This is a genomic window from Streptomyces sp. DSM 116793 (assembly GCF_057320905.1).
This window is the reverse complement of record NZ_CM170494.1, coordinates 5,870,909-5,927,476: the sequence shown is the minus strand read 5'-3', so window position 1 is coordinate 5,927,476 and position 56,568 is coordinate 5,870,909. Positions and strand designations below refer to the sequence as shown.

48 protein-coding genes and 1 pseudogene (1 of these 49 running past the window's edge) are annotated in these 56,568 nt (G+C 73.0%); 26 read left to right on the top strand and 23 right to left on the bottom strand.

The annotated features are described in order from the left end of the window. Nucleotides 1-389, bottom strand: the 5' end (the start) of a protein-coding gene (locus ACSMXW_RS23305; RefSeq protein ID WP_485799056.1) for a hypothetical protein. The gene continues 472 nt to the left of window position 1, outside the view; the window shows 389 of its 861 coding nt (coding positions 1-389); its start codon is at nt 387-389; its stop codon lies off the left edge, out of view. 412 nt (nt 390-801) lie between these two features. On the opposite strand from ACSMXW_RS23305, the gene ACSMXW_RS23300 reads away from it, so the two are divergent. The 5 genes from ACSMXW_RS23300 to ACSMXW_RS23280 all read left to right on the top strand — a co-directional run bounded on the left by ACSMXW_RS23300 (nt 802) and on the right by ACSMXW_RS23280 (nt 5,564). Next, complete coding sequence (locus ACSMXW_RS23300) at nt 802-2,379, top strand: hypothetical protein (RefSeq protein ID WP_485799054.1); 1,578 nt, start codon at nt 802-804, stop codon at nt 2,377-2,379. A gap of 126 nt (nt 2,380-2,505) precedes the next feature. Further along, entirely contained in the window at nt 2,506-3,237 is a 732-nt protein-coding gene (locus ACSMXW_RS23295; protein WP_485799052.1) for a hypothetical protein, read from the top strand. A gap of 2 nt (nt 3,238-3,239) precedes the next feature. Continuing rightward, entirely contained in the window at nt 3,240-3,671 is a 432-nt protein-coding gene (locus ACSMXW_RS23290) for a DUF3592 domain-containing protein (RefSeq protein ID WP_485799050.1), read from the top strand. Then, a complete protein-coding gene (locus tag ACSMXW_RS23285; RefSeq protein ID WP_485799049.1) occupies nt 3,671-4,195 on the top strand; it encodes a hypothetical protein in 525 nt (174 codons plus the stop codon). The genes ACSMXW_RS23290 and ACSMXW_RS23285 overlap by 1 nt, the downstream gene beginning before the upstream one ends. 361 nt (nt 4,196-4,556) lie before the next feature. Further along, nucleotides 4,557-5,564 carry a chitinase gene (locus ACSMXW_RS23280; RefSeq protein WP_485808240.1) on the top strand — a complete coding sequence of 336 codons (1,008 nt, stop codon included), beginning with the start codon at nt 4,557-4,559 and terminating at the stop codon, nt 5,562-5,564. Nucleotides 5,565-5,673: 109 nt separating this feature from the next. Here ACSMXW_RS23280 and ACSMXW_RS23275 read toward each other — a convergent pair whose 3' ends face one another. From ACSMXW_RS23275 to ACSMXW_RS23250, 6 genes are all read right to left on the bottom strand, one after another. Then, the gene (locus tag ACSMXW_RS23275) at nt 5,674-6,993 is read right to left on the bottom strand and encodes an Nramp family divalent metal transporter (RefSeq protein WP_485799047.1); all 1,320 of its coding nucleotides are present in this window, start codon (nt 6,991-6,993) and stop codon (nt 5,674-5,676) included. 252 nt (nt 6,994-7,245) lie between these two features. Next, entirely contained in the window at nt 7,246-7,974 is a 729-nt protein-coding gene (locus ACSMXW_RS23270) for a hypothetical protein (RefSeq protein WP_485799045.1), read from the bottom strand. Between the two features lie 114 nt (nt 7,975-8,088). Next, on the bottom strand, nt 8,089-9,606 hold the full coding sequence (locus ACSMXW_RS23265; protein ID WP_485799043.1) for a GntP family permease: 1,518 nt from the start codon (nt 9,604-9,606) through the stop codon (nt 8,089-8,091). A 310-nt stretch (nt 9,607-9,916) separates the two neighbouring features. Next, nucleotides 9,917-10,327 (bottom strand): RidA family protein, encoded by a 411-nt coding sequence (locus ACSMXW_RS23260; RefSeq protein WP_485799041.1) that lies wholly within the window; start codon nt 10,325-10,327, stop codon nt 9,917-9,919. Beyond that, complete coding sequence (locus ACSMXW_RS23255; protein WP_485799039.1) at nt 10,324-11,271, bottom strand: IclR family transcriptional regulator; 948 nt, start codon at nt 11,269-11,271, stop codon at nt 10,324-10,326. Before ACSMXW_RS23255 ends, ACSMXW_RS23260 begins: the two co-directional genes overlap by 4 nt. Beyond that, nucleotides 11,268-12,869, bottom strand: coding sequence for a sugar kinase (locus tag ACSMXW_RS23250; protein WP_485808239.1), 1,602 nt, complete (start codon nt 12,867-12,869; stop codon nt 11,268-11,270). The genes ACSMXW_RS23255 and ACSMXW_RS23250 overlap by 4 nt, the downstream gene beginning before the upstream one ends. A gap of 350 nt (nt 12,870-13,219) precedes the next feature. On the opposite strand from ACSMXW_RS23250, the gene ACSMXW_RS23245 reads away from it, so the two are divergent. The 3 genes from ACSMXW_RS23245 to ACSMXW_RS23235 all read left to right on the top strand — a co-directional run bounded on the left by ACSMXW_RS23245 (nt 13,220) and on the right by ACSMXW_RS23235 (nt 17,171). After that, nucleotides 13,220-14,662, top strand: coding sequence for a type III PLP-dependent enzyme domain-containing protein (locus ACSMXW_RS23245; protein WP_485799037.1), 1,443 nt, complete (start codon nt 13,220-13,222; stop codon nt 14,660-14,662). Nucleotides 14,663-14,846: 184 nt separating this feature from the next. Then, complete coding sequence (locus ACSMXW_RS23240; protein WP_485799035.1) at nt 14,847-16,484, top strand: N-acyl-D-amino-acid deacylase family protein; 1,638 nt, start codon at nt 14,847-14,849, stop codon at nt 16,482-16,484. Nucleotides 16,485-16,562: 78 nt separating this feature from the next. Next, on the top strand, nt 16,563-17,171 hold the full coding sequence (locus tag ACSMXW_RS23235) for a hypothetical protein (RefSeq protein ID WP_485799033.1): 609 nt from the start codon (nt 16,563-16,565) through the stop codon (nt 17,169-17,171). A 90-nt stretch (nt 17,172-17,261) separates the two neighbouring features. Here the strand turns inward: ACSMXW_RS23235 and ACSMXW_RS23230 are convergent, their stop codons facing one another. The 3 genes from ACSMXW_RS23230 to ACSMXW_RS23220 form a co-directional block, all read right to left on the bottom strand. Further along, nucleotides 17,262-18,689, bottom strand: coding sequence for a sensor histidine kinase (locus tag ACSMXW_RS23230; protein ID WP_485799031.1), 1,428 nt, complete (start codon nt 18,687-18,689; stop codon nt 17,262-17,264). Nucleotides 18,690-18,892: 203 nt separating this feature from the next. Further along, complete coding sequence (locus ACSMXW_RS23225; RefSeq protein WP_485799029.1) at nt 18,893-19,549, bottom strand: response regulator transcription factor; 657 nt, start codon at nt 19,547-19,549, stop codon at nt 18,893-18,895. A gap of 353 nt (nt 19,550-19,902) precedes the next feature. After that, nucleotides 19,903-20,592, bottom strand: coding sequence for an alpha-ketoglutarate-dependent dioxygenase AlkB (locus tag ACSMXW_RS23220; RefSeq protein WP_485799027.1), 690 nt, complete (start codon nt 20,590-20,592; stop codon nt 19,903-19,905). Between the two features lie 129 nt (nt 20,593-20,721). Here ACSMXW_RS23220 and ACSMXW_RS23215 point away from each other — a divergent pair, with 129 nt between their 5' ends. Continuing rightward, nucleotides 20,722-21,933 (top strand): pyridoxal phosphate-dependent aminotransferase, encoded by a 1,212-nt coding sequence (locus ACSMXW_RS23215; RefSeq protein WP_485799025.1) that lies wholly within the window; start codon nt 20,722-20,724, stop codon nt 21,931-21,933. 15 nt (nt 21,934-21,948) lie between these two features. On the opposite strand, the gene ACSMXW_RS23210 is transcribed toward ACSMXW_RS23215, so the two are convergent. Together ACSMXW_RS23210 and ACSMXW_RS23205 are read right to left on the bottom strand one after the other, a co-directional pair. Then, a complete protein-coding gene (locus ACSMXW_RS23210) occupies nt 21,949-22,383 on the bottom strand; it encodes an SCO4983 family protein (RefSeq protein ID WP_485799023.1) in 435 nt (144 codons plus the stop codon). 123 nt (nt 22,384-22,506) lie between these two features. Beyond that, nucleotides 22,507-24,456 carry a phosphoenolpyruvate carboxykinase (GTP) gene (locus tag ACSMXW_RS23205; protein ID WP_485799021.1) on the bottom strand — a complete coding sequence of 650 codons (1,950 nt, stop codon included), beginning with the start codon at nt 24,454-24,456 and terminating at the stop codon, nt 22,507-22,509. Nucleotides 24,457-25,152: 696 nt separating this feature from the next. On the opposite strand from ACSMXW_RS23205, the gene trhA reads away from it, so the two are divergent. The 3 genes from trhA (at nt 25,153) to ACSMXW_RS23190 (ending at nt 27,741) form a co-directional block, all read left to right on the top strand. After that, nucleotides 25,153-25,896, top strand: coding sequence for a PAQR family membrane homeostasis protein TrhA (gene trhA, locus ACSMXW_RS23200; RefSeq protein WP_485799019.1), 744 nt, complete (start codon nt 25,153-25,155; stop codon nt 25,894-25,896). A 199-nt stretch (nt 25,897-26,095) separates the two neighbouring features. After that, nucleotides 26,096-26,791, top strand: a complete 696-nt coding sequence (locus tag ACSMXW_RS23195; protein ID WP_485799018.1) for a TetR/AcrR family transcriptional regulator — start codon at nt 26,096-26,098, stop codon at nt 26,789-26,791. Between the two features lie 221 nt (nt 26,792-27,012). Beyond that, a complete protein-coding gene (locus ACSMXW_RS23190) occupies nt 27,013-27,741 on the top strand; it encodes a Mut7-C RNAse domain-containing protein (protein WP_485799016.1) in 729 nt (242 codons plus the stop codon). Between the two features lie 237 nt (nt 27,742-27,978). Here ACSMXW_RS23190 and ACSMXW_RS23185 read toward each other — a convergent pair whose 3' ends face one another. Then, nucleotides 27,979-30,036, bottom strand: coding sequence for a thioredoxin domain-containing protein (locus ACSMXW_RS23185; RefSeq protein WP_485799014.1), 2,058 nt, complete (start codon nt 30,034-30,036; stop codon nt 27,979-27,981). Between the two features lie 342 nt (nt 30,037-30,378). Between ACSMXW_RS23185 and ACSMXW_RS23180 the strand changes: the two genes are divergently transcribed. Both ACSMXW_RS23180 and ACSMXW_RS23175 read left to right on the top strand, forming a co-directional pair. After that, a complete protein-coding gene (locus ACSMXW_RS23180) occupies nt 30,379-30,780 on the top strand; it encodes a MarR family winged helix-turn-helix transcriptional regulator (protein ID WP_485799011.1) in 402 nt (133 codons plus the stop codon). A 220-nt stretch (nt 30,781-31,000) separates the two neighbouring features. Next, a complete protein-coding gene (locus ACSMXW_RS23175) occupies nt 31,001-34,255 on the top strand; it encodes a tetratricopeptide repeat protein (protein ID WP_485799009.1) in 3,255 nt (1,084 codons plus the stop codon). A 474-nt stretch (nt 34,256-34,729) separates the two neighbouring features. On the opposite strand, the gene ACSMXW_RS23170 is transcribed toward ACSMXW_RS23175, so the two are convergent. Further along, a complete protein-coding gene (locus ACSMXW_RS23170; protein ID WP_485799007.1) occupies nt 34,730-34,972 on the bottom strand; it encodes a hypothetical protein in 243 nt (80 codons plus the stop codon). After that, complete coding sequence (gene mca, locus ACSMXW_RS23165; RefSeq protein ID WP_485799005.1) at nt 34,965-35,846, bottom strand: mycothiol conjugate amidase Mca; 882 nt, start codon at nt 35,844-35,846, stop codon at nt 34,965-34,967. The genes ACSMXW_RS23170 and mca overlap by 8 nt, the downstream gene beginning before the upstream one ends. A 205-nt stretch (nt 35,847-36,051) precedes the next feature. Here mca and ACSMXW_RS23160 point away from each other — a divergent pair, with 205 nt between their 5' ends. Next, the gene (locus ACSMXW_RS23160) at nt 36,052-36,504 is read left to right on the top strand and encodes a DUF4307 domain-containing protein (RefSeq protein ID WP_485799003.1); all 453 of its coding nucleotides are present in this window, start codon (nt 36,052-36,054) and stop codon (nt 36,502-36,504) included. Nucleotides 36,505-36,855: 351 nt separating this feature from the next. Then, nucleotides 36,856-37,353: a transcription elongation factor GreA gene (gene greA / locus ACSMXW_RS23155; protein ID WP_485799000.1), complete on the top strand. Its 498-nt coding sequence runs from the start codon at nt 36,856-36,858 to the stop codon at nt 37,351-37,353. A gap of 318 nt (nt 37,354-37,671) precedes the next feature. Here greA and ACSMXW_RS23150 read toward each other — a convergent pair whose 3' ends face one another. From ACSMXW_RS23150 to ilvA, 3 genes are all read right to left on the bottom strand, one after another. Continuing rightward, nucleotides 37,672-38,529, bottom strand: coding sequence for an ABC transporter permease (locus tag ACSMXW_RS23150; protein ID WP_485798998.1), 858 nt, complete (start codon nt 38,527-38,529; stop codon nt 37,672-37,674). Beyond that, nucleotides 38,526-39,560 (bottom strand): ATP-binding cassette domain-containing protein, encoded by a 1,035-nt coding sequence (locus tag ACSMXW_RS23145; protein WP_485798997.1) that lies wholly within the window; start codon nt 39,558-39,560, stop codon nt 38,526-38,528. Before ACSMXW_RS23145 ends, ACSMXW_RS23150 begins: the two co-directional genes overlap by 4 nt. A gap of 214 nt (nt 39,561-39,774) precedes the next feature. After that, complete coding sequence (gene ilvA / locus ACSMXW_RS23140) at nt 39,775-41,004, bottom strand: threonine ammonia-lyase (RefSeq protein ID WP_485798995.1); 1,230 nt, start codon at nt 41,002-41,004, stop codon at nt 39,775-39,777. 351 nt (nt 41,005-41,355) lie between these two features. Between ilvA and ACSMXW_RS23135 the strand changes: the two genes are divergently transcribed. The 3 genes from ACSMXW_RS23135 (at nt 41,356) to ACSMXW_RS23125 (ending at nt 43,093) form a co-directional block, all read left to right on the top strand. Beyond that, nucleotides 41,356-41,859 (top strand): MarR family winged helix-turn-helix transcriptional regulator, encoded by a 504-nt coding sequence (locus tag ACSMXW_RS23135; protein WP_485808237.1) that lies wholly within the window; start codon nt 41,356-41,358, stop codon nt 41,857-41,859. A gap of 210 nt (nt 41,860-42,069) precedes the next feature. After that, nucleotides 42,070-42,732, top strand: a complete 663-nt coding sequence (locus tag ACSMXW_RS23130; protein ID WP_485798993.1) for a sigma factor-like helix-turn-helix DNA-binding protein — start codon at nt 42,070-42,072, stop codon at nt 42,730-42,732. 109 nt (nt 42,733-42,841) lie between these two features. Next, nucleotides 42,842-43,093: a hypothetical protein gene (locus tag ACSMXW_RS23125; RefSeq protein WP_485798991.1), complete on the top strand. Its 252-nt coding sequence runs from the start codon at nt 42,842-42,844 to the stop codon at nt 43,091-43,093. Between the two features lie 372 nt (nt 43,094-43,465). On the opposite strand, the gene ACSMXW_RS23120 is transcribed toward ACSMXW_RS23125, so the two are convergent. Beyond that, complete coding sequence (locus ACSMXW_RS23120) at nt 43,466-44,668, bottom strand: cystathionine gamma-synthase (RefSeq protein ID WP_485798990.1); 1,203 nt, start codon at nt 44,666-44,668, stop codon at nt 43,466-43,468. A 322-nt stretch (nt 44,669-44,990) separates the two neighbouring features. Here ACSMXW_RS23120 and ACSMXW_RS23115 point away from each other — a divergent pair, with 322 nt between their 5' ends. Both ACSMXW_RS23115 and msrA read left to right on the top strand, forming a co-directional pair. Beyond that, nucleotides 44,991-46,115 carry a hypothetical protein gene (locus tag ACSMXW_RS23115; protein WP_485798988.1) on the top strand — a complete coding sequence of 375 codons (1,125 nt, stop codon included), beginning with the start codon at nt 44,991-44,993 and terminating at the stop codon, nt 46,113-46,115. Nucleotides 46,116-46,599: 484 nt separating this feature from the next. Then, a complete protein-coding gene (gene msrA, locus ACSMXW_RS23110) occupies nt 46,600-47,271 on the top strand; it encodes a peptide-methionine (S)-S-oxide reductase MsrA (RefSeq protein ID WP_485798986.1) in 672 nt (223 codons plus the stop codon). Between the two features lie 373 nt (nt 47,272-47,644). Here the strand turns inward: msrA and wrbA are convergent, their stop codons facing one another. After that, on the bottom strand, nt 47,645-48,247 hold the full coding sequence (gene wrbA / locus ACSMXW_RS23105; RefSeq protein WP_485798984.1) for an NAD(P)H:quinone oxidoreductase: 603 nt from the start codon (nt 48,245-48,247) through the stop codon (nt 47,645-47,647). Nucleotides 48,248-48,627: 380 nt separating this feature from the next. After that, on the bottom strand, nt 48,628-49,503 hold the full coding sequence (locus ACSMXW_RS23100; protein WP_485798982.1) for an MBL fold metallo-hydrolase: 876 nt from the start codon (nt 49,501-49,503) through the stop codon (nt 48,628-48,630). 139 nt (nt 49,504-49,642) lie between these two features. On the opposite strand from ACSMXW_RS23100, the gene ACSMXW_RS23095 reads away from it, so the two are divergent. The 4 genes and pseudogenes from ACSMXW_RS23095 to ACSMXW_RS23080 all read left to right on the top strand — a co-directional run bounded on the left by ACSMXW_RS23095 (nt 49,643) and on the right by ACSMXW_RS23080 (nt 53,594). Then, nucleotides 49,643-50,311, top strand: coding sequence for a TetR/AcrR family transcriptional regulator (locus tag ACSMXW_RS23095; protein WP_485798980.1), 669 nt, complete (start codon nt 49,643-49,645; stop codon nt 50,309-50,311). A 133-nt stretch (nt 50,312-50,444) separates the two neighbouring features. Beyond that, nucleotides 50,445-51,039 (top strand): annotated as a pseudogene (locus tag ACSMXW_RS23090) (DUF4291 domain-containing protein). A gap of 241 nt (nt 51,040-51,280) precedes the next feature. Further along, entirely contained in the window at nt 51,281-51,916 is a 636-nt protein-coding gene (locus ACSMXW_RS23085; protein ID WP_485798978.1) for a Type 1 glutamine amidotransferase-like domain-containing protein, read from the top strand. A gap of 367 nt (nt 51,917-52,283) precedes the next feature. Then, a complete protein-coding gene (locus ACSMXW_RS23080) occupies nt 52,284-53,594 on the top strand; it encodes an MFS transporter (protein WP_485798976.1) in 1,311 nt (436 codons plus the stop codon). A 297-nt stretch (nt 53,595-53,891) separates the two neighbouring features. Here the strand turns inward: ACSMXW_RS23080 and ACSMXW_RS23075 are convergent, their stop codons facing one another. Next, the gene (locus ACSMXW_RS23075) at nt 53,892-54,569 is read right to left on the bottom strand and encodes a lytic polysaccharide monooxygenase (protein ID WP_485798974.1); all 678 of its coding nucleotides are present in this window, start codon (nt 54,567-54,569) and stop codon (nt 53,892-53,894) included. A 232-nt stretch (nt 54,570-54,801) separates the two neighbouring features. Next, complete coding sequence (locus tag ACSMXW_RS23070) at nt 54,802-55,461, bottom strand: TetR/AcrR family transcriptional regulator (RefSeq protein WP_485798972.1); 660 nt, start codon at nt 55,459-55,461, stop codon at nt 54,802-54,804. A 140-nt stretch (nt 55,462-55,601) separates the two neighbouring features. Between ACSMXW_RS23070 and ACSMXW_RS23065 the strand changes: the two genes are divergently transcribed. Continuing rightward, nucleotides 55,602-56,495, top strand: a complete 894-nt coding sequence (locus ACSMXW_RS23065; protein WP_485798970.1) for an NmrA family NAD(P)-binding protein — start codon at nt 55,602-55,604, stop codon at nt 56,493-56,495. Nucleotides 56,496-56,568 lie beyond the last annotated feature (73 nt).

The following is a 56,568-nucleotide window of genomic DNA, read 5'->3' as shown; positions in this document are numbered from 1 at the left end:
TCGAGGCGGGTCACCGAGTTCAGCAGGGCGCCGGCGTGGATGTAGTGCGCCAGCAGGCGGGCCGAGGCGGCCACCACGCCGGCGCTGAAGTCGCACACCGACAGCTGCCGCAGCTGGCGCACCAGCACGGCCACGCCCAGCGGCGGCAGCTCGGACTCGACCAGCGCGATCCGGTCGCTCTCCAGGATGGAGCGGACGGTGTGCAGGCGCCGGACGAACGCGGTGTCCAGGGAGGCCGGGTAGACGACGACGACGTACCCGAACTGCTCCTGGAGCACCTGCATCTCGGCGAGCGCGGCCTCCAGGGGCTGCTCGTCGGGGGCTTTGAGGGCCACCGCCGTCGGCGTCTGCTGATCGGTCGGCGGCAGGACCAGATCGGCTCTGGTCACTGCAATTGCGGTCGGCACCTTGCGCTCCCCCCGTCCCACTCCGGTCAGCACCCAGCACCTTATCCACGTCATCGGAAGCAGAGAACACCGTACTTATTCCCCGGAGTCGAGGCCCTGAGGAGGAGTCAGACCAAAGACGGACAGGCTGGACGCCAGCGTAACGCCGCCATGGTGACGTGTGGGCAAAACGAGCCGGTAACGCTCCGGTAATTAGGTAGGTAAATGTGATCGGACAGGTCGGGGCGTGGGAACGGTGCCCGCCCGCGGGCGGTAATTCTCCGGAATCGGGCCCGCTCCGGGCAATCTTTGGGCCTGCCCCTGGGCCCACGGGCCTATGTCCGCCCCCGCACCGCGGCGCTACTGTCCGGGCGTCAGCCGGGGTACGCGAGGCTTTCTCAAGGGGGGCGGACCCATGCGCGAGGGGGACGGCGGCGGTGTGCCGCCGGGCAACGGCGGTCACGGGGGGCGCCCCGGACGGACGGGGGACGACCGGGGCGCCTCGGCCACGGAGTACGTCGGCGCGGTCATCGTCATGGCCGCGGTCGTCAGCTCGCTGATGGCCACTCATGTCGGGCAGGCGGTCGCGGACCGCTTCCGCACCGAGGTCTGCCGGGTGCTGGGCGCCGACTGCGGCTCCGGCAAGCCGGCCGACGGGGTCCCGCTCACCGACGCCGACTTCGAGCCGCCGCTCTGCCAGATCTCGTCGATCACCGACAAGGCGGGCGCCAAAGCGAAGATTCTCTTCTTCGAGATCGGCGACGAATACGGCTTCCAGGAGCAGCACTTCAAGGCGAAGACAGACGTCAACCACGACGGAAAGGTCGACGACCACGACGAGCCGGTCTATCTCACCTTCACGGACGCCGCTTCGGTGGCCGCCAAGAAGGACTGGAAACCAGGCGCCAAGGTGGGAAAATTCGGCACCGACAAGGTGGAGTTGGGCGCCGGCATCAAGGTGACCAATGGCGACACCTGGGTCTTCGAGAGCCCCGAGGAGGCGAAGAAGTTCCGCGACGACGTCGAGAAGCTCCAGATGTACCAGATGCGGCGCGAGTCCCCGGGCGGCGGGGACACCAGCCTCGGCGACGGCATCCTCTACCTCTTCGGCACCGGACCGCTGAAGGACGAGGAGGACACCGAGAAGCGGGTCAAGCAGGCACTGGGAGACAACCGCCAGATCACGTACGGCAAGGTCGGCCTGGACTTCTCCGCGGCGGGCGGCCTGCAGCTCTCCGCCGGCGACGAGAAGAAGCTGAGCGCGCAGCTCGGCGGCACCTTCAAGTTCTCGCCGGAGGCCACCTGGACCGACAACAAGTACGCGGGCACCAAGTCGTACACCTACTCGGCGTCGATCGACTACGGCACCAAGGTGGGCTACAACGCAGGACCGATCAGCGGCGACTTCTCCGCGAACACCACCCGGACCGGCACCATCACGGTCACCAGGGACAAGAAGACCGGCAAGCTGATCAGGATCGACATGACCCGCACGGTGGAGCAGGGCGGCCAGAAGGACGGCGCGTCCGCCGGCGGCGACAACGGCAGGAAGGGCAAGGAGAAGCGCGGCGGCAGCGGCAGCGTCAAGGGCGGCGACAACGAGACCGGCATCCAGGTGGTCACCGACTCCGTCAGCTTCGACCCGGGCCCCTCCGGCGACGCCGACCGCGCCATCGCCCAGAAGTGGCTGGACGGCTCCGGCGACAACGCCGCCCCCTTCACCTACATGTTCGGCGACCACGCCCCGACCGAGCGCCCCGGCGACGACGACCCCTTCGGGCAGCTCCTCTTCGACACGGGCAAGTCGAGCAGGACCGTCTACACCGGCGAGACCAGCGCGGCCGAGTACGGCTTCGAGCTGAACCTGGGGCTGAGCCTCGGCTTCTCGGTGAGCACGGAGAAGAAGGAGGAGATCCTGAACGACGCGCAGTTCCTCGGCGCGCCGCACGACGGACGGCGCGCCTACCTGCCCTACAGCTACTGTGCGCAATGACCCGGGACGATCCGACCGGTGCCGGGCCGGTGCCGAGGCGGCGGCCCGGAGCAGTCATCCAGCCACCGTCCCCCACCGCCGCCAGGGCGTGGGAGGTACCCCACGGGGGGACAGAAGCGAGGAGCCATGACGGGCACCCCCACGATGACCACCTCGACCACGACCATGGACACCGACGCTCCGGCCGCGTCCCGTGGGCGCCGGTACGACTCTCGTACGCGCCGGGCCGGCTCCCGTGCGCGCCGGGCCGGCTCCCGTAGGCGCCCGGGCGACTCCCGTACGCGCCGGGGCGCGCTCGCCGCCGCGCTGTGCGCCGCCGCGCTCGCCGTGAGCGGCTGCGGCACGCAGCAGGACGGCTCCGGCCCCGGCGCGGGAGGCTCGGTGCCGGACGGCTGGGGCACGCTCACCACCGGCAGCGTCAGCGTGTCGTACCCGAAGGGCCCGGACGGCTACACCGAGCAGAGCGCCGCCCGGCGCAGCCGGTACAACGCGGCCGCCGCGCAGCGCACCGAGCACGGCGTCACCGTCTCCCTGATCACCGTCCAGGTCGGCTTCACCCGGGCGGACACCGCGGAGGACGCGGCCATCGCCGCCGAGGCCGGCATCCAGCTCGGCTCGACGATCAAGGGCACCAGGAAGGTGAAGCTGGCCGGGACCGACGACGCCCGGCGCATCGACTTCGAGTTCGGCTCGACCGGCAGGGACCACACACCGCCCAAGGGCACCCGGATCCGGGGCGTGATCCTCACCGGCCTGGACTCGAAGGACAAGACGTTCGCCGTCCGCATCGACGCCCGGCGGGGCACCCTCGCGGACGCGGACCTGAAGCGGATCGTCGACTCGGTCGAGGTGCACTGACCATGCACGTTCCCGGCGGAGGACTGATCGTCTGCGGGCTGCTCACGGTGTTCTTCGGGGCGCTCACCGCGAAGTACGCCCGGCGGCTCGCGACGGTGGTGCGGACGCTGCGCGGCGGCACCCGCACCACCGGCTCCTGCATACGGGTCGAGACCGAGCCCTACAACCGCTCCGACGCCACCCGGCACTTCTTCGCCTTCCGCACCGCCGACGGCGAGCCGGTGGAGTTCGAGGACCTGGCCGGGTGGTCCATGGCGGAGGGCACGGCCGTCACCGTCGCCTACGACCCGCGCGACCCGGCCGGCACCGCCACCATCGCAGGACGCGGCACCTGGTCCCCGGTGCTGCAGTGCCTGGCGCTGGTGGGCGGCTGCGGCCTCGGCACCGCGGGGTTCGGCACGCTCTTCCTCGTCCAGGTCTTCGGAGGCACCTGATGGCACGCCCCCCGCAGCAGCCCGACTGGCACCACGACTGGTCACGCACCGGATCGCGCCCGGACTTCCGTACCGGCCTCCCGGGCGCGGCGGGGGCCGGACCGGGCGCGGGGGAGCGCGGCGCGGGGGCGTTCGCCTTCGCGCGGGCGTGGGCAGCGGGCATCGTCGTGCTGATCGTCACCGAGTACCTCCAGGTGACGCTGGTGTACGGGACGTTCGTGGGCCCCGGCGGGACCCGCTCGTTCGGGGCCGCCATGCTGCTGGTGCACCTGCCGAACCTGGTGTGCGTGGCGCTCGCCGCCTGGGCCGCGGCGCGGATGCACCCCGAGCCGTACTGCCTGCTGCCCGTCCGGCACGCGGTGGCGGCCTGGGCCGTGCCGGTGGGCGCCCAGGTCGTGGCGCTCTCCGTGCAGTGGCACCGGCCGGGCTTCGGCGCGCAGGGCCTGTGGCTGTCCAACGCGGCGCTGGCCGCGGGCTGCGCGGTCGGCTGGGCCGCCGACCGGTGGCAGCGGACGGAGTCATGACGCGGCCGCCGCCCGTGCGGCGGCGGCAGCCGTCGCGCTGCGGCGGCAGGTCGACACGCGGCAGCCGTCGTGAGGCGGCTGCGGACGTGAAGGGGCAGCCCACGGGCCGGCGCCGGCGGGAGCGCTCACATGGGTGGTCCCTCTTCCAGAGGTCTTGACAACTCTATTGGTCTGAACCAGCGTTGTACGCCGACGGTGGCCACCGTTCCGTACCCGCAGAGCCCCTGACGGGTGCCTCGCCGGCTCCTGCCGCGGGGCGCCCGAACGACCTTCCCCCCACCGGAGGCTGCTAGTGGACCGCGTACCGGACCCCATCGACACCAGCACCGCGCCCGGCAGACGCAGCAGGGCCTGGGCGGCCGTGGTCGCCGCCGCCGTCGCGGCTGCCGCGTTCACCCTCGCCGGCCCCACCACGGACCGCGCCGACGCGGCCGGCACCGACACCGTCCGCACGGCCGCCGGGGCCGCCGCCGACCTGCCCGAGCACGCCGTGACCGGCTACTGGCAGAACTTCGACAACGGCGCCACCGTGCAGAAGCTCTCCGACGTGTCCGACCAGTACGACATCATCGCCGTGGCCTTCGCGGACGCCACCTCGACGCCCGGCGCGGTCTCCTTCTCGCTGGACTCCGGTCTCGGCCAGGCTCTCGGCGGCTACACCGAGGACCAGTTCAAGGCCGACATCGCCGCCAAGCAGGCCGACGGCAAGAAGGTCATCATCTCGGTGGGCGGCGCGAACGGCACGGTCGCCGTGAACGACGACGCCTCCGCGCAGGCCTTCGCCGACTCCGTCCACTCCCTGATGGAGACGTACGGGTTCGACGGCGTCGACATCGACCTGGAGAACGGGCTCGACTCCACCTACATGTCGAAGGCCCTCCAGACGCTCGGCCAGGAGGCCGGCAGCGGCCTGATCGTGACGATGGCACCGCAGACCGTCGACATGCAGTCGCCCGACAACGAGTACTTCAAGACGGCGCTGAACATCAAGGACATCCTCACCGTCGTCAACATGCAGTACTACAACAGCGGCTCGATGCTGGGCTGCGACGGCCAGGTGTACAGCCAGGGCACGGTGGACTTCCTCACCTCGCTCGCCTGCATCCAACTGGAGAACGGCCTCGCCCCCTCCCAGGTCGGCCTGGGCGTGCCCGCGTCGGCCAGCGCGGCCGGCGGCGGCTACGTCGACCCGAGCGTCGTCGACAACGCCCTGGACTGCCTGACCCAGGGCACCGGATGCGGCTCCTTCAAGCCGGACAGGACCTACCCGGACCTGCGCGGCGCCATGACCTGGTCGACCAACTGGGACGCCGCCTCGGGCAACGCCTGGTCCGACGGCGTGGGCGCGCACGTGCACGCCCTCCCCTGACCCCCCACAAGCCACTTTCCAACCCCCCACGGTCCGCAGCGCCGCCGCTCTTCCGGCGGCGCTGCGGGCTGTCCGAGGCCGTTTCCGCCGGGGAGCGGCGGGGCGGCGGCTACCAGGGCAGGTCGCGGACCTGCTGAACGCAGAGCACCACGAACAGCAGGGCCGCGATGCCGAGCATCGCGTTGCTGAGGATGCCGTTGCGCCACTGCGCGGGCGTGCGGGAGGTGTTGAGCATCCAGATCAGCGTCAGCGCCAGGAACGGCATGAAGAACGCGCCGAGCACGCCGTAGACGACCACCAGGCCGAACGGCTGGTTCAGCCAGAGCAGGGCGATCGGCGGGAACGTCAGCCAGAGCAGGTAGGCACGGAACGGCAGGGTCCGCTCGCGGGCGCCGGCGGCGATCTCCTCCGCGCGGGACTCCCGGCCGCTGCGCAGCCGCTCGACGAAGTCCGCGAAGAGCAGCGAGACGCCGTGCCAGACGCCGACGAGCGCGGAGAACGAGGTGGCGCAGAAACCCACCAGGAACAGCTTGGCGGTGAACACGCCGAAGCGGTCCTCCAGGATCGACGAGAGGTCGACCAGGCCCTTGTCCCCGGAGGCAAGCGCGATGCCCGAGGCGTGCAGCAGCTCGGCGCCGATGATCAGCATCGCCACCACGAAGACGCCGGTGGTGAGGTAGGCGACGCGGTTGTCGAGCCGCATCACCTTCATCCACGAGGGGCCCGTCCAGCCCTTGGCGTTGACCCAGTAGCCGTACGCGGCCATCGTGATGGTGCCGCCGACGCCGCCGATGAGGCCGAGCGTGTAGAGGACCGAGCCGTCCGGGAGGACCGGCAGCAGCCCCGCGAACGCGGCGGGCAGGTCCGGTGCGACCCGGATCGCGACGTACACCACGATGAGGAACTTGATGCCGATCAGCACCGTCATCAGCTTCTCGAACCGGTGGTAGCGGTTGAACCACACGAGCACGAGACCGATGAGACCGGCCGTTATGGCGAACGTCTTCAGCCCGCCGGGCATGTCCGGGAAGAGCGCGGCCAGCGGCAGCGCGGTCGAGGACATCGCCGTGGCGCCGTAGACGAGTCCCCAGATGACGATGTAGATGCCGAAGTAGACGGAGGTCCAGTTGCCGAGCGAGCGCCAGCCGTCGAACATGGTGCGCCCGGTCGCCAGGTGCCAGCGGCCGGTGGCCTCGGCGAGCGAGATCTTCACCAGGCAGCCGATGATCGCCGCCCACATCAGGGTGTAGCCGAACTTGGAGCCGGCGATCAGCGTGGCGACGAGGTCGCCCGCGCCCACGCCGGTCGCGGCGACGACGATGCCCGGGCCGATGTACTTCCAGCTGGCCTTGCGCACGGCGGGCACCCCGGCCGCCTGTGCCGCGGTGCCCAGGTTGTCCGCGCCTGCGTTGTCCGTTGTCTCCGCCATGCGCTTCAAGTAAGCGAAAGTTCTGCGGGTGCACAAGGGGGCGTGCGGCCCCTTCCGGGGCGGCCTTCCGGGGCGGTGCCCCCGCCGGGGGCGCGAGCGACTGTGCGCACTCCCCTCCCCAACCGGCCGGTGGCCCGGAGACCCAGACCGCCCCTCCGGGCCGGTGACGGCCTGACGGATTCGTCGGAGCCGGCCGCACCCACGCGGCGGAACCGCATGTCGATAGAGTCCCGCACCCCTGAGGGGGCACCGTCAGCTACTGGCGGGGACCTCCGCCTCGGCCGAGTCCTCCTCGGACTCGGCCGCCGGCTCCGCCGGCACTTCCTCGTCCTCGTCGTCGAAGTACGCGTCCAGGACCTCGTCGAGCCGGGCCGTCCACGCCTTGAGCGTGGCCTTGTCGGGGGCCTGTGCCTCGGCGGGGTACCAGCGGCGGTCGGGGGTGTGCACGGTGACCGTGAGCCGGCGGCCGAAGCGGGAGGTCTCGTACTCGACCGCGCCGATCTCGTCCCAGGTCCACTCCGCCGCCTGGTCGTCCAGCGTGAACCGGACGCCCTCGGCGTCGACGGCGATCGAGCCCCGCCGGTCCTCGGCCTGGAACGACGGCTTGCCGTCGTCCTCGGCATCGCCGTCGGCGGCACCGGCAGCGGCGTCCGCTTCGGAGTCCGCCTCGGCGTCCGCGTCCTCCCCCGCCGCTGCGGGGCCGTCCTCCTCGGCCTCCGCCTCAGTCCCGGCCTCCGCCTCGGGCTCGCCCGAGCCTTCGACCTCGGCGTCCTTCTCGGGAGCCTCCTCCTTCCCCGCGGTCCCGGGACCGTCGGCGTCCGCGGTCGCCGCCGCGTCGTCCTGCTCCGCCTGTTCCGTGGCGGCGTCGTCCCGCTGGTCTCCGTGCTCGTCGCGGCCGGAGGACATGAGGCCGGAGATGAACGCAGGATCAGTCGAGGCGACCTGCACTGGCTGGATCTTCAGATCTTTGCGCTGCTCCACGGCGGGCAGTATGGACGACGAACCTGTGTTCGCGACAGCCGGGCCGGTCAGGCGCACGGCGCCACGGCGGGCGGCCGCGGCGGCCGTGCGCCCGGGCCAGGGGGCGGCCGTCGCCTACACGAAGAGGCTCACCACCGAGGCCATCGCGAAGCCGGCCACGGACAGCACGGACTCCAGGACCGTCCAGGTCTTCAGGGTGTCGCGCTCACTGATGCCGAAGTACTTGGCGACCATCCAGAACCCACCGTCGTTGACGTGCGAGGCGAAGATCGAACCCGCCGAGATGGCCATGATCACCAGCGCCACGAAGGCCTGCGAGTGCCCGCCGTGCTCCAGCAGCGGCCAGACGATGCCCGCGGTGGTGACGATGGCGACGGTCGCGGAGCCCTGCGCGACCCGCAGCACCAGGGAGATCAGGTACGCCAGCACGATCACCGGCAGGCCCACGTTGTGGAAGGTGTCGGAGAGCGCCTGGGCGACCCCGCTGCCCTTGAGGACGGCACCGAAGATCCCGCCCGCGCCGACCACCAGCAGGATGTTGCCGACCGGCTTGAGGGAAGCGGTCGAGACGGCCTCCAGCGACTTCCGCGACCAGCCGCGGCGCAGGCCGAGCAGCCAGTAGGCGAGGCCGAGCGCGATGCTCAGCGCGACGAAGGGATGGCCCAGGAACTCCACCACGGAGCGTCCCGTGGACGGATCGAAGACGATGGAGGAGAAGGTGGCCAGCAGGATCAGCACCAGAGGAGTGCCGATGATGGCGAGCACGGTGCCGAGCGGCACGGGCTTCTCCGGCGGGGTGACGCCCGCGGCCCGCTGCTCGGCGAGCAGCGCCTGTCTGGCCTCCTCCGCGGCCTCGGCCATGTCCTGCGGCACGGGCACGAAGAGCCGCCGCCCGATCCACGCGGACCACACCCACGCGGCGAGCACGGCGGGCAGCCCGCAGACGACGCCCATCACGATGATCCAGCCGAGGTCGACGTGGAGCAGCGCGGCGGCGGCGACCGGGCCGGGGTGGGGCGGCAGGAAGGCGTGCGTCATGGACAGGCCCGCCAGCATCGGCATGGCGTAGAGGATGATCGACTTGCCGGACCTCTTGGCGGCCGCGTAGACGAGTGGCGCGAGCACGAAGATGCCGACGTCGAAGAAGACCGGGATGCCGAATATGAGGCCGGTGAGGCCCATGGCGAGCGGGGCGCGCCGCTCCCCGAAGAGGCGTATCAGCCGCCCGGCGAGCACTTCGGCGCCGCCGGAGACCTCCAGGACCGCGCCGAGCATGGTGCCGAGGCCGATGATGATCGCGATATGGCCGAGGGTGCCGCCCATGCCGGACTCGATCAGCGAGACCGCGTCCGATTTCTGTACGGTGCCGAACAACTCGGTGACGGACAGCCCGGCCGCGAGGCCGACGGCTATGGAGACCGCGAGCAGCGCCACGAACGGCTGCAGCCTGACCTTGATGATCAGGAAGAGCAGCAGCAGGATGCCGAGCGCGGCGATGGTCAGCAGACCTGGCGTGCCGTCGATCAGGAGCAGCAGGCCGCCCGTGTGGGGCGGGGTCTGCGGCGCCGCGCCGGCGGCCAGCGCATGGGGGGATGCCCCGGCGGCGGCCAGGGCATGGGGGAACGGGGGCATGGGGGACCTCGTAATTCCATATGACTTTCGCGAACAGGGCAGGGTGCAGCGCGGCGCGGCACCGTGGTCGGCGCCGCGCCGTGCGTGTTCGTAGTGGTGTCGCCGTGCGTGTTCGTGGTGGTGTCGCCGTGGGTGTCCGTGCTGGTGTCAGGGCCGGATCGAGCCAGGTGGCCGGGCGGCCGCCCCCGCCGCGGCCGGCCCCGTCGCGGCCGCCCTCGCCGCCGCCGGCCTGTGGGCCGCCCCCGCCGCCGGCCTGTGGGCCGCCCCCGCCGCCGCCGGCCTGTGGTCCGGGACGGCCGGCCGCGCCCGCTCAGCCCAGCACGGCGAGCGCGTCGATCTCGACGAGCAGGCCCTTGGGCAGCCCGACGTAGACGGTGGTGCGGGCGGCGGGCGGCTCCTTGAGGTCCTGCTCCTCGAAGTAGCCGTTGTAGATGGCGTTGAACTCCGCGAAGTGGTCGACGTCCGTGAGGTAGACGCGGATCATCATCACGTCGTCCCAGGTCGCGCCGCCCTCTTCGAGGATCGCCTTGACGTTGGCGAGGGTCTGGAGGGTCTGCTCGCGCAGGGTGGGCCCGGCCGGGGTGGGCGGCTGGCCCTCGACGGCGGGCAGGAAGCCGACCTGGCCGGCGACCTGGAGGATGTTGCCCTTCCTGACGCCGTGGGAGAACTTCGCGGGCGGGGTGGTGTGGGTCGCGGGGGTGAGGGCGGTCTTCTCGGTCATGGGCGGTCCTTGGTGGGGTGTACGTGCGATGGTGCGGGGGAAGCCGCCGCGGGAGACGCGGCGGGTGGTACGGAAGGGGCCACCGCGGGGGACGCGGCGAGTGGTGGCGCGGAGGGTGCCGCGGGCGGCGCCGCGAGTGGTGCCGGGGAAGCCGCCGTGGACGGCGCCGCGGCGAAGGCCCGGGTCGGAGTCGGCCCCGCGCCGGGGTGGCCCGAGTACTCCCGGCTGATGGCGTCCGCGGTGCGGCGTACCAGCGGCAGCAGGGTGAGCAGTTCCTCCGCCGTCACCACCACGTTCGGTGCGGACACCGACATGGCGGCCACGGCCCTGCCGTCGGCGCCGGTGATCGGCGCGCCGATGCAGTTGATGGACTCCTCGTGGCCGCCGAGGTCGGTGGCCCAGCCCTGTTCGCGCACGGCCGCCAGCTCCTTGAGGAAGGCGGTGGCGTTCGGCGTCGAACGGGGCGTGTACATGGGGTAGTCGAGGCGGTGCGCGAACGCCCGGCGCTCGGCCTCGGGCAGGTCGGCCAGCAGCAGCTTGGCGACCGCGGCGACGGTGATGGCGACCGGCTTGCCGATCCGCGAGTACATCCGGACCGGGTAGCGGCTCTCCACCTTGTCGATGTACAGCACCTCGTCCTCCTCGTGGACGGCGAGGTGCACGGTGTGCCCGCACCGCTCGTTGAGTTCGACGAGGTGGGGGTGGGCGATCTCGCGGACGTCCAGGCTCTCCACGGCCTGCTGGGCGAGCGCGAAGAGCCGGGCGCCGAGGCGGTAGCGCTGGTCGGACTGGCGGTAGACGAGGCCGTGGTCGTGCAGGGTGCGCAGCAGGCGCAGGGCGGTGGACTTGTGCACGCCGAGGCGTTCGGCGACCCTGCCGAGGTCGGCGGGGCCCTCCGCGAGCAGCGGCAGGATGCTCAGCGCACGGTCGACGGTCTGGCTCATGGTGAACGCACCTCCTCGTCGGTCCCGCTCCCCCGCCCCGGGGAGCCGGCCCGGGGCGCGTCGGTCGCGTCCGTCCGGCCGGCGCCGGTCATGTCCGTCCAGCCGGGGCCGAGTCGAAGTGTCCCCCATGCGGTGTCGTCCAGGGCGGCCAGCCGGTCGGCGCGGGCGAGCCAGGGGGAGGACGGGGGTGTGGCGGGCGGAGAGGCGTTCGGGCCCCCGGCGGACGGGCCCTCGGTGGGCAGGGCTCCGGTGGGCAGGGCTCCGGTGGGCAGGGCTCCGGTGGGCGCGTCCCCGGTGGGCGGCGTGCCGAGGTCACCCAGGTCGCCGGGGACGGTGAGGGCGGCGGCGGCCATCAGGTGGCCGTGCCGGACCCGGTCCCGTACCGGCAGTCCGCGCAGCGTGCCGGAGAGGAACCCGGCGGCGAAGGCGTCGCCCGCGCCGACCGGGGCGACCACGTCGACGTGCAGGGCGGGGACGAAGGTGACGGTGTCGGGGCCCGCGGCCCTGTCCGGCCCGGACGCCGTCCCGTCCGTCGCCTCCTCGCCCGCCTTGTCGACCGGCCCGTCCGCCGTCCCGACCGCCTCTTCCACCGGTTTGTCCGCCGCCTCGCCGGCTGTCTCCTCGGCCGGTTCCTCCCGGTGGAAGACGGTGACGCCGGTCGCGCCCTGCTTGACAACGAGGAGCCGGGGCTCGGGCAGCAGGGCCCGGACGGCGGCGGGCCCGCCGGTGACGCCCCAGGCGGCCTCGGCCTCGTCCTCGCCGACGAAGACGAGGTCGCAGCGGCGGGCGAGGCCCAGCAGGGTGGCGCCCGGCCGGTCGGCGGGGCGCCAGAGGCCGACGCGGTAGTTGACGTCGAAGGAGAGCAGCGGGCGGTGCGCGGACGGCCGGTCGTGAGCGCCCGCTCCGGCTCGGGCCCCTGTCCCGGCCCCGGTCGGTGGGCCGGTGTCCGAGCCGTCCGGCGCGCCGGCGTGCGCCGCCTCCAGGGCCGGGCGGGTGGTGAGGTCGTCCAGGAGGGCGCGGCAGTCCGCGGAGAGGGCGGCGGTGATGCCGGTCAGGTGCAGGATCCGTCCGGACCGCAGGACGTCGCCCGGCATGTTCGCCGGGGACATGGCGGAGGCGGCGGAACCGGCCCGGTAGTAGACGACCTCGGAGAGCGGGGCGGCGGCCGGTGCCTGCGGGGCGGTGACGGAGGCGGAGTCCGGGGCGGCGGGCACCGCGCCGGCCGTGGGTGCGGCGACCGCGTCCGGCGCCGCTTCGGTATCCGGAGTACCCGAGGGAGCCGGCGCAGCCGAGGGAGCCGGCGCATCCGGAGCGTTCGCGCTGGTACGGGAGACCGCGCGTTCCCCCGCCGTGCGGAAGTAGACGCCGGTCGGCCGGTGCGGGTCGCGCTGCACGTCGGAGGTGTCGACGCCGTACGAGGCGATCCGCTCCACCAGGTGCTCCCCGAAGCCGTCCGCGCCGACCCGGCTCACCCACTTCGCGGTGTGCCCGGCGCCGGCGAGACCGCACGCGACGTTCGACTCGGCGCCGCCGATGGCCCGTTCGAAGGACGGCACGTCGGCGAGCCGCCCGGGCCTGCCGGGCAGGAAGGTGACCATGGACTCGCCGAGCGCGACCAGGTCGATGCGGGCGGCGGGCACGGCGCGGGACGGCGGGGGCGGGGGCGCCGGCGCCGGGCGCGCGGCACCGGTGCGGCGAACGCCGGGCGGGCCCGCGCCGGGCGGGCCGGTGTCCGGCGGAACGGCGCCGCCGCGCTCGTCCGTCGCGCGTTCGGGGTCCCCGGCTCCGGAGGCGGTCACGATCGTCGGCTCCTCGCTCGTCTCGCTCGTCCAGGCCGCCGGGGGTGGGTCGTACGGCTCCGTTGACCCGGCGTGGCTGGGATGTTAGACAGCAGTGAGCGGCATACGCAATGACTGTTGCAGAATGTGCAACGAAGCAGGAGGGCTCCATGGCGTCCGACCACGTGACCGGTGACTCTGCTCCCTCCTCCGGGGGCCCCGCCGCCCCCGACCGTGGTGAGCGCGGCGACCCCGCGGGGCGCCGGGCGGCCGATCCGGCCGTGCGGAGGGTCGTCGAGGCCGCCGGGCGCCTGGCGGACGAGCGCATCGACCACCGCTTCCGCGGCCTGCCGCCGGACGCCGAGGGCCTGACCGTCGGCGAACTCGCGGCCCAGCGCAGGAACCTCTTCACGGACGGCTTCACCACCCCGGTCCTGACGCTCTCCGCCCGGCGCCTCGCCCACAACCTCTCCCTGCTGGAGAGCTACGCCGACCGGCACGGCCTGTCCTTCGCGCCGCACGGCAAGACGTCCATGGCGCCACAGCTCTTCGCGCGCCAGCTCCAGCACGGCGCCTGGGGCATCACGCTCGCGGTGCCGCACCAGGTGCGGGTGGCGCGCGCCTTCGGCGTCCCGCGCGTCTTCCTCGCCAACGAGCTGGTGGACGCGCCCGCGCTGACCTGGATCGCCGGGCAGCTCGCCGCCGACCCCGGCTTCCGGTTCGTCTGCTACGTCGACTCGGTGCGCGGCGTGGAGCTGATGGACGGGATCCTGCGCGCCGCCCCGGTGCCGGCGGGCGGCACGGCGCGGCCGGTGGATGTCGTGGTCGAGCTGGCCGCGGGCGAGGGCGCCCGCACCGGTGTCCGCACCGAGGCGGAGTGCCGGGCCGTCGCGGACGCGGTGACCGCGGCCGGCACGCTGCGGCTGGTGGGCGTGGCCGGGTACGAGGGCGAGGTGCCGGACGCCACCGTCGAGCGGGTGCACGGCTGGCTGCGCCGGCTGACGGCGCTGCTCGTCGAGTTCGACAAGGCGGGCCGGTTCGACGGCGCGGGGCTGGACGAGATCGTGCTGAGCGCGGGCGGCAGCGCGTGGTTCGACGCCGTCGCGGACGTCTTCGCCGAACTGCCCGAACTCTCCCTGCCGGTGCGGAAGCTGCTGCGCTCCGGCGCGTACGTGTCGCACGACGACGGGCACTACCGGCATGTCACGCCCTTCAACCGGGTGCCGGGGGAAGGGGCGCTGCACCCCGCGTTCCGGCTGTGGGCGCAGGTGGTCTCGCGGCCCTCGGCCGAGCAGGCGTTCCTGAACGCAGGGAAGCGGGACGCGGCGTACGACCTCGACCTGCCCGAGGCGCAGGCCATCCGGGAGGCCGGTGCGGGTGGCCTCGTCGGCGGCGGTGGGGGCGAGGTGGAGCGGCCCGCGGCCGGGATCGAGGTCGTGAAGCTCTCGGACCAGCACACGTGGGTGCGGACCGGGCCCGAGGCGCGGCTGCGGGTCGGGGACTGGGTGGGGCTCGGGTTGTCGCACCCGTGTACGTCGTTCGACAAGTGGTCGCTGATCCCGGTCACCGAGCCGGACGGCGCGGTCACGGACTACGTCCGCACGTTCTTCTAGCGAGCCCGGCCCACCACCCGCCGGTGGCCGGGACACGACGGAAACCGCCCCCCTGGGACGGTGACGGTCCGACGGTTCCGCCGGAGCTGGTCGCTCCCCCCACCGCCGTGGAGGCGTGGGAGGCTGCCCCCGGTTCCCCGCGCCCCTCCATGGCGCGCCGTACCGAAGTGGCGAAAGGCACATCATGGATCTGGTCATCCAGGACACCCTGGTCGTCGACGGCACGGGACGGCCTCCGTACCGTGCCGACGTCGCTCTGGAAGGCGGGCGGATCGCCCGGATCCGCAGGGCGGGAGAACCCACGCTCTCCGGCCGCCGGACGCTGGACGCGCACGGCCTCGCCCTCTCCCCCGGCTTCATCGACATGCACGCCCACAGCGACCTCGCCCTGCTCCGCGACCCGGACCACAGCGCCAAGGCCGCCCAGGGCGTCACCCTCGAAGTCATCGGCCAGGACGGCCTGTCGTACGCGCCCGTCGACGACCGCACCCTCGCCGAGGTCGGCCAGGCCATCGCGGGCTGGAACGGCGACATCCTCGACGATCGGGGCGCCCCGGCCATCACGCCCACCTGGCGCTCGGTCGGCGAGTACCTGGACCGCCTGGACCACGGCTTCGGCGGCGCCGGCATCGCCGTCAACGCCGCCTACCTGATCCCGCAGGGCACCGTCCGGATGCTCGCCGTCGGCTGGGACGACCGCGACGCCACCGCCGCCGAGCTGGACCGCATGCGGAAGCTGGTCGCCGCGGGCATGCGCGAGGGCGCGGTCGGCATGTCCTCCGGCCTCACCTACACCCCCGGCATGTACGCCCGGAACGCCGAACTCACCGCCCTCTGCCGGGTCGTGGCCGAGCACGGCGGCTACTACTGCCCGCACCACCGCTCGTACGGCGCGGGCGCCCTGGAGGCATACGAGGAGATGGTGGCCCTCGCCCGCGCGGCGAACTGCCCCCTGCACCTGGCGCACGCCACCATGAACTTCCAGGTGAACGAGGGCCGTGCCCCGGACCTGATCGCGCTGCTCGACCGCGCGCTGGCCGCCGGCGCCGACATCACCCTGGACACCTATCCGTACACGCCGGGGTCCACCACCCTGGTGTCGATGCTGCCGAGCTGGGCGGCGGTCGGCGGGCCCGAGGCGATCCTGGCGCGGCTGCGGGACGACCCGACCGCCGAACGCATCCGCCACGACCTGGAGGTGACCGGTTCGGACGGCTGCCACGGGGTGCCGATCGACTGGGACACCATCGAGATCTCCGGCGTCCGCGACCCCGCCCTGGCCGGCCATGTGGGCCGCACCGTACGGGCGACCGCGGCCGAGCGCGGCGAGCGGCCCTGGACGACCGCCCGCCGCCTGCTGCTGGCCGACCGGCTGGGACCGACGATCCTGCAGCACGTCGGGCACGAGGAGAACGTCCGCCGGATCATGCGGCACCGGGTGCACACCGGCGGCTCGGACGGCATCCTGCAGGGCGACAAGCCGCACCCGCGCGCGTACGGCACGTTCCCCCGCTACCTCGGTCACTATGTGCGCGAGCTGGGCCTGCTCTCCCTGGAGGAGTGCGTCGCCCATCTCACCGGGCGGGCCGCCGCGCGGCTGCGGCTGCCCGACCGCGGCCTGGTGCGCGAGGGTTACCGCGCCGACCTGGTGCTCTTCGACCCGCAGACGGTCGCCGCGGGCTCGACGTTCGACTCCCCCCGCACCCTGCCGACCGGCATCCCCCATGTACTCATCGACGGCCGCTTCGTCATCGAGGACGGTCGGCGCACGGATGTGCTGGCGGGGCGCACGGTGCGCGGCGCGGGCGCCTCACGCTCCTGACCGGGCACCGGCACGTAACACCCGTGTTAGGCGCCGTCCGCCATGCTGCCCGTATCCGAACCACAGAGAGGATGCGCCATGAACAAGCGGACTCTGGCCCTGGCCGGAGCCACCGTGCTGTGTGCCGGCGGAGTGGCGTTCGCCGCGACGGCGAGCGCTTCGACCAGTGGCACGAGCCCGGCTCCGTCCCAGGCCCGGTCACAGGACTCGCAGGGCTCCCCCACGGCGCCGGACGCCCCGAAGGTGCCGCGTGTGCTGCACAGCGAGTCGGTGACGCAGGACCCGAAGACCGGCAAGCTGACCACGCGCGACGTCCAGAGCGGCAAGGTGACGTCCGTCTCGGGCGGCAGCCTCACGGTGCAGAGCTCCGACGGCACCAAGTGGACGTGGACCGTGTCGAAGGACACCAGGTTCGCCACGGAGAAGTCCGACGACGCCTCGGCCAAGGACGTCAGGACCGGCGACTCGGTCACCGTCACCGGCACCCGCGACGGCGACGTGCGCACGGCCGGGACGGTCAGCGACCCACCGCGCGCCTTCGCCAAGGACGTCCGCAAGAAGCTGCGGGACCGGCTGGGCAAGGACTTCGACCCCAAGGAACTGAAGGAGTTGCGCAAGCAGTTCCGCAAGCACTTCGGCGAGCTGCCGCACGCTGCGCAGAAGGACGCAGCGCAGTCCAGCGTCTGACGCGCCCTGCCCGGGCGCAGCCCCGCCCAGCCCCGCGCCCCTGCGTGGGCCGGGGCGCGGCCCGGTCCTGGAGGTGCGCCTCCCGTGACCTCACGGCAGTGGGGGACGGATGACGGGAAGGCGCACCGCGACGTCGAGTCCGCCGTCCGGGCGAGCCCGGGCGGTGCATGTGCCGCCGTGCGCCGCGGCGATGGCGGCCACGATCGACAGGCCGAGGCCTGCTCCAGCGGGCGGCGCGGCGGTCGCGGCGCCCCGGGCTAGCGCCGCGCGGGCCCCCACCGGGGCGGCCGCGCCGGCGTCCGTCCGCACCGTCCCGGGCGGCACCCCGTCCACCTCCGCAGGACCGGGTGCCGCCCGCTCCCCCGGCCGGTCCGCCGTACACTCCCCCGGCCGGTCCGCCGCCCGCTCGCCCTGCCGCGCCGCACGGCCGGCGGTGACGCGGTCCGGGGTCATCCGGCGGAACGGCTGGAAGAGTTCCGCGACCTTCTCCTGCGGGAGCGCACGGCCGGTGTTGGCCACCTGGAGGGTGACGTGCCGGCCGTCGGTGTGGGTCGTCACGCCGAGCCAGCCGCCGTGCACGTTGTGCCGGGTGGCGTTCTGCACCAGGTTGACGGCGAGCCGTTCGACCAGGACGGGGTCGCCGAGCAGCGCCGCGGGCGCGAGGCGGCGCTCCACGCGCAGCTCCCGCGCGTCGGCCTCGGCCTCGACGCCGGCCAGCGCGGTCTCGGCCGCCACCGCCAGGTCGACGCTCTCACAGCGGTCCACGCCGCTCTGGCTGCGGGCCAGCGTCAGCAGGCTCTCGATCACGTGCTCGTGCCGCTCGGTCGCGGCGCGCAGCCGCAGCGCCATGGTGCGCAGCGACTCCTCGGTGGGGTTCGCGAGGGCGACGTCGATGGCGGCGCGCTGCACCGTCAGCGGGGTGCGCAGCTCGTGGGAGGCGTTCGCGGCGAACCTCCGCTGGGCCTCGAAGGCCGCGGACAGCCGTGCCAGCATCCCGTCGAAGGTGTCCGCGAGGTCCTTCAGCTCGCCGCCGGGACCCGGCAGGTTGATCCGCTCGTCGAGGTTGTGGGTGGAGAGGCGGCGGGCGGTGGCCGTGATCTCCCGGAGCGGGCCGAGCGCCCGGCCGGCCAGCACCCAGCCGAGGACCACGGCAACCAGGGTCATGAAGGCCAGCGCGACGGCGGACTGCGTCATGAGCTGGTGCAGGGCGTTGGCACGCTCGTCCGCCGCCGCCTGGCGGATGGCGCGCAGCGTCGCGCCGCGGCCGACGCCGGTTCCGGTGCCGGCGCCCGTACCGAGCGAACGCCACAGCTCGGGCGCCAGGGCGCGGAGTTCACCGGCGCGGGGCAGGCGGGTGGCGCGGGCGCCGATCTGCCGGGCGACGAGGCCGTAGGTGATGGCCAGCAGCGCCGTGCCGGCGATCAGGAACAGGCCGCCGTAGACGGCGGTCAGGCGGAGCCGGAGTGAGCCGGGAAGGCCGGCCCGGCCGAAGAGGCTCGGTCGGCCCCTCCGTGCCACCGGGCCCGCCGGGGGCGCCGGGGGCGCCGGGGGCGCCCCGCCCGGGCCGGGCGACTGGCCCGTTCCGGGCGGCTGCCCGGTCCCGGCCGCGTGGCCCGCGTCGGACGGCCCGTTCGGCGCGGGCACCTGGCCCGACGCGGGCGGCCGGCCCGACGTGGGCGGCCGGGCCCACGGGGGCGCTTGGCCCGGCGTGGGCGATCGGGTCACCGCAGGCGGTAGCCCGCGCCCGTGACCGTCTCGATCAGCTCCGGGGTGCCCAGCTTGCGGCGGAGCCGCGAGAGGGTGGTGCGGACCGTGTTCGTGAAGGGGTCGGCGTGCGCGTCCCATACCTTCTCCAGCAACTCCTCACTGGTGACGACGGCGCCGCGCGCCCCGAGCAGCACCTGGAGCATGCCGAACTCCTTGCCGGTGAGCGCCAGGGGCCGGCCGGCCCGGGTGGCGGTGCGGCGTGCGGTGTCCAGGGTGACGTCGGCGTGGGTGAGCACCGGGGGGAGCGCCGGGTGCGCCCGTCGCCCCAGCGCCTGGATGCGCGCGACCAGTTCCGCGAAGGCGAAGGGCTTCGGCAGGTAGTCGTCCGCGCCCAGGTTCAGCCCGGCGACCCGGTCGTCGATGGTCGCCGCGGCGGTGAGCATCAGCACCTTGGCGTGTCCGTCGCCCGCGACCACCGCGCGGCAGACGTCGTCGCCGTGCACCTCCGGCAGGTCGCGGTCCAGGACGACGACGTCGTAGCGGTTGACGGCGGCCTGCTCCAGGGCTTCCGCACCGTCGAGCGCGGTGTCCACGGCGAAGCCCTGGTCGCGCAGTCCCTGCGCCACGATGTCCAGCAGTTCGAGGCTGTCCTCGACGACCAGTACACGCACGTGTGCCGCCCCTCCGTCTTCTCCGGCACGAGCCTGCCACCTCCGCCATAACGACGGCGTAACACGTCCCTTTTCGCGCGTCCCGCGCCTGGGTCGAGAGGGGGACGGCGGGTGGACGGTTGCCCGCACCCCCGCGTGGGCCGGGCCGCAGCCCCGCCGTGCAGGGGCGCGGGGAACGGCGCGACCGGCCACGACGAAACCGGCACCTCGCCACCGCCCCACAGGGGCACTCCCCGCCGCCCCCGGACCACCAGGCCATGGATGGTCGCTCGCGCAGTTCCCCGCGCCCCCGCAGGGCGCAGCCCGCACAAAGACGCACCCGTGCAGGGGGCCGCGGCGCAGACCCCGCAGGGCTAGCGGACGCCGTGCGGGCGGAACTGGATGCTGATCCGGGGCCCGGCCGCCCGCGCGCTCTTGGGCACCGCGTGCTCCCACGTCCGCTGACAGGACCCGCCCATCACGATCAGGTCCCCGTGGCCGAGCGGCCGCCGGATCGAGGGTCCGCCGCCGCGCGGACGCAGCAACAGGTCGCGAGGGGTGCCCACGGAGAGGATGGCCACCATCGTGTCCTCGTGGGAACCCCGTCCGATCCGGTCCCCGTGCCACGCGACGCTGTCGCGCCCGTCGCGGTACAGGCACAGACCGGCGGTCGCGAAACCCTCCCCCAGCTCCGCGGCGTAGTGCCGGCTGAGCGCGGCCCGCGCCTCGTCGAGCACCGGATGCGGCAGCGGCTCGTCCTCGTCGTAGAAGGCGAGCAGCCGCGGCACGGCGACGGTGTTGTCGTACATCCGCCGGCGCTCCGCCCGCCAGGGCACCTCCTCGGCGAGCCGCTCGAAGAGCGCGTCGGCCCCGCTGAGCCAGCCCGGCAGCAGGTCGATCCAGGCCCCGGCGCCGAGCACGGTCCTGCGCGCAGCGCCGAGCTGACCGAGCGCGATGTCGTCGGCCTGGTCGAACAGCGACCCCTGGAGCCCGAGCCGGTCCGCGGGGCCCTCGGGCCGCGGGGGCTCCGTGGGCGGTCCCTGACCCTCGTGTACGGCGGACATGCAAACAAGCGTACGACGACACCCGAACAATTGATCTATTACCGGGCCCCATTCGCCGCATTTCGCCCCGCTACCTCGCGTGGCCCAAAACACGGAGCGGTCTCCGTTACGCGCCCGTAAAGTTGCCGTATGCAGGTGATCCAGTCGACGAAGCTCGCGAACGTCTGTTACGAGATCCGGGGCCCGGTACTCGAGGAGGCGATGCGTCTCGAAGCCGCGGGTCACCGCATCCTCAAGCTGAACACCGGCAATCCCGCGGCGTTCGGCTTCGAGTGCCCTCCGGAGATCCTGGAGGACATCCTGCGCAATCTGGGCGACGCGCACGGCTACGGCGACGCGAAGGGCCTGTTGGCCGCCCGCCGCGCGGTGGTCATGCACCACCAGACGCTCGGCGTCGAGACGGACGTGGAGCATGTCTTCATCGGCAACGGCGTCTCCGAGCTGATCGTGATGGCCATGCAGGGCCTGCTCGACGACGGCGACGAAGTCCTGGTCCCGGCCCCCGACTACCCACTCTGGACGGCCGCGGTCTCCCTCTCCGGCGGCACCGCCGTGCACTACCGCTGCGACGAGCAGTCGGACTGGATGCCCGACCTCGCCGACGTCGAGCGCAAGGTCACCGACCGCACCAAGGCCCTGGTGATCATCAATCCGAACAACCCGACGGGCGCCGTCTACGGCGCGGACGTGCTCCGCGGCCTCACGGACATCGCCCGCCGCCACAACCTCCTCGTCTGCTCCGACGAGATCTACGACAAGATCCTCTACGACGACGCCACCCACATCCCCACCGCGGCCGTCGCCCCCGACCTGCTCACCCTCACGTTCAACGGCATGTCGAAGGCGTACCGCGTCGCGGGCTACCGGGTCGGCTGGCTGGCGCTCTCCGGGCCGCGGGCGCACGCGGACTCCTACATCGAGGGGCTGACGATCCTCGCCAACATGCGACTGTGCGCCAACATGCCCGGCCAGCACGGCGTGGTCGCGGCGCTCAGCGGCCGGCAGACGATCAAGGAGCTGGTGCTGCCCGGCGGCCGCCTGCGGGAGCAGCGCGACACGGCGTACCGGCTGCTCACCCAGATCCCGGGTGTGACCTGCGTCAAGCCCAAGGGCGCGCTCTATCTCTTCCCGCGCCTCGACCCCAAGGTCTTCAAGATCAAGGATGACCGGCAGATGGTGCTCGACCTGCTCCGCAAGGAGAAGATCATGGTCGTGCAGGGCACCGGCTTCAACTGGCCGGAGCCCGACCACTTCCGCGTCGTGACCCTGCCGACGACCGCGGACCTCACCGACGCGGTGACCCGGATCGGGTCGTTCCTCGACGGGTACAGCCAGCCCTAGGACGATCCCGGCGCCCTACAGGGACGCCGGGATCCTGTGCTCGCCGGCCGCCGCGGCCGCGTGAACGTCCATGCACTCCGCCGAGAGGATCGCCGCGGCCGTGTCGGCGCGGGACGCAGCGACCACCAGGGCACGGCCGGCCAGCGCATGCGCCCGCCGGTGCAACGCGGCCACCTGCTCACCGTCCACCGGGCCCGACCCCGGGGACACGGCGGCCCTGACCGGTGCCGCACCGCCCCGCAGCCGCCCGATCTGCGCGGTCAGCCGCTCGGCGGCGGCGTCGAGCCCGGCGTCGGGCGTACGCGAGCGCAGCTCGTCCGTGACGGCGAGCAGCGCCGCCAGGTGCCCCGCGAGCTGGATGTCCAGCTCCTCCTCGCGGGTGCGGTGGGGGAAGTCGGCAGGGGCACCGGCGATCGAGTGGACCGACTTGGAGCGGATCGGTTCGTACATGGGGATGCCTCCTGTGCCGTGACAGGAAGCCATCTTACCTTGGATTTCGTCTAAAGTTGAGTCTGGTCCCGGGCACCGCCCGCGTGCCCGCCGGCACGCCTGGGGGCCCGGGACCGGGGCGGTTCAGCCCAGCCGGCGGACCAGCGCCTCGTACTCCTCCCACAGCTCCCTGGGCGTGTGCTCGCCGAAGGTCTCCAGGTGGGCGGGGACGAGGGCGGCCTCCTGACGCCAGGCCTGAGGGTCGACGCCGAGGAGCAGCTCCAGGTCCTGCTCGGAGAGGGCGAGGCCCGTCGTGTCCAGGGCGTCGCGTGTCGGTACGGTGCCGATGGGCGTGCGGACGCCGTCGGCGTGGCCGTCGAGCCGCTCCACGATCCACTTCAGCACCCGGCTGTTCTCGCCGAAGCCCGGCCAGACGAAGCGGCCCTCGGCGTCCTTGCGGAACCAGTTGACGTAGTAGATCCGCGGCAGCTTGGACTCGTCGCCCTCCCGCTCGACGGACGCGCGGCCGACGTCGATCCAGTGGGCCATGTAGTCGCCCATGTTGTAGCCGCAGAACGGCAGCATCGCGAAGGGGTCCCTGCGCAGCTCGCCGACGGTGCCCTCGGCGGCGGCCGTCTTCTCGGAGGCGACGTTCGCACCGAGGAACACGCCGTGGTTCCAGCCGAACGACTCGGTGACCAGCGGCACCGTGGAGGCCCTGCGGCCGCCGAAGAGGATCGCCGAGATCGGCACGCCCTTCGGGTCCTGCCACTCGGGGGCGATGATCGGGCACTGCGCGGCGGGCACGGTGAAGCGGGCGTTCGGGTGGGCGGCCGGGGTGCCGGACTCGGGAGTCCAGTCGTTGCCCTTCCAGTCCGTGAGGTGCGCCGGGGGCTTCTCGGTCATCCCCTCCCACCAGACGTCGCCGTCGTCGGTGAGGGCCACGTTGGTGAAGACCGCGTTGCCCCAGAGCGTCTTCATCGCGTTGGCGTTGGTCTCCTCCCCGGTGCCGGGCGCGACGCCGAAGAAGCCCGCCTCCGGGTTGATCGCGTAGAGGCGTCCGTCCGCGCCGAACCGCATCCAGGCGATGTCGTCGCCGATGGTCTCGACCCTCCAGCCGGGCACGGTCGGCTCCAGCATCGCCAGGTTGGTCTTGCCGCAGGCGGACGGGAACGCCGCGGCGACGTACTTCGCCGCTCCGCTCGGCGGCGTCAGCTTGAGGATCAGCATGTGCTCGGCGAGCCAGCCCTCGTCGCGGGCCATCACGGAGGCGATGCGCAGGGCGTAGCACTTCTTGCCGAGCAGGGCGTTCCCGCCGTAGCCGGAGCCGTACGACCAGATCTCGCGGTCCTCCGGGAAGTGCGAGATGTACTTGGTGGTGTTGCAGGGCCACGGGACGTCGTCCTCGCCCGGCGCGAGCGGCGCGCCCAGGGTGTGCACGGCCTTCACGAACGCGCCGTCGGCACCCAGCTCGTCCAGCACGGCCCTGCCCATCCGGGTCATGGTGCGCATGGAGACGGCGACGTACGCGGAGTCGGTGATCTCCACGCCCATCGCGGAGAGCGGGGAGCCCAGGGGGCCCATGCAGAAGGGGACGACGTACATCGTCCGGCCGCGCATGGCGCCGCGGAAGATGCCGCCCTCCCGTCGCCCGCCCGCCGGGGAGGAGTCTTCGGCTCCTCCCCCCGCACGACCCTCCGTGCCCTGGAAGATGGCCCGCATCTCGGCGGGGTCCATCCAGTGGTTGGTCGGTCCCGCGTCCTCCTCGCGGGCGGAGCAGATGAAGGTGCGGTCCTCGACCCGGGCGACGTCACCCGGGTCGGAGGCCGCGTGGTACGAGTGCGGGCGCTTGACCGGGTCGAGCCGTGTGAAGGTGCCCCGGGCCACCAGTTCCTCGCAGAGCCGCTCGTACTCGGCCTCGGAGCCGTCGCACCAGACCACCCGGTCGGGCTGGGTGAGCCCGGCGATCTCGTCCACCCAGGCGATCAGCTCCCGGTGGGCGGTCGGGGGCGTGGAGGGGGATGCGGAGGCGGGGGTGCGTGGGGCGTCGGGAGTACGCGGACCCGGCCCGGAAAGGACAGCATCGTGCGCCACGATTGCTCCTAAGTGAGGGTTTTTGTGTTGTGGCCCACTGGGGGCCAGCGGCCCGGACGCATGCGGCGCCGCGTCGGGGAGGACACATGTCGAGCATGCACCCGCGGACGCCATCGCTCATCCGGAGCCGACCGCACTCATATGATCATCCGCCGGCCATGCCCATCTGTCCAGACCTCCGCTCATGTGGGCACTCTCACGCTTCTGGGGTCACCGCGGCACCTTCCACCCCGCGGGCCGCGCTCCCGCGAGGGGGGCCGGCCCCGGAAAGGGCGGCTTCCCGCGCCGGGCCCGCCCCGGGAAGGGGCGCGGGGAACCGCGCGGGCACCCCACCACCGACGGGGTCCGGCTGCGACGGAAATCGCCCCTTCGGGGCGTCCCCCACCGCCTGAAGGGCGTGGGAGGTCCCCCGGGATCCGACGGTCTCGTGGTGGCTTGTCGCGCAGGTCCCCGCGCCACTTCCCGGGCCGCCCTCACAGAACGCGCCCCCGCGGGGGCGCCCCCACGGGGGTGTACCCGCGGAGGTGTACCCGCGGAGGTGTACCCGCGGAGGTGTACCCGCGGAGGTGTACCCGCGGGGGTGTACCCGCGGGTGAACGCGCCCCGCAGGGGCACACCCGCCCGCGGGGTGGAAGGCCGGTCTGTCCCCCCGGCGACTGACAGGTCACTTACGGCCACCTCGCTACCATGCCGCCCATGACCGCGCCCGTCCCCGACACCCCCGTCGAGCCCCCGACCGCCGGCACCGCCGACTCCCCGGCGGCCCCGGCATCGCTGCCGCAGCAGATGGCCCACCTCCCCCAGCACGTCAAGCCCCGGCTGCGCGGCTGGCTGCACGCCGGGATGTTCCCGGCCGTGCTGATCTCCGGCCTGATGCTGACCGCCCTCGCGGACTCCCCCCGCGGCCGCCTGGCCTGCGGCATCTACACCCTGACGGCCTGTCTGCTGTTCGGCGTCAGCGCGCTCTACCACCGCGGCGACTGGGGCCCGCGCGCCGGCCGCGTGCTGCGCAGGCTCGACCACGCCAACATCTTCCTGATCATCGCGGGCACCTACACCCCGCTCACGCTCCTCCTGCTGCCCGGCGCCAAGGGCCGGTGGCTGCTCTGGGGGATATGGGCGGCGGCCGCCGCGGGCATCGTCTTCCGCGTGATCTGGGTCGGCGCCCCGCGCTGGCTCTACACGCCCTGCTACATCGCCATGGGCTGGGCGGCCGTCTTCTTCCTGCCGGACTTCCTGCGCGCGGGCGGGATCGCGGTACTGGTCTGCGTGATCGTGGGCGGCGTGCTCTACAGCGCCGGCGGAGTGGTCTACGGCATCAAGCGCCCGAACCCGTCACCCCGCTGGTTCGGCTTCCACGAGGTCTTCCACTCGTTCACGCTCGCCGCGTTCGCGGTCCACTACGTGGGCATCTCCCTGGTGGCGTACCAGCACACCTGAGAACCCCCCGCCCCGCTCCCGGGCCGCGGTCGCCACGACCGCGGCCCGTCTCATGTCCGGTGGCGGCGGTCCGCCCGGCCGCCCGGCATCGACGGCCCCGTCCGGGCGCGTGCAGGGGCCGACGGACGTGGAGCGCCGCGGCCGCCCGGCGCGGGCGCGGGCATGGCCCCGCCCCAGGCGCATGGCCGACAATGACCCCATGACGGCCGCACGCACCCCCATCCCCTGCCCGTCCACGGCCCCCGGGAACACCGGCCCGGGCCGGCCGCCCGGTACCGCCCCGGGGCAGGGGCGCGCCGGGGCGGCGGGGCCCCGTGTGGGCCTGCGCGAGCGGAAGAAGATCAAGACCCGGATGGCCATCCGCGAGGCGACCTACCGGCTGATCGGGGAGCAGGGCTACGAGGCGACCACCGTCGAGCAGATCGCGGAGGCGGCCGAGGTATCCCCCAGCACCGTCTTCCGGTACTTCCCCACCAAGGAGGACATCGTCCTCACCGACGAGTTCGACCCGCTCCTGGAGGGCGAGCTGCGGGCCAGGCCCGCGGACGAACCGCTGATGGACTCGCTGCGGGCGGTGATGCGCTCCTCCTGGGCGACCGGTTTCCAGGAGGAGCCCGGGACCGTCCGGCTGCGCACCCGCCTGATGCTGGAGGTGCCCGCGGTGCGCTCCCGGATGACGGAGAGCATGTCGGTGACCGGTCGCATGCTCTGCCGCCTCCTCGCCGACCGCACCGGCCGCGGCGAGGACGACCTGGAGGTCCGCGTCTTCGCCATGGGGCTCATCGGCGCCCTCCTCGAAACCGCCCTCTACTGGGCCGAGCACGACTACCGGGACGCCCTCCCCGACCTGATCGACCGCACCCTCGTCACCTTCGAGAAGGGGCTGACGCGCTGAGTGCCGGCCGCACGCCGGCACTGCGACCAGCCTTCTTGCATGGCGACTTCTGTACGTAAGTGATCCGTTAGACGATGCGCTGACCGAGCTGACGATACGGGCGGCGCGTGACCACCAGGCCCGCCAGGCTCGGGGACCGGAGCCGGCGGGTGGGCGGGGTGCATGCCGGCGCCGGGGATTCACCCCCGCCCACCCGCGGCCGCCATGCCATCCTTGGCCCCGTGAACGGTCCCGAGATCCGCGTCGAGTTCGCGTCCGAGCTGGGCCTCTTCGTGCCCCAGGCCCGCCGGCGCGGGCCCACGAAGGTGGTCACCGACGGCGTCTCGTCGCTGGGGCACGTCGTCGAGTCGCTGGGGGTGCCGCTGACGGAGGTCGGCGGGCTGCTCGTGGACGGCCGCCCGGTCCCCGTCTCGCACGTCCCGGCCGCGGACGAGTCCGTGCGGGTCCGGGCCGTCGACCGGCCGCAGCGCGTGCCCGGCGCCCCGCTGCGCTTCCTGCTCGACGTCCACCTGGGCACCCTGGCCCGCAGGCTGCGGCTGCTCGGCGTCGACGCGGCGTACGAGTCGACGGACATCGGCGACCCCGCGCTGGCCGGGCGCTCGGCCGCCGAGCGGCGGGTGCTGCTCAGCCGGGACCGGGGCCTGCTGCGCCGCCGCGAGCTGTGGGCGGGCGCCTTCGTCTACAGCGACCGGCCCGACGAGCAGCTCCGGGACGTCCTCACCCGCTTCGCCCCGGTGCTGCGCCCCTGGACCCGCTGCACCGCGTGCAACGGCCTGCTCACCGAGGCCCGCAAGGCGGACGTCGCCGCGCTGCTGGAGAGCGGCACCCAGCGGACGTACGACGTGTTCGCGCAGTGCACGGCCTGCGGCCGCGTCTACTGGCGCGGCGCCCACCACGACCGCCTCGAGCGCATCGTGGACGACGCGGTGGCGGAGTTCGGCACGGCGTGAAGGTTACGCAGGGCGGATTGCGCCGACCACCCCAGTACGCCGCAAGGGGGCGGGCCCCGCAAGAGGCCCGGCCCCGCAAGAGGCGCGGCCCCGCAAGGGGCGCGGTGAACCGGGGGCGCCTCCCACGCCGTCGAGGCGGTGGGGGAGCGACCGGCCACGACGGAACCCGCACGTCGCCACCGGCCGGAAGGGGCAGTCTCCGGCCAGGCGGCCGCACGGGGGAAGCTGCCCACTCGGCTACTCGGCGACCCGTGTCCCCACCGCCTCCCTCAGGACCTCGGCGTCGACCGTCGGCGCGTCGCACGTGAAGTTGCGGCACACATACGCGGCGGGGCGCCCCCGGACGAGGGGGCGGTCCGCGAGCAGCGGGAACTCCTCGCCGCCGGGCACCCCCGCGGCGAGCACCGCACCGGGCGCCGTGCCCAGCAGCGCGGCCCGCCGCAGCGCTCCGGTCGCCGGATCGTCGCCGGCGCCGACGACGGCGATCTCCCGGGGCCCGTCCAGCGCCGCCTCCGCGACCGCGAGCCCCCAGCCCACGAACCGGGGCACCCGGGGCCCGAGCGCGCGGACCACGCTCAGCGCACGCTCCGCCGCCGTGCGATGCCGCTCGGAGCCGGTGTGCGCCGCGTACCCCAGCAGGGCGCCCGCGGCGGCGGTCCAGCCGGACGGCACGGCGTTGTCGGTCGGGTCCTGCGGGCGGCGAATCAGCCGCTCGGCGTCGTCGGCCGTGTCGTACAGCTCGCCCTGCTCCCCCGTGAACCGGGTCAGCACCTGGTCGAGCAGCACCCCGGCGAGCCGCAGCCAGGCGCCCTCGCCCGTCACCGACGCCAGCGCGAGGAAACCCTCGGCGACGTCCGCGTAGTCCTCCAGCACGCCCGCGCTCGGCCCCGGCCGGCCGTCGCGGGAGGTGCGCACCAGCCGCGCGCTCTCGTCCATGTGCACGCCCACCAGCAGGTCGGCGGCGGCGAGCGCGGCGTCGACGAGGTCGGGACGGTCGAAGTACGCGCCGGTCTCGGCGAGCGCCGCGATCGCCAGGCCGTTCCACGCCGCGACCACCTTGTCGTCCCGCCCCGGCGCGGGACGCTTGCCGCGCGCCGCCAGCAGCCGCTCACGCACCGAGGCGATCCGGGCGGCGTCGAACACGCCCTCCGCCTGGGAGAGTCGCAGCACGGACGTACGGGGCGGGCCCTCCGTGAAGGTGCCCTCCTCCGTCACCCCGAAGTAGTCGGCGGCGAGTTGCGCGTCCGCCTCGCCCAGCGCCTCGCGGAGCTGGTCGGGGGTCCAGACGTAGTAGGCGCCCTCCACGTGCCGGCCGGTGCCGTCGTCGCTGTCCGCGTCCAGCGCGGAGGCGAGGCCGCCCTGCTCGGTGGCGAGTTCCCGGACCATGAAGTCCGCTGTCTCCAGCGCCACCCGGCGGGCCAGGCCGGACCCGGTGGCCCGCCACAGGTGCGCGTAGACGCGGCACAGCAGGGCGTTGTCGTAGAGCATCTTCTCGAAGTGCGGCACCGTCCACCGGCCGTCCACCGCGTAGCGCGCGAAGCCGCCGCCGAGCTGGTCGTAGATGCCGCCGCGGGCCATGTGGGCGCAGGTGTCGGCGGCCATCTGGAGCGCCCCCTCGGAGCCGGTGCGGGCGTGGTGCCGCAGCAGGAACTCAAGGACCATGGACGGCGGGAACTTCGGCGAGCGGCCGAAGCCGCCGTGCGCCGGATCGTAGTCGCGGGTCAGCCCGAGCAGCGCCTGCGCCAGCTCCTCGGCGCCGGGCGGCCGGCCCTCGCCCGGCGCGCCGAACGCCGCCTCACGCCCGCCCAGGTCCCGCACGATGCGCGCGGCGACGTCGGTCACCTCCTCGCGGCGGTCGGACCACGCCTGCGCGACGCCTTCCAGCACCTGCCGGAAGGCGGGCATGCCGTGCCCTGGGGTGGGCGGGAAGTAGGTGCCGAAGTAGAAGGGCTCGCCGTCCCCGGTGAGGAACACCGTCATGGGCCAGCCGCCCTGGCCGGTCGCCGCCTGCACGGCCTCCATGTAGACGGCGTCGACGTCGGGGCGCTCCTCGCGGTCCACCTTGATGTTGACGAAGCGCTCGTTCATGAGCGCGGCCGTCTTCTCGTCCTCGAACGACTCGCTCGCCATCACATGGCACCAGTGGCAGCTCGCGTACCCCACGCTCAGCAGCACCGGCACGCCTCTCCGCCGCGCCTCCTCGAACGCCTCCGGCGACCAGGGCCACCAGTCGACGGGGTTCTCCGCGTGCTGCAGGAGGTAGGGGGAGGTTTCCTGGGCGAGTCGGTTGGCCATACGTTCAATCCTCGCGCATGGGACGGCGAGACGCCCCGGTCCGCCCCGGCCCGGGCGAGCCCCCGCGTACACCTGTGCCCCGGCAGGGGTGCGGGGGCTGTGTTCTGGGGGCACCTCCCACGCCCTTGAGGCCGTGGGGGAGGCTCCGCCGCGCGGGCGCGACCGGCCCGACGACGACCGACAGCGGCGCGGAGGGGCGCGGAGGGGCGCGCCCTGACCTCCCCGGCGTCAGGAGCCCCGGCGCCAGGAGTCCCCGACGCGGGCGCGGAGACGTGGGAGGTGTCGTGTGACGGAACGGTCACCACCCGCATCCGCAACCCACCAGAACGCTAGCGTTTCCGCGTGATCGAGGACACCGTGGCCTACGCACTGCTCAAAGGGATGAAGTCGACAAGAAGCACGATCGCCCCCGTACTCGCCGAGCACCGGGTACATCCCGGCCAGGACCTGATGCTCTCCGCCCTGTGGCAACAGGACGGCGTCACCCAGGTACAGCTGGTCGAGCGCCTGGGCATCGAGGCCCCGACGGTCAGCAAGGCGCTGAGCAGACTGGAGCGCGCCGGCCACGTGCGCCGAGAGCCCGGCCACGGCCGCTCCCGCCGCGTCTTCCTCACCGAGCGCGGCCGCGCCCTGCGGGATCCCGTCGAGCGGGCCTGGCGGGACGCCGACGAGGAGCTGACCGCCCGGCTCGGCCCCGAGGACATGGCGGAACTACGCCGCATACTGGGACGCCTCACCCGGTAGTGAGGAGCCGGTGGCAGGGCCGGAGCCCGGCCGAGCCCCGGGCCCGAGCCCGGTGGCCCCGGGCCGAAGGCCCCGGACTCCGGCCGAGGACCCCGGGCCGCGCACCGTATCCCCGTGCCCCACCCCGCCCACGGCGGGAACACTCCCCGGTCCTCTCGCGCCCGGCGCCGTCACCCACGACACTTGTCCGATAGCTGTGACGGCCTAAGGGGGACACGACATGCGTGAGGGCCATCGAGCCGATGCGGAGCGCCTGCTGGCGCGAGCCGTGGAGGCGGCGGCCGAGGAGGCGCGCCACTCCGGCGGCCGCGTCGACCGGACGGTGCTGCTGAACCGGGCGCGCGCGGCGCTGGAGACGCTGGCCGAGCCGGCCGCGGAGGAGTACGCGGCCTACACCCGGGCGCTCGACGCGGCGGAGGCGGGCCGGCTGACGTTCGGGCGGCGCTTCGCGCGGGAGAAGCCGTCGGCCGCGCTGACGGCCACCGCGGTCGCGGCGCTCGGCGCCTGCGTCGCGGATCTCGCGGTGGGCACGGGCCCCGGCACCGCGCTCGGGGCCGGTGCGGTCGCGCTGGTGGCGGGCGCCGCGGCCACCGTCGTCAGGGTGACGGCGGCCCACCTGCCGGCCGCGGGCAAGCAGGCCGGGGCCCGCAACCAGCCCGGCGGTGTGGAGCAGCTGCGCCTGCAGTGGCTGACGGCCCTGGAGGTACGGGGCATCCGCCCGTTCCTCGACCAGCAGCGGATGCTGGCCGCGGCCTCCGGCACCACGGGGCAGCCGGCGCCCGGGCGGCGCCGTACCGACAAGAGCGCCGCGGCCCGGCGGCGTACCGTGCTCCAGCAGTCGTTCGCGCAACTCCCCGAGGCCCGGGGACCGTTCACCGGCCGCGGGCAGGAGATGACGCGGATCGCGCAGTGGGTGCACGCGGCGCGGGCCGCGCCGGAGACCCGGCCCGTGGTGGTGCTGCTGCACGGCGAGCCGGGCTCCGGGCGCACCACGCTGGCGGTGCGCGCGGCGGCAGCGCTGAAGGACCAGTTCCGGGGCGCGTGCGTGGTGGACCTGCGCGGTGCGGGCGCCGAGGGGCCGCCGCTCGCCACCCGGGACGCCCTGCTGCACCTGCTGAACCGGCTCGGGGCGCCCCGCGAACAGCTGCTCTTCCGTGAGCGGGTCCCCGAGGAGCAGCAGCGCCACCATGTGCGGCGGCTGGCCGAGCTGTACCAGCAGCACCTGACGGACCTGCCGGTGGTGATCCTGCTCGACGACGCGAGCGACGCGGAGCAGGTGCGCGCGCTCGTCCCCGAGCGTTCGGAGAGCCTGGTCCTGGTCACCGCGCGCGAGCCGCTCACCCTGCCGGAGGACCTGCACGCCTGGGTGCACCGGCTGCCGGTCCCACCGCTGGACGCGGCCGGCGCCGAGGAGCTGCTGCGGGCGTGGGCCGCCGACGACCCGGGTCCCTACGACGCGGAGGCGGTCGAGCAGGTGCGCGAGCTGTGCGGCGGGCTGCCGCTCGCGTTGCGCGTCGCCGGCTCGTCGCCGGGCACCCGCACCGCCCGTGAGCTGGCCGAGGGCCTGGGCGCCTACGGTCCCGTGGGGCCCGTCGAGCGGGCGCTGTGGCTGCGGTACACCGAGCAGCCGGAGGCCGCCCGGCGGCTGCTGCGGCGGCTCGCGCTGGCGGGCCGGGCGTCGCTGGGTGCGGCGGCGGCCGCGGCACTGCTGGCCACCGACGAGACGGCCGCCGAGAAGGAGCTGACCGCGCTGGCCGCGGCGGGCCTGCTCGACCATGTGCGCGGCAACCGCTACCGCCTGCACACGTCCGTGCGCGCCTTCGCCCGGGCCCGGCTCGCCGACGAGGAGGAGCCGGCGGAGCGCACGGCCGCGCAGGAGCGGCTGATCGTGAACTACGCCGAGCTCGCCGACTCGGTCATCCGTCTGGTGGACGGCAAGACCTCCACCCGTGCGGACGCGGCCTTCCACGCGGAGGCGGTGGGCCCGCACGGCTTCGCCTCGCTGGAGTCGGCGCTGCGCTGGCTGGACGACGAGTCCAGCTTCATCACGGCGGCGCTGCGGCACGCGGAGGGCGTGACCGAGGCCGCCGTGCTGCACCTGCTGGGCGCGCTGTGCGACTACTGCCTGCTCCGCGGCGACCTGTACCGGCTCGGGGAGATCAGCGAGCTCACGCAGGCCGTGGACAAGGGGCTGCTGGGCCGCAGCGTGCAGTGGCGCACCGGTATCGCGGCCCGGCAGGTCGGCGAGCTGGACACCTCGCGCACCACACTGTCGTCGGTGGTGGACCTGTACTTCGAGGCGCGGCACGAGGCGGGCGCCGCACGGGCGCTGGGCTCGCTCGGCATCACCCTGCACCACCAGGGCAACCTCACCGGCGCCGAGGAGAAGCTGCGGGAGGCACTGGCGCTCCAGGCGCCCCAGGCGCTGGCGGGCGACCGCGGCTGGACGCTGCACGCGCTGGGCGCGGTGGTGCGCGACCTGGGCCGGCCGCGTGAGGCGCTGGAGCTGCTGGACACCGCCCTGGAGCTGCACCGCGCGAGCGGGGCGCTGCACGGCGAGGCATGGGCGCACTTCCAGCGGGGGCAGACCTGCCTCAGGCTCGGTGAGGTACCGCGCGCAGAGGCGGACCTCCGCACGGCCCTGGAGCTGTACGGGCGCACCCACGATCCGCGCGGCGAGGCGTGGGCGCTGACGCAGCTCGCGCGCGCCCGGCTGGTGGACGGCGACGCGGGGACCGCGGTCGAGCAGCTCCGCCACGCGGCGTCCCGGCACCGGGACAACGAGGACGCGCGCGGCGCGGCCTGGAGCGCGTACTACCTGGGCCAGGCCCTGGAGGAGACCGGTGACCTGGGCCAGGCGGTGCGCGACCTGGAACGCGCCCGGACGATGTTCTCGCGGATGCGGGACGTCTACGGGCTCGCCTGCGCCCGGCACCACTCGGCGCGGGTCACCCGCGACCAGCGGGCCGCCCAGACCGGTTCGCTGCGCAACAGCGGGTTCGCGCGCCAACTGCTCGTGGACGCACGGGCCGACTTCAAGCGGATCGGGGTCGCGCACGGCGAGGCGTGGACCTGCCTGGAGCTGGCCGTGGTGGAGGCGGGCAACGACCGCGCGCCCCAGGCGCTCGCGCTCTGCGACGAGGCGGCGGAGCTGTTCGCCTCGTACGGGGACCTGCGCGGCGGCGACTGGGCGCGCTTCCTGCGCTGCACACTGCTGCCGTACGCGTCGCCGGGCGGGGTGGAGATCGGTACGGCGGTGGCGGAGGAGGAGCTCTCACAGCTCGACCGCGCCGGGCATGCCGCCCGGGATCCCCGGCTGGAGGATTGCGTTCCGGCGTATGCGCTGTTCCTGGAACGCGGCGTCGACCTGGGGGCCGGGTGGCAGGCGTGGCGCCTCGGGATGGTCCCGGGGCGCCCGTCCCGCGACGTCATGGGCGTACCGCCCGGTTCGCCCGCGGGGGCCGAGCCCCGCTGAAGCCGAGCCCCGCTGAAGCCGAGCCCCGCTGTGAGCCGCGCTCCGACGGGAAGCGCGCCCGCTCCGACACGACGGGGGCGCGCCGGCTCCGACACGACAAGGGGCACGCCCCGACGGGGGGGCGCGGGGCCGTCGGCGCCAGCCCTTCGGGCCGGTGACGAAGCTCACGTCTCGCCGTGGCCACCCGCTCCCCCACTGCCTCGACGGCGTGGCAGGTGCCCCCGGTCCCCCGCGCCCCCCACGCATACCGGGGCCAGTCCCCCACCGAGCTGCGCCCTCATGCGGGCGCGGGGAACCGCATGGCCGGCCACCATCGGCCCGCCGGCCGGAAGACGACCGCGACAGCCCCTCCTGGCCGGTGACGAAGCTCACGTCTCGCCGTGGCCACCCGCTCCCCCACTGCCTCGACGGCGTGGCAGGTGCCCCCGGTCCCCCGCGCCCTTCGGGCGCACCGGAGCCGGCGGAGCCGGAGGGTCAGCCCCGGCCGGGGCGAGGTGCCGGCGAGGAGCCCTGCGGCTCCTCGTCGGACGGCTCCTTGAAGTCCACCTTCGCCATATGCCGGTTCATGGACTTCATCAGCCCCCACACCGCCAGGGCCATCACCGCGAACACGATGAAGCCGAGGACCCCGGGGGTCACCTTGTTCTGGTCGACCTCCTGGGCCAGGGGCACCAGATGCGTTATGGCCACGCCTGCGCTTGCGCTCATATCAGGCATTGTCGCGGATGCCGGCGAACAGGTCGTCCTCGGGGAGGGACGTGTCGACGAGAGACTTCGCGAGCTCGAACTCCTCCGTCGGCCACACCTCCCTCTGGAGCTCCAGCGGGATCCGGAACCAGCCCCCGTCGGGGTCGATCTGCGTGGCGTGCGCGAGGAGCGCCTTGTCGCGGATCTCGAAGAAGTCGCCGCACGGAATGTGCGTGGTCAGCGTCCGCTCCTTGCGCTCGAACTCCTCCCACCGCTTCAGCCAGTCCGTGTACGGCGACTCCAGCCCGCGCGCCAGCATCGCCTCGTGCAGGGCGAGCGTACGGGCGTGGTTGAAGCCCTGGTTGTAGTAGAGCTTCAGCGGCCGGAAGGCCGGGCCGAACTCCTCCTCCGGGTACTTCTCGGTGTCCGCGGCGCCGTCGAAGGCCAGTACCGAGATCTTGTGGGTCATGATGTGGTCGGGGTGCGGGTAGCCGCCGTTCTCGTCGTAGGTGGTGATCACCTGCGGCCGGAACTCCCGGATCGACCTGACCAGCCGTCCCGCCGCCTTGTCGACGTCCTCCAGCCCGAAGCAGCCCTCCGGCAGCGGCGGCAGCGGGTCCCCCTCGGGCAGGCCCGAGTCCACGAAACCCAGCCACTCCTGGCGCACACCCAGGATCTCCCGGGCCTCGTCCATCTCCTTCTTGCGAACCTCGTGGATGTGCTCCTCGACGTATGTGTCGCCCTGGAGCTTCGGGTTGAGGATGGAGCCGCGCTCGCCACCCGTGCAGGTCACGACCAGCACGTCCACCCCCTCGGACACGTACTTGGCCATCATGGCCGCGCCCTTGCTCGACTCGTCGTCGGGATGGGCGTGCACGGCCATCAGTCGAAGCTGCTCAGTCAAGACTCGATCCTCGTTGATTAGTCGATTTGTCGCGGTGCATGGGTCGGCCCGGAGGATGTCCTGCGGGCGGCAGTGCGTGTGCGGTGCGCGGCGCCCCGGGCAGGATGCCTCGGGGCGGTGGTCTGGTGAAGGACAGGCGCTTCTATAGTGACCGAATCGGGGGACGGATAATTCCGTAATCCCGTCTCTGCCCTGGAGGACGATCATGAGCGCGGTCGGCGAGCAGCCGCAGAACGGCCGGCCGGCCACGGCCTCCGCCGGCGCCCCGGCCGCCCGGGTGCCCGAGGGACGGTATGGCTCCGCCGGTGACCGGCGGGCCGACCGCAGGCTGCGGATCGTGGGCTCGGTGCTGGGGGTGGCCCTGCTGGGTGTGGTCGGCTGGGCGGGCTACGACTACATCGCCGGGCAGAAGATCAGCGCCGAGCTGATCAAGTTCAAGGTGGTCTCCGACAGTGCCGTGGAGGTGCACCTGGAGGTGCACAAGGACGCGGACGCCAAGGGGTACTGCACACTCCGCTCGCAGGCCCCGGACGGCGCCGAGGTCGGCCGGGCGGATTTCCGTTTCGATCAGCACACCGGCCGCCTCGACAAGGTCGTCACCCTGCGTACCACGGCCCGGGGCACCGACGCGGAGCTGCTGGGCTGCCACGCCGACTGACCGGCCGCCCGCACACCCGCCGCCACCTGCACCCCTCACAGAGGGCGCATACCCGGCAACCTCGCGCTGTTTCACCCTCCGCTCACACCCCCTACCCTGACGAACACCGGCCGCCGGTTTACACCGCCCCCGGCCGCGGGCACCACTGGTACATCACCGTTCCACGGACCGCCACGACCACACCACACCGTGACCTGACCGCGCCTGACCTGGGTTGACGGTATTCTGATGCGTTATGTCCTCCCTCTTCGCGGAGGGAATTGTTAGGCTCGTGGTTTCGCCCACCCGTCGAGGAACATGCTTCATGGGTAGGGCGATCCTTTGTATTCCCAGTACCTACGAGGAGCACCTGTGACCCAGACCAGCGAGAACGTCACCTGGCTGACCCAGGAGGCGTACAACCAGCTCAAGGCGGAGCTGGAGTACCTGTCTGGTCCCGCGCGCACCGAGATCGCGAAGAAGATCGAGGCGGCACGCGAGGAGGGCGACCTGCGCGAGAACGGCGGGTACCACGCGGCCAAGGAGGAGCAGGGCAAGCAGGAACTCCGCGTCCGCCAGCTGACTCAGCTTCTGGAGAATGCCAAGGTCGGCGAGGCACCCGCGGACAACGGCGTGGTGAAGCCCGGCATGGTCGTCACGATCGCGTTCGACGGCGACGAGGACGACACCCTGACCTTCCTCATGGCGTCCCGCGAGTACGCGAGCGCCGACATCGAGACCTACTCGCCCCAGTCCCCGCTGGGCACGGGCGTGAACGGCAAGAAGGTCGGCGAGGACGCAGAGTACGAGCTGCCGAACGGCAAGATGGCCTCGGTCAAGATCCTTGAGGCCAAGCCGTACCAGGGCTGAGCGCGGCGACGCCCGCTGACGAAGCCCCCGGCGGCCACCCACCGGCCGGTGAACCGGGGGCTTCGTCATGGTCATGAGGCCATGAGGTCATGACCGTGCTCATGGTCGATGCCATGCCCCGTGGCGGTCACCCCACCGGTCTTATGTCCCGTGGCGGTCACCCCACCGGGGCCGTGACGTCCCGGCGGTCACCCCGCTGGGACGTCACCTCCTGGCGGTCACCCCATCGGTGCCGTGGCCTGTCACGGCACCACGCCGTGCCCCCGCTCGCGCGGCGTGGTGCCGGAGCGTCCTCCGGCCGTGACTTCGCCGGCCCCCTCACGCCGTCGCATTGCGGTACTTGCGCACCGCCAGCGTGCGGAAGACCGCGAGTATCAGCACCGACCACAGCAACGATGCCCACACCGGGTGCTGCATGGGCCAGGCATCCGGGGTCTTGAAGCCGGGCGGCAGGTTGCCGAACAGCTCACGGCTGGCCTGGACCGTGGTGCTGAACGGATTCCACTCGGCGATATGCCGGAAGAACGTCGGCAGGTTGTTGGAGTCCACGAAGGCGTTCGAGATGAACGTCAGCGGGAAGAGCCAGATCAGCCCGCCGGAGGTCGCGGCCTCCGGGGTTCGCACGGACAGCCCGATCAGGGCCCCGATCCACGAGAAGGCGTAACCGAGCAGGAGCAGCAGGCCGAAGCCCGCGAGCACATTGCCGAAGTTCTCGTGCGTGCGCCAGCCGATGAGGAGTGCGACGAGGGCGAGCACGACCAGAGTGAGCGTGGTCTGCACCAGGTCGGCCAAGGTACGGCCGGTGAGGACCGCTCCGCGTGCCATCGGCAGCGAGCGGAACCGGTCGATCAGGCCCTTGTGCATGTCGTCGGCGATGCCCGCGCCCGCGCCGGCCGTCGCGAAGGTGACGGTCTGGGCGAAGATCCCCGCCATCAGGAACTCGCGGTAGTCCTGCTGGGAGACCGAGCCGCCGACCTGGATCGAACCGCCGAAGACGTACGTGAAGAGCACCACGAACATGATCGGCTGGATAAGCCCGAAAAGGACCACCTCAGGAATCCGCCGCATTCGAATCAGGTTCCGCCGCGCAAGAACCAGGGAGTCCCTGAGGGACTGGGCGATGCCGCCGGCGCCCACGGGTGCCCCGGCTGCCGGGGTCTCGGTCACGGCGGTCACTTCATGGCCTCCTTGTTGGTCTTCTTCCGGGGGCTGCTGCCCTTGCCCCGGCCGGGGGTCGCCGTCTCGTCCTCCGGGTCCTCGCCGGCCTCCTCGGCGGCATGGCCCGTCAGGGAGATGAAGACGTCGTCGAGGGTGGGGCGGCGCAGGCCGATGTCGTCGATCTCGATACCGCGGGCGTCCAGCTCGCGGATGATCTCGGCGAGGAGCTTGGCGCCGCCGGTGACGGGGACGGTGAGCTTGCGGGTGTGCTCCTCCACGGCGGCCGCGCCCTTGCCGAAGCCCTGGAGCAGCGCGGTGGCCGTGGTGATGTGCTCGCGCTCGTGCACCACGACCTCGACGCGCTCGCCGCCGGTCTGGGCCTTGAGCTGGTCGGAGGTGCCCCGGGCGATGACACGGCCGTGGTCGACGACCGCGATGTCGTGCGCCAGGCGGTCGGCCTCCTCCAGGTACTGGGTGGTGAGCAGCAGGGTGGTGCCGCCCGCGACCAGCTCCTGGATGACCTCCCACAGGGCCTGGCGGTTGCGCGGGTCGAGGCCGGTGGTCGGCTCGTCCATGAACATCACGGGCGGCGAGACCACGAGGGCCGCCGCGAGGTCGAGCCGGCGGCGCATGCCGCCGGAGTAGGTCTTGGCGGTGCGGTCGGCGGCGTCCGCTAGATTGAACCGCTCCAGCAGCTCGACGGCCCGCGCCTTGGCGGCCTTTGAGCGCATCTGGTACAGCTCGCCGACCATCTGCAGATTCTCGCGGCCCGTCAGGTACTCGTCGACGGCGGCGAACTGGCCGGAGAGGCCGATGGAACGCCGCACCTCGTTCGGATTCTCCAGGACGTCGATGCCGGCCACTATCGCCTTGCCGCTGTCCGGCCGGAGCAGGGTGGTCAGGCAGCGCACGGCCGTGGTCTTGCCCGCGCCGTTCGGCCCGAGCAGGCCCAGCACGGTGCCTTCGGGGACATCGAGGTCGACGCCGTCCAGAGCCCTTACGTCGCCGAAGGTCTTCACCAGACCTTCGGCGTAGATGGCGCCTGGCATGGGGTTTCTCCAAAGTTCGGGTCGCCCGGCGGGCGACTTCAACGGAAAAGCTCGGCTTCCCGCCGCGCCGTCACCAGCACGGCGCGGGCGGGAGAAGGGCCAGGAGGGCCCACGGGGGGGGCGAGGTCCTCACACCATAACGCGATACATCGCGTCCCTCAACGGGTTTTCTCGACTCCCCGACGCCGGCCGGCCTCCGCCGGGCTGTCCGCCGTCACGTCATGATCATGTAACCCGCCTCCCGGAGCGCCGCGCGGACCTCTGCGCAGTGCACCGGGCCCTTCGTCTCCAGGTGCAGCTCGACCTCCACCTCCGTGAGCCCGAGCCGTGGGTCGGTCCGTACGTGGCTCACGTCCAACACATTCGCATCCACCACTGACAACACCCCCAGAAGCGTCGCGAGGGCGCCGGGGCGGTCCGTCAGCCGCAGCCGTACCGCGAGGTAGCGGCCCGCGGCCGACATGCCGTGCCGCAGGATCCGCTGCATCAGCAGTGGGTCGACGTTGCCGCCCGACAGCAGGGCGACGACCGGCCCCTCGAACGTCTCCGGGCCGCTCAGCAGCGCGGCCACCGGGCTGGCGCCGGCCGGCTCGACGACCATCTTGGCCCGCTCCAGGCAGTGCAGCAGCCCGCGGGACAGCTCGTCCTCGGTGACGGTGCGCACCTCGTCGACCAGGTTCTCGATGATCCGGAACGGCACGTCCCCCGGCCGTCCCACCTTGATGCCGTCCGCCATCGTCGCCTGCGCCTCGATCGCCACCGGGCGCCCCGCCGACAGCGAAGGCGGATACGCCGCGGCGCCCGCCGCCTGCACGCCGATCAGCCGCACGTCCGGCCGCAGCGTCTTCACGGCGACCGCGATGCCCGCGGCGAGCCCGCCGCCGCCGACGCCCACCACGATGGTGCGCACCTCCGGGCACTGCTCCAGGATCTCCAGGCCCACCGTGCCCTGGCCGGCGACGATGTCCGGGTGGTCGAAGGGATGGATGAACACGGCGCCCGTCTCCGCGGCGTACTCCTGGGCCGCGGCCAGCGTCTCGTCGACCACCTGGCCGTGCAGCCGGACCTCCGCGCCGTACTCGCGGGTGGCGGCCACCTTCGGCAGCGGCGCGCCCACCGGCATGAAGACGGTGGAGCCCACGCCCAGCAGCGACGACGCGTGCGCCACGCCCTGGGCGTGGTTGCCGGCGCTCGCCGCCACCACGCCCGCCGCGCGCTGCTCGGGCACCAGCCCGGCGATCCGCACGTAGGCGCCGCGGAGCTTGAAGGATCCCGTGCGCTGGAGGTTCTCGCACTTGAAGTGCACCGGGGCACCCACCAGGCGGGACAGATGCCTGCTGCCCTCCATCGGGGTCACCCGTGCCACGCCCGCCAGCATCTTCTGGGCGCCACGCACGTCGTCGAGGGTCACCGACGGCACGGAATCAGCTGTGCTATAGCTCATGCCCGCCAGTCTTACAGCTCACCACGCGCCACCTCAGGCGGCACGGCTGCACGCTCTCGCGCGGCCTCGCCGCACGGTGCGTCCGGCTCCCCACCGCGCACCGCGGCACGGTGCGTCCGGGCGCGGCCCACCCGGCGCACCGCCACGGCCGGACGGCGCACCCGGGTGCGGTCCATACGGCCCACCACCGCACCATCGCACGACGCACCCGGGTGCGGTCCGTAGGCACAGTGCGCGCGGGTTTGCGCGCCACAGGTACGGGGCGGGCCGCGGCCGCGTACCCTGTCCCCACCCACCCACACGTCCTCCATGAAGTGAGCCCCGTCCATGCCCACAACACCGGAAATGTCGATGGACATGACGACAGCCGGCGACACCGGCCTTCTCGACTCCCTGCAGCACCAGGTCGCGGTCTTCGCGCGCCGTGCGGAACAGACCCGGCTCGGCGGGGTCGGACAGGTCCGCAACTCCATGGACCGCGCTGCCTACCTGCTGCTCAACCGGCTCGACAACGAGGGCCCGATGGGCGTCAAGGCGCTCGCCGCGAGCATGGGCATCGACTCCTCGACGGTCACCCGGCAGGTGGCACCGCTCGTCGACACCGGTCTCGTCAAGCGCACCTCACACCCGGAGGACGGGCGGGCCGTCGTCCTGGAGCTGTCACCCCGCGGGCACGCCCGTCTGGACGAGGTCCGCTCCTCGCGCCGTGAGCTGATGGCACAGCTCACCGAGGACTGGGACCCGGAGGAACGCAGGCAGTTCTGTGCGCTCCTGACCCGCTTCAACACAGCCCTGTCCGCTCGCCAGGCCGCCGGGCAGAGCACCCCGTCGGTCGAGGACGCGCCCGCCTCCTGAGCGTCCGCGCGGCGGCGGAGACGGTGCCGCGGCACCGCCGCGACGCCCGGACGGCGCCCCTGACGGAGCCCTGGCGGGCTCCTCCTGCCGCCGAACCCTTGACCTGGGCGCGCGCGTGGCCTGATATGAGACCCAGAACCGGTTTCCCCTGAAATCGCTGTTTCCTCACCGCACGGCCCACCCGGGGCCGGCGCGCCGACGGGAGGCAGGGTGCACCAACGGCATGTGTCGAAAGACGCCCGCCGGGCCCGGGAATTCGAGTCGTTCGTCGCGGGCGCGGCAGGGCGGCTGCTGCATGCCGCCACGCTCCTCACCGCTGAGCCCCCCGACGACAACCCGCGCGCGCGGCGCCTGCTCGTCTCGGCGCTCGCCCACACCTACGCCACCTGGGACGGGCTGCGCGGCGAGGATCCCTACGACCGCACCAGGCAGCAGCTCGCCGTGCGCTTCGCACACGGCGCCCGGCACCACCGCAGGAGCCGGCCCCGCCGGGAGCCACGGCCGCACGCGGGGGGATCCGGCCCCCGGCAGGTGTGGTCCGGTCTGCGGCACGGATGGCCGGCGCTCCGGCGTCCGGGCGACGACACCGGCGGTGGTTCGGGCCGCGCGGACGGTGTGGACGGCGGCACGGCGGATGGCGGCTCGGAGCACTCCGGGACCGGGCGGCCCGAGGGGGTCCTGCACCGGCTCACTCCCCAGCAGCGCCTCGTCCTCGTCCTGCGGATGTACGAGGGCGTGGCCGAGGAGCAGACGGCGGCGCTGCTCGGCCTCCCCGTGGAGCGGGTGCACACGATCTGCGCGCGCGCCGTCTCGACGCTGCTGCACCCGCCGTCCGACCGGCCCGCCGCGCTGCCCAAGGCGGTGCCCTCGTGACCCTCGTCCAGAGGTCCGTCCCACGGTGCGGGGCGAGCGCGGCGCAGCCCGAGGGCAGCGGCAGCCCGCTCGTGACGGCCCGGGCCCGCCGCGGCCCCGGAGGCGCCCCATGAGCCGGTTCGACCGCAGGGAGGCCGCCGTCCGGGAACTCCTGGAGAGCACGCCGCCGCTCGTACCGTCCGCCCTCTATGCGGACGCCCTGCGCCGGGGCCGCCGCGTCCTGCGCCGCAGAGTGGCCGTGCGCCGGGTGCTGTGGGCCCTGCTGTGCGCGGCGATCCTGGCGTTCACCGTGTGGGCGCTGACCGTACGGCCCTGGGACCAGCCACCGGCCGACACGACGCCTACGGTCAGTGGGTGGTGAGCGGCCGCCGGGGGACGCGCCACGGGCGGGCGGCCGAGCGGATGCCCCGCGGGCGGGGGCCGGGGGACCGAGCGGACGCACCACGGGCGGGGGACCAAGCGGACGCACCACGGCGGGCGCCCAAGGTGGCGCCCCTCCGGAAGCACCGCCAGGGAGGCGCCCCCCGGAACCGCCGCCAAAGGAAGCACGCCCCGGGACACCTCCCAAGAACGCACGCCCCGGGACACCGCCCAAGAACGCACGCCCCGGGACACCGCCCAAGAACGCACGCCCCGGGACACCGCCCAAGAACGCACGCCCCGGAGCACCGCCCAAGGACGCTCGGCAGAACGATCGCCCAAGGGTGCGCGACTTCCCCAGAGCCCGTGACGGTCAGCCGAGCGCCTGCTTCAGGTCGTTGATCAGGTCGTCCGCGGACTCGATGCCCACGGAGAGGCGGACCAGGTCCGCAGGGACCTCCAGGGCCGAGCCCGCGGCGGACGCGTGGGTCATGCGCCCAGGGTGCTCGATCAGCGACTCGACGCCGCCCAGCGACTCGCCCAGGGTGAACACCTTGGCGCGGTTGCAGACCTCCACGGCCGCCGCCTCGCCGCCGTCCACCCGGAACGACACCATGCCGCCGAAGGCCTTCATCTGCTTGGCGGCGGTCTCGTGGCCCGGGTGGTCCGCGAGCCCCGGGTAGAGCACCTTGGTAACGCGCGCGTGGCTGCCGAGCATCTCCGCGATCCGCGTGGCGTTCTCACTGTGCCGGTCCATCCGCACCGCGAGGGTCTTGATGCCCCGCAGCACCAGCCAGGAGTCGAAGGGCCCGGCGATCGCGCCCATGGCGTTCTGGTGGAAGGCCAGCTCGTCGCCGAGCGCGTCGTCGTTCACGACGAGCGCACCGCCGACCACGTCGGAGTGGCCGCCCATGTACTTGGTGGTGGAGTGCACCACGGCGTCCGCCCCCAGGGAGAGCGGCTGCTGGAGGTAGGGGCTGGCGAAGGTGTTGTCGACGACGAGCCGGACGCCGGCCGTGCGGGCCACGGCGGCGACCGCGGCGATGTCGGTGATCCCGAGCAGCGGGTTCGACGGCGTCTCCACCCAGACGACCTTGGTCTGCGGTGTGATCGCCGCGCGCACCGCGGCGGGGTCGCCGGTGTCGGCCACCGACCAGGTCACGCCCCACCGGGTGACGACCTTGGAGAACAGCCGGAACGTCCCCCCATAGGCGTCGGCCGGGATCACGACGTGGTCGCCCGGGCTGAGCAGCGTCCGCAGCAGGCAGTCCTCCGCGGCGAGGCCCGAGGCGAAGGCGAGCCCTCGGCGGCCGCCCTCCAGTGCGGCGAGGTTCTCCTCCAGGGCGGCCCTGGTGGGGTTGCCGCTGCGGCTGTACTCGTAGCCGCCGCGCAGGCCTCCCACGCCGTCCTGCTTGTACGTCGAGACCTGGTGGATCGGGGGGACCACGGCGCCGGTCAGGGGGTCCGGGGCGTTGCCCGCGTGGATCGCCACGGTCTCGAAGCCGTGCCCCGTGTGCCGGCCGGCGGGGGCCGGGCCGCCGCTGTGGGTGGTGTGCCTGGTGTGCGCGTCACTCATGAGCCCGAGCGTAATGCCGCGGAAGGCCGGCCGACGGCGTGGACGGGACCCCGGCGTGTGTCGGGTTCACCGGTGGCACGCGACGGGTCCGCCGGTGACGTGCGACAGGTTGGCCGGTGGCATGCGACAGGTTGGCCGGTGACGTGCGGCAGATTGGCCCGTGGCATGCGACAGGTTGGCCGGTGACGTGCGGCAGATTGGCCCGTGGCATGCGACAGGTTGGCCGGTGACGTGCGGCAGATTGGCCCGTGGCATGCGACAGGTTGGCCGGTGACGTGCGACAGGTTGGCCAATTGTCGGACCGGTCTGGTTCGCTTGGGGCATGGAGATTCTCTGGGTCCTGGTGGCGGCCGTCCTGCTCGGCGCGGTCGTCGGCCCCGCTCTGCTGCGCAGGGGCGGCGGCATCCGCCTCACCCATCCGGGCGACCCGGACGCGGCCGATCCGGCGAACTACGGCTTCGTACGCCAGGAGGAGCTGGACATCCGCGTCCCCGGGCCCGACGACGACCTGATGGACGTGCTCGACCTGGTGCAGCGCACGCAGGAGTGGCGCCCCGCGGGCCAGTTGCTGGCCGGCACGGAGACGGCGGACGAGGCCCGCTGGCAGCGCGTGCAGGCCTTCGCGGGGGCCGCCGCCCTGGAGCTCCAGCAGCGGCCGGGCGGGGTCAGCGAGAGTCCCGGGGGGCAGTGGCTGCGGGTGTGGCGGGCCGAGTCGCCCAAGGACGCCGGCGGTGCCGCGGTGCACGCGGAGTTCCTCGTCCAGCAGGCCTGGCGCTCCTCGACCGCCGGCACGGACGAGCACCGCATCATCCTGGAGGAGGCCAGGGAGGCCTGTGGCACGGCGGCACTGCTCGCCCCCGGCGACCCCATCCCGTACATCATCGAGCTGTCCATCGCGCGTGGACTGGGCTATCCCCGCGAGGAGTTCGAGCAGCTCTGGCTGAAGATCCTGGACCGCGCGCCCACCCACCTGGGGGCGCATCTGGCGGCCCTGCACTACTGGTGCGAGAAGTGGCACGGCTCGCGCGAACTCGCGTACCAGTTCGCGGAGGCCGCGGCCGCCCGCGCACCCCGCGGCTCCCTGCTCGCGGCGCTGCCGCTCTTCGCGGTCTACGAGCACCTCCCCGAGGTCAACCTGGTGCGCGAGTTCTACCGGAGCGAGGTGGTCGTCAAGGCCGTGGAGGGCGCCCTCTACGCGGTGCACTCCGCCCTCCCGGACGACCCGATGCTCGCCCACGTCCGCCACATGCTGCTGTTCTTCCTGGTACGCGGCGAGCGCTGGGCGGAGGCCATGCACCAGCTCGTCCACGTGGACGGCCACGTGGGCGCCCTCCCCTGGACCCTCTCCGCCGACCCCGCGGCGGAGTACGCGGTCTACCGCGCGCTGGCGGTGGCGGGCTACGAGGCGAACGGGGGCAATCCGGCCACGTTGCGCCAGCAGGGGTGAGCCCGGCCTGCGGAGGGGCGACGATGGCGGCTGTCGCGGGCTGTCTGTCCCGGAGCAGCCTGTCGCCGGGGCCGCCTGTTCCCCGGGGCCGCCTGTCGCCCAGGGCCGCCTGTTCCCGGAGCAGCCTGTCGTCCGGGCCGCCTGTTCCCCGGGGCCGCTCGTGGCCCGAGCCCGCCTCTCGCCGGGGCCGGCCGCTCGGCGCGCGCCGCCTGGTGCGCGGCGGCCGTGGGCCGCACCCCCTGGCGAGGCCGCTGTGGCCGCGGCCCGCGGGACACCGGTATCCCAACCGAACAGCAGGGACCGCAAGCAAGCCGCACTCCGCGCACAACCACCGACACGCTGTGCACGCCCCCTGACGCCGCCGTGCACGCCCCGGCGCTCCCGCCCCCGACGCGGCCGGACGGGCGCCCGGGCGCCGGCGGCATTGGGAATCCACGGCACGGGCGAGACGTTGAACGAATCGCCCCCTCCCGTAGGAGACGAGATGATCTTCGGTCGAACCCCCGTCCTCCCCGCCCCCGGCGAGGCCCTGCGCGGCCGCCCGGAGCCGTCGTTCCAGGTCCCCGAGCGCCACACCGTCCTCGGCACTCCGCTGCTGGGCCCGTACCCCGAGGGCCTGGAGATCGCCGACTTCGGCCTGGGCTGCTTCTGGGGCGCGGAGCGCGTCTTCTGGCAGACGGAGGGCGTGTGGACCACCCTGGTGGGCTACCAGGGCGGCGAGACGCAGAACCCCACGTACGAGGAGGTCTGCTCCGGCCTCACGGGCCACACGGAAGCGGTGCGCGTGGTCCACGACCCGCAGAAGGTCTCGTACGCCACCCTCCTGAAGACGTTCTGGGAGGCACACGACCCCACCCAGGGCTTCCGCCAGGGCAACGACGTGGGCACCCAGTACCGCTCGGCGATCTACACCCACACCCCCGAGCAGGCCGCCGCGGCGCAGGCGTCCCGAGAGGCCTACCAGAAGGTCCTCACGGCCTCCGGCCACGGCACCATCACCACGGAACTCCTCCCGGCAGACGGCCGCCCCTTCTACCCGGCCGAGGCCTACCACCAGCAGTACCTCGACAAGAACCCCTGGGGTTACTGCGGCATCGGCGGGACGGGCGTGGCCTGCCCGATCGGCATCGCCCCGGCTCCGGAGGCTGTGGAGTAACGCGTCCCCGTGTGCCGGCGAGTGTCTCCGACCGTCCCGTCGGGGGCCGGCCGTCCCGTCGGGGCCCGGCCTGTCGGCCGCAGGGGCGTACGCAGACGGCGGTCGGGCACTGTGGGGCGGGGGCCGGCATCGTGCCGGACCGGACCCGGGCACCATGTGGGCGCGATCAGCGGCTGACGCCCTCGGTGGTGCCCACGGGCGACGGTTTCTCCGAAAGTGCCGGACGAGGCGTACGGCCCCGGCAGGGTGCGGGGCCGTCGGGGTGGTGCGGCGTCGGCCGGGGCCGGAGGCGGCGACCGCCGGCCGTGCGGCCGGCGCGGGAGCATCGCTGCTGTCGCCCGTACGGTCGGCGGGGTGTGGCAGGCTCGGGGCCTTACCGGGTGCCGGCGAGCAGGCGGGCCGTGATGGTCGCCAGGCGCTCGCCCTGGTAGCGGGCGGCGGCCAGGGTCTCCTCGGAGGGGGCGCCGGCGCCATGGTGGGTGGTGCCGTACGGGTTGCCGCCCGCCGGGTAGACGACCGGGTCGGTGTAGCCCGGCGAGACGATGATCGAACCCCAGTGGTGGAACGTGTTGTAGAGGGCGAGCGTCGTCGACTCGTTTCCGCCGTGGCGGTTGCCGGCGCTGGTGAAGCCGGTGGCGGGCTTGTTGGCCGTGAGGCCCTGCTTCCACACGCCGCCGGTGGTGTCGATGAACTGCTTCAACTGAGAGGCGATGTTGCCGAAGCGGGTGGGCGAGCCCAGGGCGTAGGCGTCGGCCCAGGCCAGGTCGTCGAGCGTGGCGACCTCGATGTCCTTGGTGGCCTCGATGTGCTGGCGCCACGCCGGGTTGGCGTCGATGGCGGCATCCGGGGCGAGCTCGGCGACCCGGCGCAGCCGGACCTCGGCGCCGGCCTTCTCGGCGCCTTCGGCGACCGCCGTGGCGAGCCGGTGGACGTTGCCCGTGGACGAGTAGTAGATGACCGCGACCTTGGCACTCATGGTCAGGCTCCTTCTCAAGCAGTGATCGTAGGACGGCAATCAGGATCGGATGGCCGGCCGGTTCGGGCTTCCGGCGATTGCGCTCGTGGACCCCACGGCCGCACGGTGACCGGGGTCGTCCGGGAGTGCGGGGTCAGCGCGGAGCCCCGTCACGGCTGGTACCGGCAGTCGTGGACGACCGCGGCGAAGGCCTGCCGGGGAGCACACCACCGCGGAACGTGCGGAACTCAAGCGGCTGGAGCAAGCAGAACGCCCCGCGGGACGAGGGCAAGCTCCTGTCACGTACGGTTACGAAGGCCCGGGGGATCCGGACGGGTGGCAGCGGCGGGGCGACGGATCGGCTCCGTCCTTGCCGTGGGCCGGACGCCGTGACCTCGCCGTCAGCCGCTGAGACCCTTGGTCTCCAGGACCTCCAGCCGGTACGCGTGCCCGTCGGGCACGACGCGGCCCGCGCTCGGGCCGGCGAAGTGCGTGCCGAGCATCATCGTGTCCGTGCGGGCGAGTTCGTCGAGCATCCTGCGCCGAGTCGCCACCGCCATGTCCGGGTCATGGTCCGCGCCGGAGATCCACTCGGGGTGCGCCAGCTGGACCGGGTGGTGGAGGAAGTCGCCTGTGATGAGTGCGCGTTCACCCCGTGACTCGATCAGGATGCTTGTGTGGCCCGGGGTGTGTCCCGGGGTGGATACCAGCCGCACCTCGGGGGTGATCCGCTCGTCGGGGGCGACGAGATCGACCAGGCCCGCGTCGGCGAGCGGCTGCACCGAGTCCACGAAGATCTCGGGCGTGCCGAGCCCCTCGGCCGCCCTGGCGTGGGCGAACTCCTCGCGGACGAACAGGTGACGAGCGCGGGGAAAAGTAGGTACCCATACTCCGTCCACCAACGTGGTGTCCCATCCGGCGTGGTCGATGTGGAGATGGGTGCACAGCACGGTGTCGATGGTCTCGGGCGCGAAACCGGCTGCCTTCAGGTCGCGCGGGTACGAGCCGTCCATGCCGTTCCAGGCGGGGACGACCCGCCCCTGCTTGTTGTTGCCGATGCCGGTGTCGACGATGATCCGCCGGGTGGGCGTCACCACGGCGAAGGCATGAATGCTCGTCCTGAGCAGGCCGTCGTCGGTGGCGAAGTGGGGGCGTAGCCAAGGGATCGGCCGCACGGCCTCCGGGGTGGCCGCCGGCAGCATCATCTCGGTCCCGCCGACATCTTCCAGCTCGACGATCTTGGTGATTTCTATGTCTCCGATGCGTAGCACGTCCATCGGGTCGGACCTCCGGGTCGGTGCCTTCGGTATGCGGGAACTGTACCTCTCTCGCTGAATAATGTTCAATGAACGTCGTTCAAGCCTACGCCCCTGGGATACGCTGCCTGGCAACGGTCCCCGAGACGCAGGAGCAGACGTGAGCCATCGCGGGGTCGGCAGGCCTGGGAATCGGCGGCAGCAGGCCGCTGAACAGACCAGCAGGAAACTCCTCGACGCCGCCCTCGCGGCCTTCTCCGAACGACCCTTCGCCGAGGTCACCGTGAGCCAGATCTCGCAGGCGGCGGGGGTTGCCCAGGGGTTGCTCTCACATCACTTCAACGGCAAGGCAGGCCTCTATGCCGCAGTAGTCCGGGAGATCGACGCCCGACTGCACGAAGCGCACAATTCCGTGCCCCCCGCCCCGCTTCCGGAGAGCATCCGACTCCGCTTCCGCGCCCACGTCGACTTCCTCGCCGCGAACGAGGGCCTCGCACTCCACCTGATCCTGCGCGGAGCCCCGGCAGCCGGGACGGCGTGGGAGGCGTTCGAGTCCACGCGCCGCAAAGGCATCGAAGAGGTCTGCCACCTGCTCGGCCTGCACGCGGACGAGCCGGCCCTGTGGCTGACGATGCACGCGTTCGCCGCAGCGGCCGACGATCTCATCCTGCACTGGCTGACCAGCAGACGCCCCTTCCCGGCACAGACGCTGGTCGAGGCCATTGTGGAGTTGCTGGCGGGAGCGCTCGAAGGCGCCCACGCCCTTGCGCCGTCGAGCGAACTCGATCAGGCCCAGAGCCGCCTGCGGGGCACGAGGCACCCGGTCTGACAACGGCTCGCGGTCACCGTGCGTGAACGTCGCTCGGCCACCCGCCCGCCGAGGCAGTCACGTCCTGAGTAGATGAGCGCTCCCTGCCGAAAATGAGTGGCCACTCGCGCGGACCGGCCCGACCCTGTACGCCATGGACCAACCGCGACGCGGGATCCGTGCGACGTATGGAACATCCACGATCACCGTACTATCAGGCGTACTCCCCGGAGCTCGGCATGCCCGCCGCCCGCGAGGGCCGTTTCCCCGCCACGTGGAAACGGGACAGGATGACATGGATCAAGCCGTCCTTCCTGTGGATGATGTACCGCTGCGGCTGGGCCACCAAAGCAGGTCAGGAGAGCGTGCTGGCCGTCGAGATCACCCGCGACGGCTTCGAGTGGGCGCTGCGACACGCGTGTCTGTCAAGCTACGTCCCCGGGGTACACCCCGACCGCACCACCTGGCAGCGTCAGCTGAAGCGTGCGCCGGCTCGCGTTCAGTGGGACCCCGAGCGGGACGTGAACCTACGACCCCTGCCGTACCGGTCCCTGCAACTCGGCCTCTCCGGTGAGGCCGTACGACGCTATGCGGACGAGTGGACGGTCTCCGTACAGGACGTGACTCCGCTCGCCCACGAGATCCACGCGCTTGTAAGAAGCGGCGACCTGGACTCCGCGACCCGGCTGCTACCGCAGGAGCGCCCCTACCCCGCCGCAGCCGGACTGCTGACCGACCTGTGTGCGTAACGGGGGGAGGCCACGAACACCCACCCGTCGGCATCGGGAGGGGTGCCACCGGGCACTTCCGCACCCGGACCCGACGCCACTCGGACATACCTGGAAACGAAGGCATGCCCGCTCCACGCCCCACGCCGATGTGCGAAGGACTGCTGCGTTCGGCGTGCTGAAAGCAAGCCGCACAGAAATGGGATGCGCCGCGCGGTTGCCGAGGAGATCATCTCCGGGTACCCGGTGCAGGGGGTGTCCGATGGAATTGTTGCTCAGTTCGTATGTGCTCAGCGGTGCACGGCGCCCCACCGTCCTGCCGCCAACGGTCACCGGCCGGGCAGGCATCATCCTGAATGCACTCGACCAGTACGGCGGCTCGCGGGACCGTGATGTCGGCCGCGAGGCCGGAACCTTGGCGTCATGGGGATACCGGTGCGAAGAGCTCGATCTTCGAGACTACTTCTCTGCCCCGGACGCCCTGGCTGCTCGACTGGCCACCCTCGACATGGTCTGGGCGCTCGGCGGCAACGCGTTCGTACTCGCACGAGCCATGTACGCCGCTGGCTTCGGCCCGGCCCTTCGAGAGCGTGTGGACGCAACGCCGTTCGTCTACGGTGGCTACTCGGCAGGGGCTTGTGTGGCCGGGCCCGATCTCCGTGGCATCGATCTGATGGATGATCCCGCGATCGTTCCCGCAGGCTATCCCCCGGAGTCACAGCCCGTCGGCCTTGGGCTGGTGCCGTTCCGCATCGTGCCGCACTGGCGATCAGACCACCAGGAGGCTCCGGCAGCAGAGCGTGCCGCGGCATGGCTCACGCACACCGGTCTGGCACACCGCTGCCTTCGGGACGGACAAGTCATAACGCGGAACGGCGCGGTCATCACCCTGCTCTGAGGTGCTGCTCGACGAGTCAGCGATCTTCCGCAACGTGAGATCGACCGAGGCCACGAGCCATCGTCGTTCGCGCCGCCCCGAGCCCGTACACCGGCAGCCACAGGTACGCGCTCCGTCCCGCGGACGCCTCCGCCGCCGACGGCGACGCCCTCGTCGCTCTCGCACCCTCAGCACAGGTAGGGCCTCCTGCACCGCCCACCGGGCCCCCAGCAGAAGGCGGGGGCCGGCCGGGTCGGAGACGCGCTGATGTTCAATGGTGCGGGGGCTCCGCCCCGGTACCGCCGGCTCCACCGCCTTGGATCCGCCGAAGCCCCCGTGCCATGGCGCCGTACCCCCGAAGCGAGGCCCAGAGGTGAGTTCCCGTCCCGTGACGCTCCGGAGCCTGATCCCGGCCGTCTTCCTGCCGGCTCTGATCTTCGAGACGGGGATGGGTGCTCTCGCTCCGGTGCTCGCGCTCAGCAGCAGGGCGCTCGGGGCCTCGGTCGGCGCCGCGGGCCTGGTCCTCGCGCTGCTCGGGGTGGGCCAGATCCTCGGGGACGTGCCGGCCGGCGCGCTGGCCGCGCGGCTCGGTGACCGCAAGGCGATGATGGTCGCCGCGGGCGTCGCCATGGTGACGCTGACCGGGTGCGCGCTGGCCACGCGGGTGTGGCAGCTCGCCGTCGCGGTGACCGCCACCGGGGCGACCAACGCCGTGTTCGTCCTCGCCCGGCAGTCCTACCTCACGGAGGTGGTCCCCACCGGGCTGAGGGCCCGGGCGCTGTCCACGCTCGGCGGGATGTCACGGATCGGGGCCTTCGTCGGCCCCTTCATCGGTGCCGCCGTCCTGACGGGCCGCCCGCTGCGGGACATCTACTGGCTGGCGCTGGTGTGCACGGTCGCGACCTTCGTCGTCCTGGTCGTCGTGCCCGATGTCGCCGAGCCGGTCACGGCCCCGGCCGCCGGCGCGGCCCCCGCCTCGGTGCGCGCCGTCGTACGCCGGCACCGCAAGGTCTTCCTGACCCTCGGCCTCGCCGTCCTCCTGGTGGGGTCGGTCAGGGCCACGCGGCAGACGGTGCTGCCGCTGTGGGCCGAACACCTGGGCCAGAGCCCGTCGTCCACCAGTGTCATCTTCGGGATCGCCGGGCTGGTCGACACCATGACCTTCTACCCCTCGGGGAAGGTCATGGACCGGGCCGGCCGGCTGTGGATCGCGGTGCCCTCCATGCTGGTGCTGGGACTGTCCCAGGCCGCCCTGCCGCTCACGCACGGACTGGCCTCGCTGACCCTCGTCGCCCTGCTCATGGGGTTCGGCAACGGCATAGGCAGCGGCATCCTGATGACCCTCGGCGCCGACGTGGCACCGCCGGCGACCCGCTCGCAGTTCCTCGGCGTCTGGCGGCTGTGCGCCGACTCGGGGAGCGCCGGCGGACCGCTCGTCGTGTCGGCCGCCGCCGCGCTCGGCAGTCTGGCGACCGGAATCGCCGTGATGGGCGGCATGGGCATCGTCGCGGCCGCGGCTCTGCTGCGCTGGGTTCCGCGCTACTCGGAGTTCGCCACCACGGGCACCCGACGGAGAAGCACCCTGGTCGCGGCCGCCGAGTCACGACCGCCCAAGGACCCCGGTCCCCCGGACACGGCACCGAAGCCGGACACACGGGACCGAACGCACGGAACCGAGAAGCCGAACGCACGGGACTGAGGAGCCGAACGTACGGGACTGAGGAGCCGTACGTTCGGGGCTGAGCCGCGCGTACGGGATCGGGTAGCCGACCGTGTGGGGCTGAGCAGCCGAACTGTACGGGACTGAGCAGCCCGAACCGTATGGGGTGGGGCAGCCCGGACGCCGGGAGCCGAGGACCGGAGCCTCCCGCCGGCCGGCCACCGGGACCCGCCCGGACGCGGGAGGCGTCCGGGCGGGGCGGGGCAGGCCCGTCCACGGGGCGGGCCTGCCCAGGAGCGAGGCGACCCCACGGAGCGAGGCGGCCCCACCCGCGGCTCAGAAGGTGACGTCGCTGCAGAAGAAGTAGATCTGGTCCGCGTGCGAGGCCTTCCAGATCGTGTAGACGACATGGTGCCCCGTGCGGCCGGGCGCGCTGACGTTGACCGTGTAGTGACTGGCGGGCGCGTACGCACCGGTCTTGGCCACCTGCGTCAGATCACCCCAGTCCAGGGCGTCCGTCTCGGCGTTGTACCCCTGCTTGGTCACGTAGACCAGCAGGTAGTCCGCGCCGTGCAGTGCCTGGTCCAGGACGTCGACCGTGAAGTTGCTGCTGATCCGGGAGGTCTTCCACGGGCCCGGGGTGTCCATGGAGTTGTATCTGCCGTCCCCTGTGTGGCCGGCGCTGCACAGCTGGTTGTCCGGGATGAAGGCCTCGAAGTTGCCGCCCGTGCCCTCGCGGTACAGACCGTTCCAGTTCCACATGGCGTTGGTGTTGTACTGCCACGCCTGCCAGCACATGGGGTCCTGCTGCTCCATGGCCGGGTTCTGGAAGTCGCTGCCCCAGCGCTGCCAGCAGCCGTAGTTGCGGGAGACGGGGTCCGCCGTCGAGCCGTGGGCGGAGGCGTTCGGGCTGAGCCAGGGCGTCGCCAGCAGGGCGGCGGCGGCCAGGACGGCCAGGAGGGCGCGGAGGGGCCAGCTGCGTGCGTCGGTGCGATCGTGTCGAAGCGATAACACTGCGACTCCTCGTCCGGAGGCGGGTGGATGTCCGGGCTGGGAGCGCTCCCATCCACTTGCTTTCCCGGGCGACACATGACTGAAACGCTCCAATTCCCGGGCCGCGACGGGGAATCCCCCGGACCGACACCGCCCCACCGCAGACGCCACCGCCCCGGGCAGCCCCGCCGCAGACGCCATCGCCCCCGGGCACCACCCCACCGCAGCCCGCCGGCACCCCGGTGGGGCCCGCTCAGCCCGGCAGCGCCGTCGCCACGAGCCGGCGGATCGCGTCCAGGTCGACGTCCCCGGCCAGGGCCGCGTCGCCGGGTGCCGCGTCGCCGGGCATGTCCTTGATCATGTCCTCGACACCGAGCAGGGTGCGGAACAGTCCCGGCAGCACGGTGCGGCCGATCAGGTCCGCGGCGAGCGCCGCACTGCCTGCGGTCTCCATCGCGTACCGCTCGGCGAGGTAGGCGGCCAGCCGCTCACAGGTGCTGGCGAACACGGCGTCGAAGTACGTGTGCGCGCTGCCGGGCAGCCGCTCGGCCTCGGCAATGCTCAGCCGGCAGGTCCGCACCTGGGGCTCCCACGTCATCAGTTGCAGGAACCGCCCGCAGAACAGCGTCACCGCCTCCGCGGGATCCTCGGCGTATGCGTCGGGGGTCTTCAGCTTGCCCAGGTGCAGCTCGCGGATGAGGTCGAGAACGGCGAGGAACAGCTTGTCCTTGTTCTCGAAGTGCGCGTACAGCGACCGCTTGGACGTCCCTGCGCGGCTCGCGACGGTGTCCATCGACGCCCGTTCGTAACCGGCCTCCAGGAACACCTCCTTGGCCACGAACAGGACGTGGCGGCGCAGCTCCTCGCCGCGCCGCTGCCGACCCCGCCTGCGCGGTTCGCCGTCTGGACTCATCGGATTGCACCCTCAGATGTAAACGGTACGGTAGAGTTTACTTTCAGGGGGCGCCGTCCGGCCCCTGTGCCGAAACGCTTCGACATGCCGCCGCCAGACGCCCCTTTCCGTTCTGGCACCCCTATGCCGTGGGAGAACTCATGATCGTCGTCACCGCCCCCACCGGAAACATCGGACACCAGGTCCTCGACCACGTCCTCGCCGCGGGCCACCCGGTCCGCGTCATCGCGCGCGACCCGGCCGGACTGCCCGCCGGCGTCCGCGACCGGGTCGAGGTCGTCCAGGGCTCGCACGGCGATCCGGAGGTCGTCGCCCGCGCCTTCGACGGCGCCGATGCCCTGTTCTGGCTGCTGCCGACCGACCACCACGCCGCCAGCGTAGACGAGGCCTATGTCGGGTTCTCCCGGCCGGCGGCCGAGGCGCTGCGCAGCGGGGGCGTCAAGCGCGTCGTGGGTGTGAGCGCGCTGGGCCGCGGCACCCCCCACGCCGGCCGGGCCGGGCACGTGACCGCCTCGCTGGCCATGGACGACCTGATCGCCGGCACCGGCGTGGCGTTCCGCGCGCTGGCCCTGCCCGGGTTCATGGACAACGTGCTGCGGCAGGCCCGGGCGATCAAGGAACAGGGGGTGTTCTCCGACATCCTCTCCCCCGGCCTCGCGCTGCCCACCGTCGCCACCCGCGACATCGCCGCCGTCGCCGCCCGCCTGCTGCTCGACACCGCGTGGACCGGTCAGGAGGAGGTCCCGCTGCTCGGCCCCGAGGACCTGTCCCCCGACGACATGGCCGCCGTCGTCTCCGAGGTACTGGGGACCCCGGTGCGGTACCGGCAGATCCCCGGGCAGGCGCTCAAGGACCAGCTCATGGGCCACGGCATGTCCGAGGCGATGGCCCAGAGCCTGCTGGACATGATGATCGCCAAGGAGAACGGCCTGGACAAGGGGATCGCCCGCACGCCACGGCACGCGATCGACACGCCCACCACGTTCCGGCAGTGGTGCGAGGACGTCCTCAAGCCCGCGATGCGGGCCCTCTGAGGCGGGGGCACGCCGGATGGCCGAAGCATCCAGGGCCGGCCGTGCCGCCGCCGCGCCGCCGGGCGCGCGGCGC

Excerpts from the sequence above, each read along its gene's own strand:
- ACSMXW_RS23300 (WP_485799054.1), top strand. The coding sequence starts at position 802 with ATGCGCGAGGGGGACGGCGGCGGTGTGCCGCCGGGCAACGGCGGTCAC.
- ACSMXW_RS23295 (WP_485799052.1), top strand. The coding sequence starts at position 2,506 with ATGACGGGCACCCCCACGATGACCACCTCGACCACGACCATGGACACC.
- ACSMXW_RS23290 (WP_485799050.1), top strand. The coding sequence starts at position 3,240 with ATGCACGTTCCCGGCGGAGGACTGATCGTCTGCGGGCTGCTCACGGTG.
- ACSMXW_RS23285 (WP_485799049.1), top strand. The coding sequence starts at position 3,671 with ATGGCACGCCCCCCGCAGCAGCCCGACTGGCACCACGACTGGTCACGC.
- ACSMXW_RS23275 (WP_485799047.1), bottom strand. The coding sequence starts at position 6,993 with ATGGCGGAGACAACGGACAACGCAGGCGCGGACAACCTGGGCACCGCG.
- ACSMXW_RS23265 (WP_485799043.1), bottom strand. The coding sequence starts at position 9,606 with ATGCCCCCGTTCCCCCATGCCCTGGCCGCCGCCGGGGCATCCCCCCAT.
- ACSMXW_RS23260 (WP_485799041.1), bottom strand. The coding sequence starts at position 10,327 with ATGACCGAGAAGACCGCCCTCACCCCCGCGACCCACACCACCCCGCCC.
- ACSMXW_RS23255 (WP_485799039.1), bottom strand. The coding sequence starts at position 11,271 with ATGAGCCAGACCGTCGACCGTGCGCTGAGCATCCTGCCGCTGCTCGCG.
- ACSMXW_RS23250 (WP_485808239.1), bottom strand. The coding sequence starts at position 12,869 with ATGGTCACCTTCCTGCCCGGCAGGCCCGGGCGGCTCGCCGACGTGCCG.
- ACSMXW_RS23245 (WP_485799037.1), top strand. The coding sequence starts at position 13,220 with ATGGCGTCCGACCACGTGACCGGTGACTCTGCTCCCTCCTCCGGGGGC.
- ACSMXW_RS23240 (WP_485799035.1), top strand. The coding sequence starts at position 14,847 with ATGGATCTGGTCATCCAGGACACCCTGGTCGTCGACGGCACGGGACGG.
- ACSMXW_RS23235 (WP_485799033.1), top strand. The coding sequence starts at position 16,563 with ATGAACAAGCGGACTCTGGCCCTGGCCGGAGCCACCGTGCTGTGTGCC.
- ACSMXW_RS23220 (WP_485799027.1), bottom strand. The coding sequence starts at position 20,592 with ATGTCCGCCGTACACGAGGGTCAGGGACCGCCCACGGAGCCCCCGCGG.
- ACSMXW_RS23215 (WP_485799025.1), top strand. The coding sequence starts at position 20,722 with ATGCAGGTGATCCAGTCGACGAAGCTCGCGAACGTCTGTTACGAGATC.
- ACSMXW_RS23210 (WP_485799023.1), bottom strand. The coding sequence starts at position 22,383 with ATGTACGAACCGATCCGCTCCAAGTCGGTCCACTCGATCGCCGGTGCC.
- trhA (WP_485799019.1), top strand. The coding sequence starts at position 25,153 with ATGACCGCGCCCGTCCCCGACACCCCCGTCGAGCCCCCGACCGCCGGC.
- ACSMXW_RS23195 (WP_485799018.1), top strand. The coding sequence starts at position 26,096 with ATGACGGCCGCACGCACCCCCATCCCCTGCCCGTCCACGGCCCCCGGG.
- ACSMXW_RS23185 (WP_485799014.1), bottom strand. The coding sequence starts at position 30,036 with ATGGCCAACCGACTCGCCCAGGAAACCTCCCCCTACCTCCTGCAGCAC.
- ACSMXW_RS23175 (WP_485799009.1), top strand. The coding sequence starts at position 31,001 with ATGCGTGAGGGCCATCGAGCCGATGCGGAGCGCCTGCTGGCGCGAGCC.
- ACSMXW_RS23170 (WP_485799007.1), bottom strand. The coding sequence starts at position 34,972 with ATGCCTGATATGAGCGCAAGCGCAGGCGTGGCCATAACGCATCTGGTG.
- ACSMXW_RS23160 (WP_485799003.1), top strand. The coding sequence starts at position 36,052 with ATGAGCGCGGTCGGCGAGCAGCCGCAGAACGGCCGGCCGGCCACGGCC.
- ACSMXW_RS23145 (WP_485798997.1), bottom strand. The coding sequence starts at position 39,560 with ATGCCAGGCGCCATCTACGCCGAAGGTCTGGTGAAGACCTTCGGCGAC.
- ilvA (WP_485798995.1), bottom strand. The coding sequence starts at position 41,004 with ATGAGCTATAGCACAGCTGATTCCGTGCCGTCGGTGACCCTCGACGAC.
- ACSMXW_RS23135 (WP_485808237.1), top strand. The coding sequence starts at position 41,356 with ATGGACATGACGACAGCCGGCGACACCGGCCTTCTCGACTCCCTGCAG.
- ACSMXW_RS23125 (WP_485798991.1), top strand. The coding sequence starts at position 42,842 with ATGAGCCGGTTCGACCGCAGGGAGGCCGCCGTCCGGGAACTCCTGGAG.
- ACSMXW_RS23120 (WP_485798990.1), bottom strand. The coding sequence starts at position 44,668 with ATGAGTGACGCGCACACCAGGCACACCACCCACAGCGGCGGCCCGGCC.
- ACSMXW_RS23115 (WP_485798988.1), top strand. The coding sequence starts at position 44,991 with ATGGAGATTCTCTGGGTCCTGGTGGCGGCCGTCCTGCTCGGCGCGGTC.
- msrA (WP_485798986.1), top strand. The coding sequence starts at position 46,600 with ATGATCTTCGGTCGAACCCCCGTCCTCCCCGCCCCCGGCGAGGCCCTG.
- wrbA (WP_485798984.1), bottom strand. The coding sequence starts at position 48,247 with ATGAGTGCCAAGGTCGCGGTCATCTACTACTCGTCCACGGGCAACGTC.
- ACSMXW_RS23100 (WP_485798982.1), bottom strand. The coding sequence starts at position 49,503 with ATGGACGTGCTACGCATCGGAGACATAGAAATCACCAAGATCGTCGAG.
- ACSMXW_RS23085 (WP_485798978.1), top strand. The coding sequence starts at position 51,281 with ATGGAATTGTTGCTCAGTTCGTATGTGCTCAGCGGTGCACGGCGCCCC.
- ACSMXW_RS23070 (WP_485798972.1), bottom strand. The coding sequence starts at position 55,461 with ATGAGTCCAGACGGCGAACCGCGCAGGCGGGGTCGGCAGCGGCGCGGC.
- ACSMXW_RS23065 (WP_485798970.1), top strand. The coding sequence starts at position 55,602 with ATGATCGTCGTCACCGCCCCCACCGGAAACATCGGACACCAGGTCCTC.